Genomic DNA, 57,671 nt, shown 5'->3' on the forward strand with positions numbered 1-57,671 from the left:
GTTGAATTCGTCCGCCTGTCCGTCCAGCGTGCCCTGCCCCGTGATGCTGATATCTTCCGCGCCCTCTGCATAGATGAAGGGCGAGAAATTCATGCATTCCACGCCTTCCCAACGGGTATAGCGCAGGGGGTAAAAGACATTGCTCTTGTTGCGGATGAAACAGAGTCTTGCGCCAGCCGCTAAATGCAAATCCACATGCGATTTCAGGACCAGCGCACCGGTATACCAGATGCCTGCGGGGATTTCCACCCGGCCGCCGCCCGCTGCGGCCATATCATCAATGGCCTGCTGGATTGCCTGTCCATGGTACAGCACATGCCGGCGCCGTTCCAACAAGCGTTCCTGCCGATAAGGCAGATCCTCTTTCAGCTCTGCCTTGCTGCCCTGATACGGCCCCAGAGGATGCTCATAGTAGATTTCCTCCACCGAACGCCATAGCCCCTGATATCGGCTGTCCGTAATCCGGCAGAACCTGATACTAGGCAAAGGCGACCGAAACCTGGAGAGGATTTCCTCATAAAGTTTTTGATTCCAGGAAAACGCCACGTTTATGACCTCATTTCCATTTTTCTATTCAAGAAATCTTTAAATTACGCTTGGGCAAATAATCCCCTTTATCCTTCCGATACAGACTATTGATGGACTGCTTGCCGCGTCCCCTCACCTCTTTGACGATAGCAGCAGCTTCGCGGACCAGTCTGGCAATGCCTTCCCAATCACCTTCAGCCATCATCTGCTGCTTGACCATCCAGCTGCCACCGCAGGCGAGGATTTTCTCATCAGCCAGATAGGCACGGACATTTTCCGGCGTCAGGCCGCCAGTGGGCATAAAGACCAGCTGCCCATAGGGTGCAGCCACCGCCTTGATCATCTTGAGTCCGCCTGCCGGCTCTGCGGGGAAGAACTTCACGAAATCCAGCCCCAGACCGATGGCCTGTTCCATTTCGCTGGGCGTCTGCGTCCCCGGTGCCACCGGCATGCCTTTGGCCTGACAATATCTGACCACTTCCGGGTTGAGCCCCGGGCTGACGATGAACTTTGCCCCCGCAGCGATGGCCAGGTCAGCTTCCTGCGTGGTCAGCACGGTTCCCGCCCCGACCAGAAGTTCCGGACGATGTTTTGCCATGCGGGAAATCACCTCGGCAGCAGCCGCCGTGCGGAACGTGACCTCCGCACAGGGCAGACCGTTATCGCAGAGGACATCGGCCAGCTGCTCTGCATACTGCGCATCTTCCATCACCACCACAGGGATAATCCCAATCTCCTTGAACTGTTTGAATATCTCTTTCATTCTCTCTAATTCCTTTCCTTTAGATGCCGCTCCTAAATATGAAAGTAGCGGACTGCGTTTTTATAACTGATGCCCTCCACAATCTTCTGCAAAGATGCTTCATGGCAGGGATACTCACCATGTTCTACCCAGTCACCGATGATATTGCACAGGATGCGCCGGAAGTAATCATGACGGGTATAGGACAGGAACGACCGGGAATCGGTCAGCATGCCGACAAAATTCCCCAGCAGGGAAAGACGGGCCAGCGAGCGCATCTGCTTTTCCATGCCGTCCTTGGTATCGAGGAACCACCAGGCCGATCCCATCTGGATCTTGCCGGGCATTTCCTCGGACTGGAAGCAGCCCATCAGGGATGCGATCCGGTCGAAATCCGTGCTGTCCAGCGAGAACAGGATCATCTGCGGAAGGTTCCCTTCCTTGTAGAGCTCACTCATGAATTTCGCCAGATTGCCGATGCAGGTGGTCTGGGCGATCATGTCGAACCCCGTGTCCGGCCCCTGCAGGGCAAACATCTTTTCGTTGTTGTCGCGGCTGCAGGAGTAATGGATTTCCATCACGATCTGCTGCTTATGGTATTCCCGGGCCAGATGCAGGAGCACTTCGGTCTGATAAGCCTCGGCTTCCGCCGTCGTGAGCGTTTCGCCGTCAAGGGCTTTCTTATAGGCCTTATCCGCAGCCTCCAAGCCCTGATGGTTGAACATCACATAATCAAGGCCATGATCGCTGGCCCGGCAGCCGTGCTTCTTGAAATAAGCGATCCGTTCCGTAAGCGCTGCCAGCACATCCTCAATGGAAGCCAGTTTTTCCTTGCCCACGCAGGCCGCCAGTTTTTCCATGTATTCACGGAAGCCCTCTTTATGGATATTGACCGCCTTGTCCGGACGGAAGGAAGGGCAGACCTTGAAATCCACCGTTTCATCGGCAGCCAGCTTCTCGTGCCATTCCAGCGTGTCGATGGGATCATCCGTAGTGCCGATGTAAGCGACCTTGGATTGGCGGATAAGCCCCCGCACGGACATATCCGGGTTGTGCTGCAGCATATCGTTGGCCTTGTCCCAAACGGCTTTCATATTGCTTTCGGTAAGGGGTTCGGTCACGCCGAAATACTTATGCAGCTCCAGATTGCACCAATGGTACATGGGATTGCCGATGGCCATTTCCAGCGATTTCGTAAAAGCGCTGAACTTCTCATAGGGATCTGCCCCGCCGGTGACCATGTCCTCGGGTACGCCGTTGGTGCGCATCACCCGCCATTTATAATGGTCACCGAAGTAAGTGCCATCATCATTGCGCCCGCCCAGCCAAATCTGCGCGATATTGTCAAAGCGGCGGTCCTCAAAAATCTCCTTGGGTGAGATATGGCAATGATAGTCAACCAGCGGCAAGTCCCGGGCATATTCTTCATACAGCCGCGCACCTGTCTGATTGCGGAGCATAAAATCTTTCCCCATAAAAGCCTTCATAACGGAAAATCAGTCCTTCCTATAAAACAACACCATCTTTGAATATGGAAATCTGGCGATAGCCATTTTTCTCATTGCAGGTCAGTTCGCCACCGGCCACCTGCAGGACTTTGTCCAGCAAGCGCCCACCAGCCGTGTCCAACGCTTCGCCTTCCGCCACCGTACCGGCATTGAAGTCAATCCAATGCGGTTTATGCTGGGCCAGGCGGCTGTTGGTAGCAATCTTCACGGTGGGTACCGGTGAACCAAAGGGCGTCCCCCGGCCTGTGGTGAAGAGGATCAAGGCAGCACCAGCAGCAGCCAGAGCCGTGCTGGAAACCAAGTCATTGCCCGGCCCATAGAGCAAGTTCAAACCTTGCTTCTTTACCTGCTCCCCGTACCCCAGCACATCTTCAATGGGCGCCGTACCTCCTTTTTGGACACAGCCACAGCTCTTGTCTTCCAGCGTGGTGATACCCCCCTGCTTGTTGCCAGGGCTGGGATTATCGTAGACCACTTCATGATGGGAAAGGAAGTAATCCTTGAAGCCATTGAGCATAGCCGCCGCCTTGTCAAATACCTGCTGGCTGCGGCACCGCCCCAAGAGGATGCCTTCGGCACCAAACATCTCCGGCACCTCGGTCAGGATGGTGCTGCCGCCCTGACTCAGCAGCAGGTCGCTGAACCTGCCGACCGTGGGGTTGGCGGTGATTCCCGAAAGCCCATCAGAGGCTCCGCACTTCAGCCCCACCACCAGTTTGCTGGCTGGCAGGGACTGCCGTCTGAACCTGCTGGCATAAGCGGCCAGTTCCTGCAGGAGCTGACGTCCGGCAGCCAATTCATCTTCTGCCTGCTGGCAGTTGAGGAACCTTACCCGCTCCGGATCGAAAGCCCCCAATTCTTCCACAAACTGTTCATGGGTGCAGTTCTCACAGCCCAAGTGCACCACCAGCACACCACCGGCATTGGGGTGATTGACCAAAGCCGCCAGAAGCTTTCTGGTCTGGGCATGGTCCGCACCGGTCTGGCTGCAGCCAAAGGGATGAGTGAAGGCATGGATGCCGTCGATATGTTCCCCCAACAGATCCTGATTATCCCGCGCCAGCTTCAGCACTACATCATTGACACAGCCCACTGTGGGGATGATCCAGATCTCATTGCGGATACCCGCCCGGCCATCTGGTCTCAGATACCCGGCAAACTCTCGGGCTGGCTGCTCTGGCAGATCATGCACCTCCGGATAGTAAACGTATTCTATTTCTCCCTTGAGATTAGTCCGCAAGTTATGGGTATGTACCCAGCAGCCCGGACTGATGTCCTGGGCTGCATGTCCGATGGGATACCCGTATTTGATGATGTTCTCGTTTTCTGCCACAGACTGCAACGCAATCTTATGTCCCTGGGGAATTTCCTCACAGGCGGTAACTTCCACATTTCCCACCTGCAGGCATTCCCCTTTATCTATCTTGGTCAGCGCCACCGCCACATTATCTTCTGCGGCGATGCGCACTGCTTTTATCCTATCCATATCCAATCCTTTCAAGCACATGCCAACAAACAACTGGCAAAGGCCTTTTTCGTGCCTTTCTGGCGAATCAGCTGCAAATCTTTCAGCACCTGCTTTTCCAGACCAGGAAGCTGCGTCAGATCGCAGCCCCACATCTTTTCATAGGCCAGCACATCATGAACCAGGACGGCATCATCGCTATGACGATGTTCATAATAGAAATCCAGTACCCAGTCATCATCCTGCACCGGATAGATATCTCCCTGAGGGCGCCGGCACAAAAGCGCTTTTTCCTGCCGCGCCTGAATATCAGTGGAATAGAAGGCGATATACGCCGCCAGTGTCATCACGAGACTTTTGGGCAGCTTGCCAAACTTTTCCCGGTATTCCAGCAGCGAGCCCATATCTCTCGCCTTCCACTTAGCCGTGGAATTCAGGGCAATACTGAGAAGCTGATGTTCCATGAACGGATTGTTGAACCGGTCGGCCACAGAAGCGGCAAATTTTTCACAATCCTGCTGATCCAACGGCAGGATGGGAATCACTTCCTCATAGAGCATGTGATTCATGAACTCCCGGATCACATCATCGTTCATGCAATCCCTGACGATATCCTTGCCTGCGAGGAAACTGCCCAGGGCAAAGCCTGTATGGGCGCCATTCAGGATGCGCACCTTCCGCTTCTTGTAAGGCGCGATATCCGGCACCACATGGACATTCAAGCCCGCCCGCTTGAAGGGGAGCCTGTCCTCCAATTCTTTTGGCCCTTCAATATACCATACGCCAAACACCTCGCCGACATCCATCAGCCTGTCCTCATAGCCATTCGCCTGATTCAGCGCAGCGATTTCAACAGCATCCCGGATCTCACCGGGGACGATGCGGTCAACCAACGTCGAACAGAACATATTCTCCTGCTCCAGCCAGCGGGCGAAGCCATCGCCCAACTGCCAGTCCCGGGCATGCTGCAGGACGATCCGCTGCAGTTCCCGGCCATTATGATCAATCAGTTCACAGGAAAGGATGATCAGGCCTTTCTTTCCTGCCCGATAGCGTGCATACAAAAGTTTTGCCAGTTTTGCCGGGAAGCTGGCAGGGGGTATGTCATCTAACATTGCCGTCGGGTCATAGACAATACCAGCTTCCGTGGTGTTACTGGTGATATATTCCAGGGTATCCAGGCAGGCAACTTCCAGCAGTTTATCAAAATGTTCCAGGGGGTTATAGCATTTTTCCACTAAAGAAATCACCCTTCGTTCATCTACCTTCTGGCCTTTTTCATTGCCACGGATATAGAGGGTGTAGAGACCTTCCTGTTCATTGAAGACCTTATCCTTCCCCTTGCCCCGTGGCTGGGTCAATATGGCCTTGCCGTTCCAGCCGGCTTTTTCATTGGCCACATCAAAGAAGTAATCCACAAAGGCTCGCAGGAAATTGCCCTCGCCAAACTGCAGCATCTTCACTGGCGCTTCTTTCAGGATATATCCCGGATAGCCAGTTTTCTCCAATACCTCATAATTCAGCCGTTCCATACCACATTTTACCTCCCGCAGCTTGTTTTCTTACTTGTTACTTATTATTTTAATCGATTTACTTTTCATAGTAAATGTGTTTATCATCTTTTTGCTTGTGTTTAAAATTTATTTCTCAAAATTTCACAACAAAAAAGTTGTGTTTATAGCATTTATTATGCGCATAAACACAACTTTTATTTTATGGATGTATCTTATTTTTAATCTGCAGTTCCTTGATATTCCCGCGGGGAAATCCCCACATGCTTGCGGAACATCTTGGAAAACTGCACATAGTCGCTATAGCCCACCTGCGCAGCCACTTCCTTGCATTGCAGGTTCTTGTCGTTTTTCAGCAAAGCCTTGGCCTTGCCCATGCGGAACTGCAACAGATAGTCCGTGAAGCTGATACCCGTCTCCTTCTTGAAACGCCCCCCCATATAAGAAGCTGACATATGTGCCACCAGGGCCAGATCGCCCAGCTTCACATCATCCATATAGTGTTCTTCGATATAGCGGCGCATGGACTCCACCAATTGACTGCCGCCCCATTTGCGGTCCCGCAGTGTGCCGATAGCTTCCGGACTGCAGTACTGCTTGAAGGAGCTCACGGTATCATAGACGGATTTTTCCATAGGAATACGGTCAAACGTCGAACCGCCGATGTACCCCTGACAATCCGAATTGCGGTAGATGTACTGCATATCCATCAGCGTATTAGCCGGGCCGGCATAGACCATGCGCAGGCACTCCGGATTCTTCGCCTTGCATAAATCAAAAATATCCTGCGCGATCCCCCGGGCCTCGCTGATGGTCAGATGGCGCTTAGCTCCCAAAAGACCGCCAGCCGTAAGGCCCATATGCACACAGATGATATCGGCTCCCACCGCCAGCATCTTCTCAGCCTCTTCCACTGACGTCACAAAAGCCATGGTCAAAAGATCCAGCTGATTGGCCAGATTGATTGCCGCTACCTCCCGCTCATAGGAACTGCCTTCTTCTTCCAACGCTTCCCGAAAACTGCCATCCACCAACGCCAAAGTGGGGGAATTTACAACACCGGCAAAACCGCTCTCCTTGATCCGTTTCAGATAATCATACAATTTCAGATAGGGATCACTGGCCATCAGACCAAACAACAGAGGTACATCCTGTACCACGGGAAAGATTTCCCGCTTGCCCATCTCCATGACCATCTTATTGCTGTTGCCATAGCAAAAATAACTGCTCAGGGAACTACGCCCCATGATGCGGTATTTCCCCGCGGAAAGTGCCAGCAGGATATCCGCACCTCCCATAGCCGCCAGTTTCGCGGTCATGCCTGAACCTACCGCCGCACCAATGATATGACCGCCGACGTTGACCTCCGCCCGCAGGCGGCGCAGGATATAGCTTTTATCATAATCTGCCATCGCCCATAGCTCCTCGTTTTCTGGCCATAAACGCCTTCATCTTATCCAGGACCTTATAGGATTTCACCCTGGCCTGCAAATTCCGCTCCGTGTCCTCGCCCTTCAGCGGATAAAAACTGAAAAATCCATCCAGATCGGGAACACATTCCAATATATAAGCTGCATCCTCAGCCGCAGCCATCCTTTGCCCACAGCAAAGGGTGATCACCTCGGGCCGGATACGCTTGCACTCCTGCATGATTTTTTCTGCCAACGCACAGCAATCTGCCAGCGGCGGGACATTCCCCGCATTCAGCATCGCCTTGGTCACAATGCCGAGATGGATGACCAGCACATCAGCACCGGCTTCCGTCATCGCCCGGCCCTGCTCCACATCAAATACGAACGGGCAGGTAAACATATCCAGTTCATGCGCTTCCCGAATCATATCCACTTCCAGCTGATAGCCCAGGTCTGTCCCTTCCAGATTGGCCCGGAAGCGGCCATCAATGATCCCTACGGTGGGAAAGTTCTGCACACCGTTGAATCCCTGCTCTTTCAGCTGGGCAATGAACATATCCATCTTCCGGAACGGATCGGTACCACAGACACCGGCAATCAGCGGCGTTTTCTTCACCTCCGGCAATATGTCCTCGCCCTTCGCCTGCATGAGCGAATTGGCATCATCATAGGACAGCAGGCTGGACATCAGATTGCGTCCAGCCTGCTGCAAACGGCCGGTATGGTAAAGCGCGACAAAATCCACATTGGTCTTGTCAATGCGTTGAATGATTTCCTCCATGCCTGTTCCCAGACCTGTCAGGATCTTTCCCCTGTCCAGCGTCTCTCGCAGGTCTGCCAGAATGTCCTGACGATTTTTTCTCAGCATCCCCATACCCCTTGTTCGATTTATCTTTTGTCAATCCGGTTCAAAATACACCGTTATGGACGTACCGCCATCCACCAGGGTATTTACCTCGATACTCTGCCCCGTTGCATAGCCAGAGCCTTCACTTTGGAAGGACAGCCCTTTATCCGCAGCCAGCCCCGCAGCCTCCCGCAGGCTCTTGCCCCTGAAATCCGGTACAACGACCTTACCTTCGGGGACTTCCCCCGCAAACGGTCTGGCCGGCTTGTGCACCGGCTGTTTTTTCTCCGCTGGTTCCATCCCTGCGAAAGGATCGCTGGACGGCTCAATGTGCAGATGACGGAAAAGCTGGGAGAAGATACGTCCGGCTACCGGAGCCGCAATCTGACCACCATAGAAGTTTCCTGTGCCCGGATCGTCAATAACCACCAGCACTACCAGTTGGGGATCTTCCACAGGCGCAAAGCCACAGAAGGATGCGATATAGCGGCCATCCATATAGCCGCTGCCATCCTCGCGTATCTTCTGGGCCGTACCGGTCTTACCACCGATACGATACCCCTTGACCTGTGCCTTGGCGCCGCCGCCGCTGGCCACCACCTGCTCCAGAAGCCCCATCAGCGTCTTGTCCGTAGCCGAATCGATGACGCGCCGGACTTCCGTCTTGCCGCGTTCCTCATAGGTACTGCCGTCCGCATTGCGGATAGACTTGACGATATGAGGCTTCAGCAGCACACCATCATTAGCGATGGCCGACATAGCCGTAACCAACTGCAAAGGCGTCACAGCAATACTCTGCCCAATAGCCGTGGTTGCCATATCCGAATCCCGCATATCCTCAGGGTTGAAGAGGATACCGCTTTCCTCACCGGGCAGGTCTACGCCAGTGGGTTCCCCAAAGCCAAAGGCCTTGGCGTAACTCATGAGCTTTTCTGCCCCCAGGCGCAGGCCCACCTGAGCAAAGCCTGTATTCAGGGACTGCTTCACCACGTCCGTAAAGGTGACCGTACCGAAGCTCTCCCCGTTCCAGTTCTGGATGCGCCGCCCGGACACCATGACATAACCCGGGTCCACAAATACCTGATTGGGACTGACCACCTTTTCCTGCAAAGCGGCTCCCGCTACTACAGACTTGAAGGTCGACCCCGGCTCATAGATAAAGGATACGGCCCGATTCTTCCAAAGTTCCGGCGAATAATCCCAGAACTTGTTCGGATTATAGGACGGGCGGGAAGCCATCGCCAAAATTTCTCCGTTTTTGGGATCCATTACCACACAGGTAATAGCCTTGGGGTTATTTTCTGCAATAGCCCGATCCAATTCCTGTTCCACAATGAACTGGATGCCACTGTCAATGGTCAGCTCCACAGTCTTGCAGGCATCCCCCATATAGCGGCGCTTGTTGGAGAAGATGGAATCCAGGATGGGACGCGCCTGCTGGTCAGTGGTGATATAAGTCTCCTTCACCTCACCTTTGAGCAGCGAGTCCAGCGCCTGTTCCACACCATCCAGCCCCTTGTCATCCGTGCCGATAAAGCCCAGCACATTAGCTGCCAATGCATCGTTGGGATAGTAGCGCTTGGCTTCTTCCCGGAAATTCATACAGGAGATATAATTCTTTTCCTTGATGAGCTGACGCACGGCCTCATACTCAGACTGCTCCATACGGCGCTTGACCCAGACAAAGCCACCGCCCACAGCGATATCATCCAGGATTTCCTGTTCACTCTTGCCAATCAGCGGAGCCAGATTTGCCGCTACTTCCTGTGGATTCTCCACATGAGAGGGGTCGATATAGAGCGACTTTGTCATGGTGCTGACGGCCATTTCCCGGCCATTGCGATCAACAATCGCCCCGCGGGGAGACTGTATCGCATAATCCTGCCCAACCTGCGCCTTCATGCGCTCGCCCAGGCTGTTTCCCTGTACCAGCTGCAACCAGGCATAACGGCAGACAATAAGCCCTACACCCAACAGCATAAAAAAAGCCAGAAAACTGATGCGCCGCTGAACTGCACGGCGTTCCTTCTTCATTTACCGAGCCTCCTGCCTGCTGCTCTTGAGCAGCGTTTCCTTTAGCCTGCCTTCGATCTGTACCAGTTCCGCTTCCGCCGCCTGTCGTTTTGCCCGGCCATTCTGCTGGATCTTGATGGTTTCTTCAATCGTGTTGATGAGCCGTTCATTGACTTCCCGCACCGTTTCGATATCCACGATGCTGCGCTCGTTTTCCTGAGCAGTCTCCATGCTGTTCTGCTGCAGGAGCTCCGCGTTGCGGCGCAGGAGCTCATTGGTCGTATTGCTGACGGCCTGCTGCATGCGCAGGACATCCTGCTGGGCCTGCAACCCCAAGGCAATGACCAGCTGATTCTTCCAAAGGGGAATTGTGCTATAGATAGCCGTCTGCACCCGGTCAATCAGAGCCTTATCATTGTTCTGGATCAGGCGGATCTGCGGTGCCGACTGGATGGCAATGGTCTTGCTGATCTTGAGGTCATGGACCTTTTTCTCAAAGCGGTTGACGCTGGCCTCGAAATCAGACACCACCTGCACCGCCATCGGATCACCAGACGCAGCAGCCTGCTGGCGCAGTTTCGGCAAGGTGACGTCCCGCATTTCCGTAAGCTTTTCCTCACCAGCCTGGATATAGAGCTGCAGCTGCTTGAAGTAGCTGAGATTTTCCGCGTAAAGCTTATCAAACAGCGCCACATCCTTCATCATCTTGAGCTTTGCCTGCTCCAGACTGCCCTGGATGCGTTCCACCTGCGTAGACAGCTTGTCATAGCCCAGCTTGATGTCTTCGCCCTTTTTCACGAGACTGCCCACCAGCGGGATCTTGGTCAGAAAGCTCTTGTTCTCCTCTGGCTCAAAATCCCGTACCTGCTTGACGAGACTGCCCAGCAGTTCACCTACAGGGCCGCTGTCTTTCGTGCGCACCTGCGATAACACACTGTCGGAGAACTCGGCAATCTTCTGCTGTGCGGGTGCGCCAAAGCGCAGGATTGCGGTGGAATCCGTAAGATCCAGCTCATCTTTTATCTTCTCTACCTGTGCCCGTTCCTCGGGGCTCAGGGCATTCACCGCCTGTTCTACCTGTGCCGTCATCACTTCTGTGGACGGCAGATTGGCTGGCGTCACATCAGCGCTGGCAATATTGGTCTTAGCCTTCATCAAATCTTCTAATTTTACTTCCATGGTCAGCCCTCCCGCTTAGCGATAGTATTGTTCATAGAAATCATCCACCGGCATAAAGAAATAACGTATTCCCTCTATGATAGACACAAAGGTGGGAATCAGCGTCCAGCACAGGACGATATAGGCTACGCCCCACTTGGTCTTGCCCTGATAGAATTTATGCGCGCCCAATGTGCCCAAGGCAATAGCCAGCCCGCTCATAATCAATTTCTGCATCAGTACAGAATTGCGCAGATTGTCCGGGACAGGCATCTTTTCGGGGACAGGTTCCAATCCCTGCCGGCCTACTTTGGTAACCGCTCCCCGGCGGGGACGTTTTTTCCGGCCAATGCCGGTAGCCGGCGGGCCGCTATGGGCATTGAGTTCCACCGGCTCCCCGCTCATTTCCTGACGGTTGTTGCTGATGCCTTCAGCCTCCAATGACTGCTTCATCACCGTCAGTTCAGCTTCCATATCCAGCAGCTGGTTGTTGATGATCTTCGTGAATTCCGCACTGTAGGCTTCATCGAAGCTGACCAGCGTTTCCTTGAGCTGTGCCTTGACCTGCCGCACCTGACCAGTTTCCAGCTTCGTGTCCTCCAGCTCCATGTACTGCTCACTGAGATTGGCCGCCCTATCCTGATAATAATGGATAAAGCGGTTGGCCGCCGCAATGCGCTCCGGATGCTTCTCCACATAATTCAGCAATCTGGCGGCTTCCTGCTGCATCAGGCCCAGCTGCTGGCTCAATTGGCTGTCCCGGATCTTCCGCCGGGCCGTCTCCACCCGTTCGTAATCCAGGCGGGCCTTCTCCCAATCCTCCAGAGCTGAATCGGCCTGCGCGTCAGCCAACTGGCTGACGTCCAGCTTCCGCACGACTTTCTGCGGCAGCTGTCCCCGATAGATGCTGGCGCCCATCCCCACCAGCATCAGCAGGCCTGCCGCACCATAGTCATTCGTCAAACAATATATCCCGCCAATTCCCAAGATCAAGGCCAACAGGCCACATATATTACGCATTCCCCTCGCTCCTTGCCGAAAATTTATGCTTCCATTATACCACAAGGGGGGCTGGTTTACACTATTTTGCAAACCAGCCCCCGGCATTATTACCAATGATATTTTTCCCCGCGGTTGATCTTGAACGCGCGGTAAATCTGTTCCACGAGCAGCAGACGCACCATCTGATGGGTGAAGGTCATCCGCGAAAAGCTCAGCAGTTCATCGGCGGCTTTGCGAACCTCCGGTGACAGGCCGAAGGCCCCGCCGATCAGGAAGGTGATATTGCTTCGGCCGGACAAGCCCAGCTTGTCGATGGCAGCGGCCAATTCCTCAGAGGACTTTTCCTTGCCGAATACATCCAGCACGAACAGGTAGCTGCCTTCGGGTACCAGCTTCAAAAGCTTTTCCCCTTCTTTTATCAGCACCTGCTCCTTCTCCGCCGCTGATGGATTATCGGGCATCTTCTCCTCATGGACTTCCCGGATTTCCACCTGCGCAAATGGTTTCAGCCGCTTCATGAATTCCGCGATTCCCGCGGTCAGATATTTTTCCTTGATTTTGCCTGCACAGACAATGGTGATCTTCATCAGCGATTATCCTGCGGCATTTCTTCCAGGACAACATCCACACTGCGGCTTGCCCCATTGCGGTCAAACGTGATCTTCACCTTATCGCCCACCTTATGGCTGGCCACCTTGGCCCGCAGTTCCGAAATGCTGTTGACTTCCTCATCATCCACCTTGAGAATGATGTCACCGCGCTGCAAGCCGGCCTTGCCACAAGGACCGTTCAGCGTCAGTTGGAATACATAGACACCTTTTTCGATATTCAACTGATAGCCAAAACGAGGTGCAGTGCTCGGGTCCATGATGGAGACACCCAGATAAGGACGTGCCACATACCCCTTATCCATCAATTCCTTGATCACATCCTGCACGGTATTGCTGGGAATGGAAAAGCCCATGCCCTCCACACCGTTGGCTGCCAATTTGGCACTATTGATACCAATAACCTCACCGTCAGCATTGACGAGAGCACCACCGGAGTTGCCGGGATTGATTGCCGCATCCGTCTGGATAAGTTTCACCAGTTTATCGCTGATGTCCAGCGTACGATTCAAGGCACTGATAACGCCACTGGTCACACTGCCCTGGAATTCCAACCCCATAGGATTGCCAATGGCAATGGCAGGTTCGCCCACCACGATCTGGTCCGAATCACCGAATTTGGCCGTCGGCAGATCCTTAGCATCAACCTTGACCACAGCCAGGTCCGTAAGCTCATCCGCGCCAATCAGCTTGCCCTTGAGGCTGCGGCCATCTGCCAGTGACACGATGATTTCCTTGGCACCACTGATTACATGGTTATTCGTGACAATATAGCCATCTTCCCGGAAGATGACACCGGAACCTACGCCCTGCGTTTCCACAGGATTATTGAACCAGTCACGGGCCACGGCCTTATTGGTAATGCCCACTACCGTCGGCCCTACTATCTTTGCCGCCCGCACCGCCGGAGTATTCCGCGCATCCGAGAGCTTCACATCAGCATTGGCCTGCGGGGCACTCTGTGACGTACCACTGACGCTGGCCGAATTATCCGCAGCCGTACCTGCTGAGCAGCCGGAAAAAGATACTGCCGATATAGCCAGCATAGCTGCCACCATCAGTGAAGTTTTCTTCTTGTTCATGAAAATCCCCTCCAAAATTTAATTCAAGTACCAGCCGACCATTTCATTTTGGCTGGCCACTGTTAAATCGATATTCACACCCTGTCGAGCCAAAATTCCCTGCACCGTATCCTCAGCCAGATCCGGACGATTATTCTCCTCCGACAAATGCGCTAAAAAGACCTTCTCCGGTCTTTTTTGCATCCGCAGGAGTGCCCAGGCTGCATCACTGTTAGCCAGGTGCCCGCGATTTGACAAGATCCGTCGTTTCAGATGCCAGGGGTAGGCCCCCTGCTTCAGCACCTCCGGGTCATGATTGGATTCCAGGATCAGCACATCGGCACCTTCCAATGCTGCCTGAACATTAGCGGTCACAAACCCCAGATCCGTTGCCAGCGTAACCGTCCTGCGCCCCCGCAGGCAAAAGCCCACCGGCTCCGCCGCATCATGCGGGATATTGAAACTATCCACAGACAGCCCATTAATGGAAAAATGTTCACCAACCGGGCAAAAACACTCTGCCGGGATTGCAGCCCGTTCTTTCATATGCTCTATGGTACCCGGCCGCGTGAAAATAGGCAGATGATACCACTTGGACAAAGTAACCAGGCCTGCCACATGGTCGCGATGCTCATGTGTCACGAGAATCCCATCCAAAGATGAAGCTTCTACCCCCAGGCTTGCCAATCCTTTTTTTATCTTCGTGGCGCTGATGCCAGCATCAAGCAAGAGCCTCGTGCCATCCATTTCCACAAAGACAGCATTGCCCTTACTGCCACTGGCCAAAATCCTAACCTGCATTTCCACGACTCCTATCATAACACTTGACTCTGTAAATTATCTGTAAAGACAATACTTTTTTCATTATAACGCGTCACTACAAATTTTACCACCAGAAAAAATGCGTTTTCTAAAAAAAACACTTGCATTCTTCCGCAAAAAACGCTATCATATTTTTATGTGTCAATGCACATATCAATTGTGAAATGAATCCATTCGGCATCAACCACGTACAAATGTATGGATTTCACTAACCAGTAACTCGGATCGTTCCGGAGGTGAATCAACATGGCAGTACCAAAGAGAAAAATGTCCAAGGCCCGCCGCGACCAGCGCCGCGCTAATTGGAAATTAGAAGCACCGGGCTTCGTAGCTTGCCCGCAGTGCCACGAACCGAAAATGCCTCATCACGTATGCCCTGAATGCGGCTACTATGACGGCAAAGAAGTCGTTGCCGCTGCTGAATAAGCAACATAAAAATCGGCCATCGCTCAGCGATTGGCCGATTTTTTTATATTCTTTTACCAGCCTGCCACATTGCGCCAAATGCCAAAAAGCAGGAAATACGCCACCAGCATATAACCGATTCTTTCCGGGAAGGGCGGATGCCATCCGTCTCTCACCCAGCAATAGGCATCATAACCCCACCATAGGACAAACAATGGCAAGGCCAGCAAGATAGCAGGATTGGCCTGCCAGGCTGCTTGTATATCCCCCCTGAGCAGTGCCAGCACCAGATGGGTGACACCACAGCCGGGACATTTATACCCCGTCAGCAGATGGAAGATACAAGGAATCCCCCGGCCCAGCCAGTGAATCAGCAGCAGATAAGCAACGCCTGAGGCAGCCAGACCAGCCAGCTGCCCGGCCAGCCTGCCTGCGCGCTGACGCTGCGCCGGTGTACCGGGGGAAAGAACCTGCAAGCTGTCTTTAAGCCTCCGCACCTTCATCATAAGCAACGATATCATTGATGCTATCCTGCATCAGAGCCTGGCTCACGAGCCCCAGACAGAATACAGCCAGCAGCAGATAAATAATCGGGCTGTTATGGTCATAGCGCATATCGCGCCTTTCCTTGGCCAGATTCACCGTCACACCCATCTTATAGTACCAATAGATGCTGTAGATGCCACAGGTGATCAACGTATACAGAATGACCATGCCACCGGAGGCCGTTGTCTGTTCCCCTGCCAGCTCATGAAGCTCATCCGTCATCTTATAGACCCAATACAATGCATAGATACCACAAGTCACCAAACTCAGGATGATTGCTTTGACAATACTTCTTTTTTCAATCCCCATATCCATCAGTCAAGTCCCCTTCTTGTCGTTGATTGTTCAATCAATCCATTCAACGATTTCTGCATAAATCCCAACGATAAAAACGGCGGCAAACATTGCATGATAAATACAATGGCCGAAAAAACCACCAGCAGGCGCGGACTGTCGCCGGATTTTCTCCGGCAGGCCAGCGCCACCATGACTAGCAATATCACGATGCCCCAAAACAGCGAGCTCAGAGAAGAGCCAGCCAACTGGCTGAATGCCTCCACCAGCTCTGCCTCATCCATAGCATTATCCACCAACAGCAGCAGCGCCCCGGCAACAGCAGTAACCAGCCCGCCGATCCCCACGGATACGACCACGGCCAGTATCGTGGAAATGATATAACTCTCCTTGCTGGCACCATCAGGCTCCAGTCCTTGTTCTTCACGCAACTGCCCCAGTACATCGCTGTTGACATACAGCCAGTAAACCGTGTACAGGCCGCAGGACAATATGGTATACAGAACCAGCCTGCCTCCTTCTGCAGTTGCAGATTCGCCGCGGAGCCGCTTCAAATCCTCATTCATCCGGTACAGCCAATAAATGCCAAAAAGACCACAGGTAAGGAACGTCAGTACCAGATACATGATCGTATTTCTTTTTTCCATGAAAGATCTGTCCTTCCATCAATGGGCAAGGATTTCATTAGCCACATGTTCTGCATTCGTGCCAATAACCACCTGCACCGCATTGCCCGTGGCGAACGCGCCCCGGACGCCATTGATCTTCTTGATGCGTTCCAGATCCATCTTGCCCGCATCTTTCACCGTGCAACGCAGTCTGGTCGCACAATTGGAAAGTTCCTCGATGTTTTCTTTGCCTCCCAGTGCTGCCAGAACCTGCTCAGACAGTTCACTCATCGTCGCGGGTTCATCACTCACCGGCGTACTCTCATCATAACGGCCGATGGTTGGGATATCGAAATGACGGATAGCCCAGCTAAAGATGCCGTAATAAAGCACAAACACACCTACGCCAATGACCAGGATCATTTCCGGCTTCGTAGCCAGGCCCCAGTCAATCACATAATCGATAAAACCAGCCGAGAAGCCAAAGCCATCCAGGACTCCCAGGGAATACGTCACCGCCAGGGAAAGCCCCGTGAGCACCGCATGCACGGCATAAAGCGCAGGCGCCAGGAACATGAACATGAACTCAATCGGTTCCGTGATACCCGTCAGGAAAGCCGTAAAAGCCACCGAAGCCAGCATACCACCGATTTTCGCACGATTCTCCGGCTTGGCTGCATGATACATAGCCAAAGCGACTGCCGGCATACCGAACATCATCATAGGGAAGAAGCCCGCCATGAACATACCTGCCGTAGGGTCACCAGCAAAGAAACGGTTAAGGTCGCCCGTAGCCACTGCCCCCGTCACCGGATTCGTGTACTCACCGAATACGAACCAGATGAAACTGTTGAGGATATGATGCAGTCCCACGGGAATCAACAGGCGATTGAGTACACCATAGACAAAAGTTCCCAAGGCCCCTGCACCGATGATCCATTCACCCACAGCATGGATAAATGCCTGACACGGTCCCCAGATCACACCAAAGACAGCTGCCAGGACGATGGATACCGCTGCTGTCACTATCAACACGAAGCGACGGCCACCGAAGAAACCCAGATATTCAGGAAGTTTTACCGTATGATAGCGATTGTAGAGAACACCGGCTTCAATACCGCTGACGATACCGGCCAACACGCTCATATTGAGCGTCTCATCGATCGTCTTGAGCGCCGAAGTCAGGATGAGATAGCCAATAGCGCCAGCCAGACCTGCCGCACCATTGTTATCCTTGGCCAGACCTACACCAATACCAATGGAAAAGATCAGGGCCAGATTATCAAAGACCGCTCCACCGGCCTTGGTGATAAACGGGATGTTCAGCACATCCGGCGCCCCTAAGCGCAAAAGCAAAGCCGCTGCCGGCAGGACTGCGATAGGCAGCATCAAGGCTTTACCGATGCTTTGCAGCTTGGTAAACCAGTTTTTCATAGAATTCAACTCCTTATAAATGAATAAGCGAGACAGCATTCCACTGTCTCGCTTATTTTAGCATAATAATCTAAATCTTACAATCTGAGGCTTAGAAGAAGAACTCAACGCGGCCAAAGAGCTTCTCAGCATCTTTACCATTATTGAGCTGTTCACCGTTGAAATACTTCAGCGAAGCAACCGTATTCTTAGCCACCGTGTAATTGGTGCCGATTTCCCAGCCCTTGGTGCCGCTGGAAGCGCCATCATAGGACGGATCAAAAGCTACGTTCTGGCCGAGGTGACGGTAAGCGGTATACATCCCCCAGGTGCCCTTGTTTTCCTTCTGTGCACCCTTATAATTGAGTTCTACACTGCCAGCCTTCTTGAAGTTGTCAGCCTTGGCATTTTCAGCATAGGTACCGGAAAGGCCGATGTTCTTATCGAACTGATAGCTGCCGTTTACAGACCAGATCTGTGCATCATCGCTGGCTGCACCATTGCGGTAATTGGCCACGTTCTTGAGCACGTCACTGTTCAGATGATGGTAAGCGGCCCCCAGAGAGAGCTTGTCTTTGCCATACTGCAGGCCCACGCTCTGCATATTAGCAGCATTGTCATTGCCCAGGCCAGTGCGGATATTGCTGTTGGCATGTCTCAGGTTCCAACGGCCAGCCTGAGCCGTGAACTTCAGATCGTTACCCGTGGTGATTGATGCACCAGAGAACTCATCATCGAAGAGCAGTTTGCTGTCCAGCTGCATCGGCAGTTTACCGAGTTTGATGTTGGTATTGCCATACTGGCCTTCAGCCCAGATGCGTTTCAGGGACACATCTGCATCCTGCGTCTTGCCATGGTTGTCACCATCGCTATCTTTAGCCAGGTCCGTGGAGGCATCCAAACGTGCCTTCACATGCCAGTGATCATTCACTTCAGCCGTGGGTTCGAGACGGAACAGCAGCTCATCATCATTGGTCTTGTTCTTATGGCCAGCTGCATCTTCCTTGCGATCGCTGGTGTAAGTGTAACGAGCTTCACCATTCCACTTCACCTTATCCGCATTGCGTTCCAGATTGCTGACGCGGACACCCAGGTTGTTCAGTTCTTCGCTGAATTCAGCAGCCAGTTTGTCAACCAAAGCCTTATCTGCACCGCTGGTGTTCTTGGACATAGCCTTAGCAACCAACTGAGCCATTTCATAACGGGTGATGTTCTTATTCCCCTGGAAAGAACCATCGCCATAACCATCGATAACGCCATCAGCAGCCAGCTGTTTTACAGCATCATAAGCCCAATGGTCAGTCGGTACATCGCTGAACGGGTTGCTGGCGGCAAAAGTCGTGGAAGCTGCGCCTACGATCAGGGCAGTAGACAAAGCAGATACAAGCGTTTTTTTCATGATAATCTCCTCCAATTCACGAGATCACTAAATGACATTTTCTCTTATCCGTTGGAGGCAAGTGTCCGTGTTTCCTTGTCCCTTAGGATGATTTTATTATAATACTTGACTCGCTCAATTACAATTAAAGGACGGTTAAATTTCCATTAAAGTTTGATTAGAAAACTATCTTAATCAACAATTATCACAAAAAAAGCCTTCCCCCAAAGGGGGAAGGCAAAGAAAGCAATCCAAATCAGAAGAAGTAGCTTACACGAGCATAGAGCGTCTGCGTCTTGTCGTTGTGCTGATCAAGCTGCTTACCATGGAAGTAACCCAGCGTCGTCAGTACATTCTTCATCGGAATGTAGCTGGTGCCGAGATCCCAGCCCTTCACGTTGGCAGCAGCGCGGGTGGTATCAAAAGTCGGCATCAGGGATACGTTAGAACCGATGTGACGGTAGCCAAGGAATGCACCCCAGCTGCCTGCATTGGCCTTGTTGGCACCCTTGTAGTCAACTTCTACATTGCCAGACTTCTTGTAGTAATCAGCTTCGCTGTTTTCAGCGTATGCACCCTGCAGAGCCCAGTTCTTGTCGAAGGTGTACGTGCCACCCAGGGACCAGATGTCAGCCTTGCTGTCGTTAGCAGACTTGCTGTAACGAGCGGTCTTGAAGGTATCCGTGGTAAAATGACGGAAACCAGCGCCACCGGCAATCTTGCCCTTCTGATAGTTGAGCTGGATGCCCTGATAGCTGGCCGTATCGCCAGAAGCCGGACGAGCTACATAGGAGTTGGCACGATTGTCGAGATCCCAACGACCTGCTTCGAGCACGACCTTGAGATCTTTACCAGCAGTCACATTGATACCGGAGAAGAAATCATCCAGGATCAGACCATTATCATTCAGGGAGTAGAACGGCTGCTTACCAACTTTCACTTCGCAATTGCCATATACGCCATCAGCGTAAGCAAAGCTCAGGGATGCATTGCCGGCATTATCATTCTTCATCATGTTGGTAGCCGTAAAACGAGCCTTTACCTTCCAATGCTCATTGATTTCAGCCGTCGGGAACAGGCGGAGCTGGAGCTGGTCACGATTGGTTTTCTGCGTGCTGCCATCTGCATTTTTCTTGGCATCACGGTAGCTCCAATAACGATAACGAGCTTCACCAGTCCATTTCACCTTGTCTGCATTGCGTTCCAAATCACTTACGCGCACACCCAGATTGTTCAGTTCATCAGCGAACTCAGCCGCCAGCTTGTCAATCTGTGCCTTATCTTCGCCAGTCGGCTTCTTGGCCATAGCCTTGGCAATCATCTGCGCTGCTTCATAACGGGTAATCGTACGTTCGCCACGGAAAGTATTATCGCCATAGCCTTCGATCACATTATCGTCAATCAGCTGATTGATAGAATCATACGCCCAATGACCTGCCGGAACATCAGCGAACGGATTGCTGGCAGCAAAAGTCGTGCTGGCAGCACCAACTACGAGAGCCGTAGTCAAAGCAGAAACGAGAGTTTTCTTCATCAAGAAACTCCTCCTCAATAAAAAGATTTCTGTATTCCCCGCTCATAGGATCGCACTTAGAGTTTCCATGTTTCCTCTCAGTATTTTCTAATCATCAGGGGACACAAAGATTATTATAACAAACCGTCCTCTATTAGGCAACAGCATGTCTGCATAAATGTGTAAAACTGTAAAACCGACCAAAAAAGGCCGTTCTCTTGCGAGAACAGCCCTTCACCTATTTAGAATGCCGGTACAACTGCACCTTTATATTTATCTGTGATGAAATCCTTGACTTCCTTGCTCTTGAGTGCCTTGATCAGCGCCTGGATTTCCGGACGGTTTTCATCGCCTTCACGCACAGCGATGATATTCACGTATGGAGACGTGCTATCTTCCATGAACAGAGCGTCTTTCGTCGGTACGAGATCGATCTGCATCGCATAGTTGGTGTTGATGACAGCTGCATCCACATCATCCAGCGTACGAGGAACCTGCGCCGCCTCCACTTCCTGGAATTTGAAGTTATGCGGGTTGCCCGTTACATCCTGCACCGTAGCCTTTTCCTTCACTCCCTCTTTGAGCGTGATCAGACCAGCCTTCTGCAGCAGCAACAAAGCACGGCCGCCATTGGTCGGATCGTTCGGGATGGCAATGGAAGCGCCGTCCTTGAGATCCTTAGCCTTCTTGGAATATACCCCCATGGGCTCGATATGTACACCGAAGGCATTTTTGAGTTTTACATCCTTATGTTCTTCCATGAAGTTCACCAGATACGGTTCATGCTGGAAGAAGTTGGCGTCCAGTTCTTTGTCGTTGAGCGCCAGGTTCGGCTGCACATAATCGTTGAATTCCACGATTTCCAGCTTGACGCCGTCCTTTTCCAGCAGCGGCTTCACCACTTCGAGGATCTCGGCATGGGGGACAGCCGTAGCACCGACCTTCAGGGTCTTGGCGTCAGTCTTGGCTCCCTGCTGTTCACCGCCACAGCCAGCCAGGGCCATAGCCGCAATCAGCAAGGTGCCGATAAGAGCGAATACTTTTTTCATGGGGATACCTCCTTATAATGAATACTTATTTTTTGTCCAAACGTTTGGCAATCGTGTTACCCACAAATTGCACCGCCTGAACGAGAACAATCAGAATGATAACGGTGGCAATCATCACATCCGGACGGAAACGCTGATAACCATAGCGGATAGCCAAATCACCCAAGCCGCCGCCACCGATGGCCCCGGCCATAGCCGACTCGCCCACCAGACTGATAACCACAGTCGTAAGCTGTGCCACGATGCTGGGCATGGATTCCGGCAGCAGCACCCGACCGATGATCTGCATAGGCGTTGCGCCCATGGAAAGAGCCGCCTCAATCAGGCCATAAGGCACTTCTTTGAGGCTCGTCTCCACCTGACGCCCTATGAATGGAACAGAAGCAATGACCAGCGGCACCATCGCCGCCGTCGTGCCGATAGCTGAGCCTACCAGCAGACGAGTGAACGGTACAATAGCCACCATCAATATAATGAAAGGAATCGAACGCACGGCATTGACCACAGTGCCAATCGCCTTATTGAGCGTCGGAGATTCCAGTATCTGCCCCTTATCCGTAGCATAGAGCAGCACACCTAAGGGGATGCCCAAAGCAGACGCGATGGCCATAGAAACGACCACCATATAGACGGTTTCCCCCAGCGCCTTAGTCAGCAGAGGAATCATGTCGTTTGACATAACCAATCACCTCCTCCTTGAGATCCCGGCTCTTGAGATAGTCAAGCGCCGCCTGCACCCGTGCCGTTTCCCCTCTGAGGCCGATGATCATGCGGCCAAAGGGCGTATTCTTGATATGGTCGAGATTACCAAACAGCAATGTTGTCTCCACATCCGGGAACCTGCGGATCATGTCGGCAATCACCGGATCATCCGCCGATTCACCAATAAAGGTCAACCGCATGAGCAGATAAGCATCCTCTGCCGGTTCCTGACTGATCTTCCCGCCCCGGAAAGCCGCAGGCAGATCGTTCGAAAGCAGGACGCTGATAAATTCCCTGGTAATGGGCTGCTGGGGATTGGTGAACACTTCCAATACAGTCCCCTGCTCAGCGATAACACCTTTATCAATAACGGCCACCTTATCGCAGATATCCTTGATGACCTGCATCTCGTGGGTGATGACCACCACGGTCAATTGCAATTTCTTGTTGATATCACGGATAAGCTCCAGGATTGCCTTGGTTGTCTGCGGGTCAAGTGCACTGGTGGCCTCATCGCAGAGCAGCACCTTCGGTTCACTGGCCAGCGCCCGGGCAATACCCACACGCTGTTTCTGTCCACCGGAAAGCTGCGACGGATACTGGTCAGCTTTCGCTTCCAGACCGACCAGTTTCAATAACGGCATAACTTTTGCCCGGATCTCGCTGTCAGATTTCCCAGCCAGCTTCAGCGGGAACGCAATATTATCATAGACCGTCGCGGAAGACAACAGATTGAAGTGCTGGAAGATCATGCCGATATCCTTGCGCGCTGCCCGCAATTCGCTATCATTCAGCGCTGTCATATCGCGCCCATCCACCATCACTTTGCCGCCAGTCGGCCGCTCCAGCATATTGATGCAGCGCACCAGCGTGGATTTGCCCGCACCGGACAGACCGATGATGCCAAAGATTTCCCCTTTGGCAATCTCCAGATCAATGCCCTTGAGTGCCGGCACCGGCCCCGCCGGACTTTCATAAGTTTTCTCCACTTTGGAAAACTTAATCATAGGCATTCACTCCCATCTCAATTTATTTGCTAAAGAACAATGCGTAATAACCATTTACGAAAATAACCAACACAATAAGCGGTATGATATACGTCACATAGAAGCGGATCCACTTGGGAAACGCCATGCCACGCCCGGTATCTGCTTCCTTGATGAAGTTGTCCCAGCCCCATCCATACCGACTTGTGCAGAACGCCATATACACCAGCGAACCTAAAGGCAGGATATTATTGGAAACCAGGAAATCCTCCAAATCCAACACGCCAGAGCCTTCGCCCAATGGCTGGATCCAGCTCCACTCATTGAAGCCCAGCACACAGGGCAGAGACAGCAGGATTACCAGAGGAATCCCCGCGCAGATGATTTTCCGGCGGTCAATGCGCAGCAAATCGAAGAAGCAGACCACGAGGTTCTCAAACACGGCGATAACCGTAGACATGGCTGCAAAGGTCATAAAGAGGAAGAACAACGTTCCCCAAAGACGCCCAAAAGGCATGGCATTGAACACATTCGGCAGCGTCACGAACAGGAGGTTCGGGCCGCTGGAAGGGCTGACACCATAGCTGAAGCAGGCGGGGAAAATAATCAATCCAGCCATTATGGCCACAAAGGTATCCAGGACGATGATCCAGATGGCCTCGCCTGTCAACCGCTTGCTCTTGCCGATATAGGAACCAAACACAGCCAAAGAGCCCATGCCGATGGACAACGTAAAGAACGCCTGCCCCATCGCGGCAAATATGACTTCCTTCAAACCATGTTCCATCAGACGGCCAAAATCCGGATAAAGATAATACTTCAGGCCCTCACCAGCACCCGGCAAAAGCACGGAGTTGATGCCCAGGATGACCATGAGCCCCAGCAGGCAGGTCATCATGAACTTCGTGATGCGCTCCACCCCGGCTTCCACGCCCAGATAGCATACGCCGCCGCACAACAACACGATGGTCATCATATAAGCGCCCATGGTCACAGGGTCCTGCAGCAGGCCGCCAAAGATCGCGCCGATACCCGCGGCATCCAAACCTTCAAAAGCACCTGTCGCTGTCTTATACAGATAGTAAAGCATCCAGCCCGCTACGGTGGTATAGAACATCATCAGGATCATATTGCCGCCAATAGCCGTATACTTATGCCAATGCCACTTCGTCCCTTTCGGTTCCAAAACGTCAAAAGACATAGCCGCACTGCGGATACTGGCACGCCCTACAGCAAACTCCGCCACCATGATAGGCAGCCCCAGGATAGCCAGGAAAATCAAATAGATCAGCACAAAGGACGCACCGCCATACTGACCGGTAATATACGGAAACCGCCACACATTACCTAAGCCAATGGCACATCCCGCCGATACGAGAATAAACCCTAACCGGGTAGAGAATCCACTTCTTTCCAAACCTAAAAACACCTTCTCCATAAAAAAAATTCGCTCAAAGCGGATAACGATAGATAATCACTCATCTATCTTACCGCAAAGAGCGAATCTTGTCCAGTCACAAGCGACACTTTATTGCGCTACGCTTGTATATTTGTACACCCAACAGCAAATGATTTACCGAATCACTTCAACGCCGCCCATATAAGGTACCAGAGCCTTAGGAACTACCACAGAACCATCTTCCTGCTGATAGTTTTCCAGGATAGCAGCCACCGTACGGCCTACAGCCAGACCGGAACCATTCAGCGTATGCACGAATTCCGGCTTGGACTTCGCATCGCGGCGGAACTTGATGTTCGCACGGCGCGCCTGATAATCCAGGCAGTTGGAGCAGGAAGAAATCTCACGGTACTTGCCCTGAGACGGGAACCATACCTCAATATCATAAGTCTTGGCCGAAGTGAAGCTCATGTCGCCCGTGCAGAGCTGCACCACATGATACGGCAGTTCCAGAATGCGCAATACATCTTCAGCGGCATCCACCATGGATTCCAGTTCATCCCAGCTCGTTTCCGGCTTGACGAACTTAATGAGTTCCACTTTGTTGAACTGATGCTGACGGATAAGCCCGCGCGTATCGCGGCCAGCGCTACCAGCTTCAGCACGGAAGCAAGCCGTATAGGCGCTGTAGTATTCCGGCAGCTTGTCGCCATCGAGGATTTCATCGCGATGATAGTTTGTCGTCGGTACTTCCGCCGTCGGCACCAGATAATAATCCTGACCTTCCAGCTTGAACATATCCTCAGCAAACTTCGGCAGCTGGCCCGTCCCCGTCATGCTGTCCTTGTTGGCAATGTAAGGAGCCAGCATTTCCGTATAACCATGCTTCGTGGCATGCAGGTCCATCATGAAGTTGATGCAGGCACGCTCCAGACGGGCACCCAGGCCCTTGTAGAACATGAATCGGGCACCTGTAACCTTAGCGGCACGGTCAGCATCAAGGATATCCAGATCCGCGCCGATATCCCAGTGAGCTTTCGGCTCAAAGGAAAACTCCTTCGGCGTGCCCCATTTACGCACTTCCGGATTCTCCGTATCATCCTTGCCGATAGGCACATCAGCCTTCGGCATATTCGGAATATGCAGCATGATATCCCGCAGCTTTTCCTCAACCTCTTTGAGGTCAGCATCCAAGGCAGAGATTTTCTCACCGACTGCACGCATCTCGGCAATCTTGTCATCCGCATTTTCCTTGTTCTTCTTCATGGCACTGATTTCTTTGGAAACCGCATTGCGTTCCGCCTTCAGCGTCTCCGTCTGCAGCAGCAGATTACGGCGTTCCTGTTCCAGTGCAGAAAAATCATCCAGATTCAGCGGATTACAACGATTCTTCAGCATCTGCTTCACTTCGTCCAGATTCTCCCGGACAAACTTAATGTCTAACACTACACTCACTCTCCATATTTCATAGCCCTATTCCGGGGCGAAAATTTCATCTAGTTCGATATTATACAGCAAATAAACAGAAATTACCACTGCAACGAAGAGCATGCGCCAGACAATAATTTCTCCATCCACCTGCCGCAGCCAATCAGAAGCTGGCCCCCAATTTATCCATGCTGTCAATCACAATGATACACTTGGGGTCAATGTGCTGTAACAAAAAGACCATCTTGTCCTTCGGAATCGCTACGCCACCTTCAGTAAACGGCTTAGCTGCCGGGAAGCATTGGATAAACAGCCCAAAACCAATGACATGTTCATCATTTTTATAATTGAGACTGAAATAGCTGATATTCAGGCAATGCTGGTAGCGATTGGGATAATCGATGATGTGTTCACTGGCCTTCTTATCCAGATCAGGCACCTTGCGGATATCCACCATGCGATTATAAAATCTTGGCCGTTTATCCCCGGACCAGTACGTAAATTCGTCGGCCTTCACATAGGGAATCGCGCAGCCGGGATCATCAGCCAGACCAAAGGCCTTATCCACATGGAAATTTCCTACGGGAGTTTTTCCATCCCCTTCGCGGGTTTTCCCCAGACCATTGTGGCCGATAACTCCCGGCGTCGTCATGATCTGCTGCCATTCACCGCCAGCGCCCCGATTATGCAGCGACACCCAGGCTGTCGTTTTATCCACACCAGCTACAACCAATATCTGATTGGACTGTTCTGCAACCGGCAACTTTCCCACCCAGTCCGGTGATTTCTGTGCTGCATTCACTAATGAGGATTGTAATATGAAACAAAGCGAAAAGACACATAAAAGAATTTTTCCCATTTTCCACATATAGACTCACCCTTTCTGGCAGCCACGGCCCCCAAGCTCACCTTAACAGCTTATTTTTTCATATAGTTCCACTTTCCATTATCATACTGGAAAACATGCTCATTCTTGTCCGCAGGAATTTTCTTTCCTTCTATCTCCAGGCTGCCAGATTTAGCATCCTCAAACACAAAACGCATATTGGGAACGCCATAAGCATTCATGACTTTCTTGATGACGACATTCTGCTTCTTTGGCACTTCATAAACAACGCCCTGACCCGGAGCGAACTTATCAATCTCACTCACATCCTTCTGGGCACTGTCGGCAGGCAAATATTGCTTCAGGCTGACCTTTACCTTGTCAGCATCCTTCATCACATTATCCTTGAAGGGGAACTTATGCATATTGATCAGCATGCGCTTGAAGTAATTATTGTCCTTGAGCGGAATCACCGTACCATGACGCAGCGTATTGGGGCTCTTCAAATATTCCGCACTGTACGGACCGGTTTCGATCTTTCTTTCATCTACCATCCAGACAGTAGCCCGGGACTTCGGAGACAGATCAAAATCCTTGGCATAGTTGTCGCCGTAGATATAAACCGTGCCATTATCATTGAAGAAGGAGAAGCCCTCATAGCCCTTGATTGCCTGCAACGGCCACGTTTCCACTTCCTGGAAGCCCTTTACCGGAGATGTGGATTTCAGAAGCAACGGAGCCTTATTGTAGTTATCCGTGTATTTCTTCTCATCCTTCGCAATCATATAGTACGTGCCATTGATCTTGCGCACCTGAGCATCGATATAGGAATCCGAGCGTTTGGGCATCTCAATCTTCACGGCAGGGCCAAATTCACCCTTTTCAATATCATCGCAGGAGCTGACGTAAAGATCCATCAAGAATTGCGTCGGTTCCTTGTTCTCTTCGCGCTGCTTTGCAAAGTACACATAAGCCTTGCCATCATCATCGATAAAGAGATCCGGCGCCCATACTGCCCCCAACGTTGTCCGGTCGATGACATTATAGCCCCGCGTTTCCCATTTCTTGAAATCACGGGTCTTGGCAATCCTGAAGGTCCGGCCTGTTTCGATTGGCTCTACATAGCACAGGTAAAACATCTGGTTATGGTACTGGATGGAAGGATCACGCCCGGCTTGGCCTTCTAACGGCATAACATACTTCATGGTAACACCGTCACTTGTATAATAAGCCTCAGCCTTTACGTTCTCATTCGACGTGAAAAACGTGCCAAAGAAACCACTGAGCTCCTTAACCCCCGAAGTACGGATGGCAAACAGACCGTTATTCAGCTTGATGACACTATCACCGTCTACGGCACCAGCCTTGTCCTGAATCAGATATTCTTCATCAAAGCCATCGCCTTTGGCAAAGAAGCCTCTAGTCTTCACCTTATCGCCCTGTTTCAGGCCATCTCCCTTCACCATATCAGCCACGGTATCACGGAACAGCACATCCTTTTTCAAGGCGTTTGCTTCCGCCATGACGGGCTGGAAAACATCCCCATTGCTGAAGTTCCCCACACTAAGTGCGCCCATAACCATCATGCTCAGAGCTATCTTTCGCAAATTCTTCTTCGTATAAAACATATTCTCAACTCCTATTTATGCATCCCATTCGCAAATCAAACCAAAATTCTGCTTGCCAAAGAAGGGTTCATCGAAGCAGCTGCCATCGGAATTGATGTCATTCCATTCTCCAGCTTTGGTCTTCTTAGCCATCGGATTGGGCAAACGATAGAGCATCAATACGTCTTCCGTGCCCCAGTTATCCGGCTGCTTATCCGACCATTTCGTAAAGGTCAGCGGCTCACCATTCACCCAGCTCCAGTTATTGTTCTTGTCGCGGCGGGCACCTAACCAATAACAGTTCTTAGTTCCCTTCTTCTGCACCAATCCCCAGACAAAGGCATATTCTTCCTTGCTGGTAATGACAGCCAAATGACCGCCAGCTTCCTTACAGAGCATCTGTGCTTCCATCCAGGTAACATTTACGGTATTGAACACCTTGTAATGATGACCATTGAATGCCTCCACCCCAGGATAGTTCACATAGTTATCCGGCGTAGCCGTAGATGTATTGATACGATCTTCATAGGTCATTGTCTGCGCTCTAACCGGTGCATAGGGAGCCGGTGCTACTGGTACAGGCGGTGCACTGTAACCACTTGGCGAGGCATCCATGGATACCGACAAGGGAGCATGCGTTGGTTCATGGCTGAGCACTTCCTGACCAGCCCGTTTGCGGGCCGCCAATTCATTAATGATCTGCTCCATCTGTGCGGTATCCACACGAGCCTTTATTTTGGCACGCCAGGTAGACATATTGGCATCTGATGTATATTCCGGCCCGGACAAAATCTCCACACGGCCAATGGCGGCGGTAACGATCTCATCCTTCGTCACCTCACCATTTACGACTTCGGTACTGCTGGTAAGCCAGGTACCAGCTCTCTCTACAGCCATTCGCTTGGCATCCTTGAAGGCACGTTGTTTCACATCCATACGGGTATCATTGTCGCCCATATCCGCCTGCCCTTCGGCATCCACCTCAACAGGCTCTGCATAGGCCATTGGTACACCGCCCAAAAACAGCAGTGCCAATGACATCCCTAATAATTTTTTTCTAATCATGTTCGGTCCCTCTTTCTAACCAACGCGTACACTTTTTCTAATCTCGACTTCCACTGTATCAAGTATCATATTCCCACAAAGTAAAAAGTGCACAGTTACATAGTTCTCCAATCAGGTGAAAAATCCTCTATTCTTATATCGAATATTTTGCCCAAGTTCTTAAGACTGCTAACCTTTTGTCAATAAATTTTCTTTTGCAGCCATAACTGGGCCTTCCTGTGCCAACCTCCCTTATCCAAATAATAAACATCCTGAAGCCCCACCTTCAAGTTGTTGTGTTTTATAAAAACCATGAACAACCGTTCAGATATAAAACCAAAGACACGCTTCTGATAATCATCATAGTCCGAGATATCAATCCGCTGTTCCAAAGTAAATAAGATATTGAACAACCATTCACAATAATTATTGAATATATCTTTTCTGGTACAGAACATATTCAAATAATACGTTTCCGAACCAGCCATAACCTCATCAAATGTCTTTTTGTACTCAGGATAAAGCTCTGCAATGATTTCGCCTGTCTTTATCATATCTTCCGCATGATGGGCCTGAGCGTAACGCTCAAAGACAGATGGCTCACAACGAGTGAACTTTGGCACCATTATATCACATTTTTCCATGGCTTTGGCATAATCTTTATGATTGAAGATATGCAAGCTCATGCCCAGAATCCGCCGAATAAAGTAACGACGGTAGTGACAGAGGCCTATGTACTCGCAATCCAGATTCTTCCAAGCCCAGTACAATCCTGTCAGCTCACAGAAATTCGGATTCTTCGCAGAGATATTGTCCCCCACATCATCCCGAAGCTGTGCCCAGTCCGCTTCCCGGCCCCTGGCCCCCACATACAGTGAATGATACGCTTTATCCTTGGGACGCCAATACGGTTTATGCATGGCAATCAAAATTTTTATATCCATCAACATGCCCACTCTCTCAATTTTTTATTTTTTGTGCAATATATTTAATCTGCCAAATAAGCCACTTGCCATAATTTCCCAGACGAGCATACTTACGAGACATAAAACGATATTCTATAGGCTTAACCGGCGGTTGCATCTGTTCATCAGTCCAAAAAGATTGTTCTTTAACTTCTGCAAATGGCGAGCAGGATGCTGCAGAATAGTAAAACTCTTTCCACGGCTTTGGCGAACCGCTATAATGAATCAATGCAGTATCAGCCGGATAAGTATCAGCCGGATTATTACGAGTGTTATACTTGACCGGCAGCCAATACACCTTATTGGCGAACAATACATTCAATACATCCTGATCCTGGGCATGCACATATTTTTCAGGGTCATCATCCAGCATCTTCATAGCATTCTCGGTAATATTCATATCTTGCCATTTCTGCAAGTCCAAAAGCATGATTCCCGCATTGAAATACCCATCACCAGAATGTCCTATCCTGCGGCTATATTCATCACGGTCTTTATTCTGTAAATAAGTCGGATCTGGCACAGCGGCTATTGCCTTCTCACCTAAATCCATTTGAAACAAATCATCTAACGACCCCTGACAGATAACATCTGCATCCACATATAACATCCGCGAACAACGTGCCATAAGAACATCCGCGGCCAGAAAGCGAAAATATACCGCCACAGACCAATCTCCACGAATAGGGAATTTTTTAAAACCTGAAGCATCCACATAATAAATCGTCAACGGCACAGAAAATTTTTCTACCGTACTAATAAGCCGCTCTTTTTCTCCGGGATTAAATTCATCTATAAATACATAAATATGGATATTTTCATTATGCATCAGCACAGATGTGACCGCAACTCCTAATGGAAGAGTAAAGCTTTTATCAACAGTAAATACTACGTCATAATGATTATCTCTACTTTCTCCTTTACACCCAATTTGTTCTTCACAACTTATCATATTTTCTAATATAATACTCACCTCCCAAGTGATGACTCAAACTTAGATAGAGCGAAACTTTTTGTATATACGAGTTAATGTATCACCCAAAATCATTGCCCGCCTAACCCTCTTAGACATTTTGATATCAGGATAAGAATTTCTAGCTATTTCAACATACCGTTTCATCTCTGAAAAATCATCCAAATTATAACTTATCGTTGCCAATTCTGCATATATATTCTTTTTTGTATATTCATCTACTTTTCTATTCAAATTCTCCTCAAGCACTTTTCTTTTCCATTTCAGAACTTCCCGACCACGGGTTGCACTGAGGCTTCCGGGGTGCAATCTAGCTTCGTATATAGATTGTCTTACAGGCAATACATCATAGGAATCTGCAATTCTTAACCAATAATCATAATCCTCAATGAGAAATTTATTTTCATCATAATAGCCTATTTTATCAATAACCTCTCTTTTATAAAGAAAGGCAAATCCAATAATATTTTCCCAATACAATTCCCTTACATCTTCAGGGATATTACATGTTTGAACTTTATTTCCCGCTTCATCTATTCTGTCATACTCAGCAAATACCAGCCCCGTATCCGTCGGTCCATGCTCCATTGCATTCATCATAACCGACAATGCATTTGATTTGAATAGATTATCATCAGATGTCCATGTTATATATTCACCTTTAGCGTTTCGCATACCAACATTCAACGAAGCTGGTAATTTCTTATTAACCTCATTGCGAATATATCTTATACGTGCATCTGTCTTTGCCAGTTCTTTAACTATCTCTCCTGTATTATCTGGTGAACAATCATCAACAACAATAAGTTCCCATTCTTGATAATCCTGTTCTATAACACTTTTTATCGATTTCAAGAGCCATTTAGCCCTATTATATGTAGGTAGTATTACAGATATCATTAGCAGCATACTCCTTATAATCCAATATATATTGACATAAACTTACCCGACTAAGCACACAACATCAAACTTCTCTCTTTATAAATCTATCTTGTACCCAAAAAGAATCCGACTGATTGTAATGACGCTCAAAGTGCATTAAAGAAAAGCCGTTTCGCTCCAATATATCTACAATATCCGGCCACAGTTTTTCATCCTCGTAGCAATTATTATGTTCAGCTTCTATTTGAATAGCATTGACGTCTTTTAGTCTATCGCCAAAACCATCCAACGCTTCCCAGTTAACCCCTTCTACATCAATCTTGCAAAAATCAATATGACTAATACCGAGTTTATCCATCATATAATCCATACGCACAGCTTTTACTTCAGTGGTTTTATCAAATGAAAAAACCAGACTTTTCTTCATCGTTGACACACCTGTATTAGCATCATTATCTGTATCAACTAAATTCAATTCTATAATTTTACTTTCGTTAAAAATAGCGAGATTATATATATTAAACTTATAAAAACTCTTGATTGCATCGGCAATTTTAGGATGCGCTTCAAACACATATACATCCATCGGTTTCAAATCAAAATTATGTCTTATTCGTTCTGCATCCTGCGCATAATTGGCTCCTAATTCAAAAACATTTTTCACTTGTAGCGTAGTATTGTTTTTTATAATATCGCAGTATATATCCATACTACGACCATCACTAGCCGGACGAACACCTGCATCCTTATACATTTTTATTATCTGCTTTTGATATCTTGACTCCTTAAATTTATCCAAGTGACGTTTAATACTCATATCATCATCTCCATTATAAAAACTATTTCACAATTTTATTAACACATTTTCCAATTAATCGCAACACATTCTCCCAAAATGTCTCACACGCCTCCCCTCTATGCCAATTTGAATTTAAAATCAAGCCAACATACGACCTAGCCCAATCGTCTGCATTTTGATTTTTAATAATAGATAGCATATACTCTCTTTCTGTATGAAAACATTTAAATAGAGGTTCTATTTCGTAAATATCTATATCATTAAATTTTTGTAAAGCAGCATTATACCACGTAAATTCAAATGGTGAATAAGTTATAGCTTTCGCATAATCAAAATCATGTTCAAGTAAATAGTGTTTTAAATGTGTCAAAACCTTATTATTCATAATCTGAAAGCCATGGCACGTCTTATATATATCGCCATCATAGTGCATAAAATCAAAAATATCCTTTATTTTCCTATATCTATAATCCCAATATTTTTGATAATTTAATTCGCATGATAAATCCTTATCCTGCACCAATACGCTATATGGTGTTTTCGCATCATACATAAAATCACTATAGTAGAAATCTCGTATAAATTCGCTATCAGAATCTATGCAGCAGTAATTATCATATGACGATATTTCCCAAAAACTTAATTTACAAATCTCTTGATTAATATATCCTTTACTTAAACCATCCTCTCCTCTTGCAACCATGTAGTTAGACGCATATGATTCATCAGTTATTATTTCCACTGTATCAGATGCATACTTTTTAAATAGTGACAATTCCTTTTCCGGGCACGAAACAAACATTCTCACATCTTGCAGATTATGCTTATGGAACGATTCTAGCATATTAGAAAAACGAGCCAGATCATCGCGATATGTCTTGCAAAAAAAAGCAAAACTATATTCAGTAAGATTAATAGGTAGTGTTGTTACCGAACCACATGTATTTTTAGATACCGAAGTGTGCAAATTATCTAATGAAACAGCAATAGCCTCATCTCTATATTCACGCATTGCTAAGCACATTTTTGAATACTTATCTGTATTTAGGTATGGAATTTTATTAATAGCTTCGCATAGATTATTATTCGAAAAAGTAACAACAGCATTTGGGGGTAACTGAAAAGCTTTAGTTAATTTATCATTTATAAAACAGGGTTTACCAAAAGCTAATGCCAACTGTTTAGATCCAGAAGTCTTTCCATTTAAAAAATCTTGATTCTCCTCTTTATCCATGTCTATAGCTATTAGAACATAATCTGTGTCTATCAAACATTTGAACATTTCCTGAAAACTCAGTTTACCTAAAAAGTTTATTTTTCGAAGTGCAGACAATGATTCATTATGGTATTTTATCCCCTTCCCAGTAATTAATCTAACTTTATTTTTTATATAATGATCAACATGTTTCCATATTAATCTATTTTTCTTTTCAGAACTGATATTATTTATACGAAAATCTAAATCACGCGCATTAGAATTTGCTATCCCCATTTCAGCAATCCAGCTTTTATTAGTATTACCTATCATTAACAATCTAGTTGTAGATATATTCTCTTTTTTATCATTTGAAAATTCGCCAAAATAACATCCTGCTAGCAAAGGAACATCATAACCACGAATTGAATAAGATGTTAAACCAAATATTCTTTTTTCTCTCAATAAGTCATCATCTTTAAAGTTGATCATAGACGGATTATGATATATCCCCATTATTCCGTATTTACTTGCAGGATATCCGCCCAAATAATCCAGCAAACGTTCACGCTTACCATCATGCCAGTATTCGAGGCTATTAAAAAAAACGAAATCATATTCAGCTATTTCCGGCTGAAAAAGAATCCTTTTTAGCATATTGCCACTATAAGTTATAAAACGTACTTTATACTTTTTGGGAAATGACAAGAATAAATCGTCCGATTGAAAATTCTCTCGTGTCAAGATTGTTATATCATAATTTAAACGGGCAAAATAATATGCTACACTAGGCAGAACTTCATAATGGTATGGATGTGGTTCGACAATCAACACTTTCGACATACATTACCCTCCCAACTTATCAAAGTAATAATTTCGCATAATAACATCATAATCAACAACATCACTGTATTATTTACTAATCAGCGTCAGTAAATCTTCGGTTACATGCTTTAGTAGAGCATTATTATGCCGAGTTTCCACATTCAATCTAAGCAATGATTCCGTATTAGATTTTCGTAAATTAAATCGCCATTCCTCTAATTCAACAGATAGACCATCAATCTTTGTTATATTCCCCTTTGTTCTAAATTCTGCCTCAATTCGTTCTAACACCTCATCAGGATTTGCACTCTTTATATTTATTTCACCTGAAATAGGATAACGTCGAATTCTTTCTTTCATCATATCTGAAAACGACTTACCTTTAACTTTAGATAACAGGTTTAACACTAAAAGCCAGGGAATCATACCGCTATCACAATAGGAGAAATCCTTAAAATAATGGTGGGCACTCATTTCTCCTCCATAAACAGCATCTTCCTTACGCATTGTATCCTTGATAAATGCATGGCCACTTTTAGACATTATAGATATGCCACCATTCTTTTTTACTACTTCTTCAGTATTCCAAGTAAGACGTGGATCATAGATAATCCTTCCCCCCGGTTCTTTTTGTAAAAAAAACTCTGCTAAGAAGCCTACTAGATAGTAGCTTTCAATGAAATTACCATTTTCATCAAACATGAAGCATCGGTCAAAATCCCCATCCCAAGCTACTCCAACATCAGCTTGAGATGCCACTACTGCATTTGCCGTTGCATCTCGGTTTTCAACCAATAGTGGATTAGGAACACCATTAGGAAACCGCCCATCTGGTTTATGATGAATTTTCACAAATTCAAAAGGCAAATATTTCTCCATAACATCCAGAATTGGTCCAGCTGCGCCATTCCCCGAATTGATTACAACTTTAAAAGGTTTTATTTCTTTTATATCAACATATGATAGAATATACTTTACATATTCCTCTGTTATATCGATTTTTTTCACATTACCAACGGGTTCAGTCTTAGTTGGCAACTTTGCATCAAAAACCTGTGCTTTCAATTTCTTAAGACCTGTATCTCTTGAAATTGGCTGGGCATTTTGGCTCACAAGTTTCATACCATTATATTCCTTCGGATTATGGCTAGCAGTAACCATAATCCCTCCATCAAGCCCCAAATGTACCGTGGCAAAATAGATCATTTCTGTTCCACATTGCCCGATGTCAACTACATCACATCCCGATTCAGTCAAGCCTTTCATTAAAGCTGTTTTCAAAGCCGGCCCAGACAGTCTAATGTCGTTTCCTATTACAACTTTTTTCGCTTTAAACAAAATAGGAAAGAACCTACCAATACGATACGCTATTTCCTTATTAATTGTCTGCGGATAAATACCTCGTATATCATATTCACCAAAAGCATCTATGCAATAACTCATAAAATTATTCCTCACAACATCTACGATTATCTGTCAGCAAATCTTACAATGTCTTCTTCACTTATGTAAGTACCATTTTGGATTTCAATCAATTCCAAAGGAATTTTTCCTGGATTAGAAAGACGATGTTTTACAGTTTGAGGAATAAACACAGATTCTTCCTCATGAATGAACATATGTTCTTCCCCTCGTACCACCTCGGCTGTACCACATAATATCACCCAATGTTCTGTTCGATGGTAATGCATCTGCAACGACAACGATTTTCCAGGCATAATCCGAACTTTTTTCATACGATATCCTGGTCCTTGTCCAATTATAGAAGACGTCCCCCAAGCATGGAAAATAGTAGTATGTTCATCAGCTTCCTTTCGATGCATGCCTTTAAGCTTATCCACCACATTTTTTACCTTTTGAGATTCCCCTTTTTTAGCCACAACGATAACATCATCTGTTTCTACTAGTAATAAATCATCAAAACCAATACCAACAATCAGTCGATCGCGCCCCATAATCAGTGAATCTTTGCAATCAAGAGCCAAAACATCTCCCTTAACCGCATTGCCATTATCATCTTTTGGTAAAATATCATACATGGCATCCCAAGATCCAATATCATTCCAATAGCACGATAATTGTATCATGCACACATTCTTCGACTGTTCAAATACAGCATAATCAATAGAAATATCTGGCAAGCTGGCAAAATCATACAACATATCATCATAACCCTTTTCCATTTGTTGTGCAATTTGCGGCTGATAGGACATCATCTCATGATAAATCGTAGGCAATGAAAATGCAAACATCCCAGAATTCCAAAAATAATTTCCAGACGACATATACTTTTGGGCTGTAGCAAAATCAGGTTTCTCTTTAAATGAAACAACTTCTAATATATTATTAAAAGCCTTCACAGTTTCTATGTAACCATAACCTGTTTCAGGTCGTTCAGCTGGAATTCCAAAAGTAACCAATTTCCCAGCCATTGCCATATTTTCAGCATTACGAACACAACTCTGAAACTTATTTATCGGTCGAATCACATGATCTGCAGCGGCCACTAGCAAAACTTCATTTTCATCACAATTAAGCTTTGTTCTACAGAAAGCTGCCCCCAAGGCAATCGCAGGTGCTGTATTTCGCGACACGGGTTCCAATAAAATATGCACTGCTTCCGCCTTACACTCGCTAAGCTCATTTTGCACATGATAAAGATATTTCTGATTCGTAATGATAATAATGTCTTCTGCTGACACAAAAGACATAAATCGCAAAACTGTATGGCTTAGCAACGAACTATCATCCTCTAACTTCAGAAACTGTTTTGGATATGACTGGCGTGATAGCGGAAACAGCCGTGAGCCACCACCACCTGCTAAAATTATGACTTTCAAAATTTAATCGTCCCTTCTCATTTACAAAATCAAATTATTATTTGGCAGCATCATAAGCAAACGTCTACTTGCAAGTAAAAAGCAAAAAACATATCATCAAAAACATCATCACACTAAAGGCTTTTAATCATCTAATTTATTCAACAACCTTAACATAACCACATTACCATCTTTATTATATACTACAAATTTTAAAATAAAAAAAATCAGATTATAATTTCCTTCATTTTTTTCATTAAATCTACGTACTTGCGTATATTTATTCGCAAGCATATACCACCCTTTATCAGACAACAATTTTGCTGCATTATTATAGCCATTAGGGCACTTTCTGAATCTGCCCTCACTTTTTCTAATAATCCGTTTATTTTTTTGTGCTTTCCCGATACCAAGCTTATACAAAAGGTCATATATCGCATGTTCTTCAGTATCTTCTGCCACGCTTTCCCTTTGTTCAGGAAAAAGCCAACAGCCTACCCACGTCTCTGTGCATATATAAGGTATACATGGTGCTATATCATCACGTTTTTCTCCGATCCAATCCAGCAGGATCTTCTCTAGTTTTACGCATACTTCATCGTAGCTTTCTTTAATTTTTCCACAAGGAAGATTATCAATTACAGGATTCAATTCTCCAATATCACCGTATTTTGCATAAGCAATATCTGCATCTACATGAACAACGATACAGTCAAATTTTCCACCAGCGCCTTCCGCTATTTGTAGTTTATCATGTAAGTTCTTACATACACGATAAACTCCGCCCCAACCAAAACTTTCATCTTTCTTTTGCATAGACAATTCCTGTGGTGTAGGTGATATCGGAACAAATAAGAATACTTTATCCGGGAAAGCATTCTTAATGATAGCTTGTATAACACTTATATCTGTAGGGCCTTCAGCGATTATACCAATTCTATATTTAGACATTCGGTACGCCCCCTATATACCCGTCCACCCACATCTGGCTTAATGGCATATGGTTTTTCTGTGATATTTCCACTAATTCTTTTGTTAAATTGATACGCCTAACATCTGTCAATCCATCAGAATCTCTATCTACAACGAACAAAGCCACCCGATTATCCGTTAAATCTAAACTATCTAAGACCACTGGATTATGTGCTGTACAAAGAATCTGTTTTTCAGGAATTAGTTCCCAAAACCACGTTTGTAATAACCCCATGATTCTCCTTATTAATCTAGGATTTAACGCAGAATCAATATTATCAACCGAAAACACCTTTGGTCCTTTGGGAGACAATGATAACACCAACAGGAATATGACGTAAAGTATTCCCTCACTTGCATCTGTAGCCGTCAACTTATTGTAATTTTTTTCATATAGGCATCACGGAAAACAATTGTCCGTTTTGTCCGCGGCAATGATGGAGATATTATTCTCGAATCCTGTGTCGATGTCCCCATGCCATCTACCCAATCAAACAGGGATATCACATTATCTATTGCCTCATCAATACGATCATCATCTTCTGCTAAATCTAACAGTTCCCTCAGCCCTTCTGACAATCCACCTCCAGACAACCCCACTGGGACTCTGGATTGCATATCTGGCATCATTCCTCTTAATGCCGGGGTGTTTGGTGTATAAAGTCCATACGATCGTAAATCCGACAAGAATTCCAACACATGCGGCTCTATAGTCTCTGAGGCTAACACAGCAGGTATACCACCTATATCTGATGATATATTGCTATTTTCTCCACGATGATATATATCTGTTCCATTACTCCAAACTTTTTCCGTCTTAAAGTTCCATTTTGGCAAAGGATTATCTAGCGGATTCAGGAGGGAAACATTATATCTACACCTTGCATTCTCAACTAAAAAAGAAATATGCGGCGATGTCTCATATCGTTCATTGGATGTTTTATATAATCTTGGCACACCGGGCCTGATACCACGCCTCATTAAAGATTCATCATCTACAGCACCGTAGCTGGCTGCCGAAACCACTCCCAACGCCTCTAATATATTTGTTTTGCCTACACCGTTTGCTCCAATAAAAATATTGAGATTACTCAATTCCAACGTTACATTGCGCAATGATTTAAACAAATCTATTGAAAACTTTTCAATCATAACTAAGCCCTCACGAAATTTGTTATATAAAAGTCACTTCAGCATCCTCATCAGCCAGGCGCAGAATTGGAATTGTTCTTTGATGTCCTCTGCCACAGGCTTCAATGGCGTATTGATGAACTGGCTCAATTCTTTTGCCTGAGCAGGTTTATCCTCGTTGAGAATCATGACATTCTCGGCACAATAGAAGGGATATTTTTTTACTTCCTCACTGGTGGTGATGAGTTTTTTGCCGAAGAACAGTGCTTCATAAGGTCGCTGGGTTATTCCGGTCTGTCCATTGGAGACCAGCTCCAGAATAGCTTTGCTCTGCTGCATATGCCGGATGTATTCCGGATAGGACATATAATCCGTGGTTTGCGCAAGCTCCGCCTTGGTATAGCGGCGGCCATGCCGTTTGCGGACCAGACGCAGATCATGGTTAAGGCCGGCTTCTCCAAAAAGTTCCCGCAAGCTGGCTAATTTGGCTAATCGGTCACCTTTTTCTTCCCCCAGGAAAAATACATCTGTCTTCTCCTGTCTTGCCTCCATTTTATCATATTCAGCAAAATCATAGGGTGAAAAGATGTAAAAATAAGGGGAAAATTCCAAGCCATAATCAGCAGCGATTTTACGGTCACAAGTATAAAAATGAATAGGTAAATCCCGATAATGAGACGGGTCACGTTTGCTGCCCGGCTTTATGGGCGAGTCGTAGAATACGCACAGCCGGCAATGAGGATTATGGGCCAGAATATACTCGAATACATCACGCCCACGAATTTCATCAATGATGATAACGGTATCATATTCAGCCACATGATCCCGCCAGGCACCATACCAATGGGACGGATTCAGTTTTTTTATGCCCTGCAGCCACTGGGGCGCGTGAAAGGACGCATTCATCCAGCGTTTTTCCCTTCTGGGCAAGCCCTCCTGATAAATGCGGTCAGCGGTGACAAAAGGATAGTTTGCCAGCCAAGCCTGTTTGGGCTGCACAGGCCAGCCCAACACCAATATATGGTGGTCTGCTAATTTTTCCATGTCGATTTCTCTCTTTAAAGGATTTTTATTTTCCGGCGCCGTATCATATAGCGCAGCAGCAGGCTGCGCCGCAGGTCAAGACAGTGATAAACTTTTTTCAATACCTTGCGGGAAATGCAATCATATTCCATATCATCACGAATACAATGATAATAGGCCTTGGCCCACATATGCTGTAATTTCCTGACCATGCCGGAACGTTTCAGGATTTCCTGCTTGGAGGCATATTCATGCAAGCGCCGGAGCACCTCGATTTTGTCCCGCTTTTCCCGGGCCAGATTGCGCTGGTCCCGAACAATACTGTTCGGATTGCTGTAGTAGCAATAAAAAGGTTCGTTGATGATGATGCATTTGCGGCTGAAATACAGGTAGAAAAAGGATGCATAATCATCTTCATGATAAATGCGGGAAGGATATTCCACCTTTTTCGCCAAATCCTGCCGGTAAACCGTATTCCAGGCCACTGTCCAGGGGGATTCCTTGGCGTAGTAGCGGCAAAGATTTTCTTTCCCGGTAATTTCCTGATAAGCCGCCCCTGGGAACAGGGTTTGAGAATATTCTTCCTGATCATTAGCTTCGCAATACCCGCTCTTCACCATATCCGCGTCCGGATGTGCCAGAGCCTCGGCCATCAACCTGCTATACATATCCGGCTTCACCCAGTCATCACTGTCCACAAAGGCAATATAGCCGCCGACAGCGGCCTTTACCCCGGTATTCCTGGCGGCCCCTAACCCGCCATTTTCCTGATGAATGGCACGGATCTGCGGATACTTAGCCGCATACTCATCACACATCCGTCCAGAGGAATCCTTCGCTCCATCATCCACCAGAATGATTTCAATATTTTTATAGGCCTGATTGAGCAGGGACTGCACACAACGGTCTAAATATTTTTCCACGTTATAGACAGGAACAACTAAGGATAGCAGTTCTTGATTCTCCAATTCCATCTCTCCGTCCATCTTATTTCCGCAATTTTTTTATATTGTCCGCAATGGCGGCATCAATCTCATCCAACAGGGCATAGCGCTTGCGGTAGTTGGCCCGCTTGCGGGTGGGCACTTCTTCCATGCTTTTGCGATATTCCGTCATAGGCAGTTCATAGAAGCGCTTGTCTTCGCAGGGCGTGCCACCGGATTCTGCCCAGAAATCACTGAAACTTGTCTTGAGCTTGCGATCCCGGCGAATGTGATTCATGGCATAATAGCCGTAATTGGTCACGGCATAAATATGCTTCAGTCCCAATGCCTTGGCTGTTTCCTGTGTGGCATGGAGGATGAAATTCTTCGTCCGGTAAGCGTGACAGCGTTTCGTGATCTGTTTGATGATATCCCGAGCGTCCTCCATATTGGGGCCCTGCATGGCACCGATCCATAAAGACCAATCCCCACTCTTATCCGGGGCGATCCAGAACATCATCTGGTAAAGATCTCCCTTTCCGTCAGCTGAAAGGATCAGGGACAACAGCCCTTCCTTGCGCTGACCGGGATGGAAGAACAGGCGCAGCCGCAATTTTTCCCCTTCGTCAGCAGATTCCCAAAGCAGCTGTTCCCGACAGGAATAGAGGTCAACAACCTCCTGTGGCTTCAACTGCTCAATCAGATAGGTCATATGCTGTTCCACCAGCTCCGCCCGTTCAGCAAACGTAGATTTATTGTAAAAGAATGCCCGGGTAGGCTGTTCATAGACAAAAGGATATACATCGGCAATCTTCGCCAAAAGCTCATTGCTGGCAAAGAATTTTTCCAAGCGCTTCATGCGCTGGGGATGTAACAGGCATCTTGCTCGGAATACGACATAGCGGTGATATTCCCGCGGATTTTCCAGATTATATATTTTCTTGCCGATCTCAGTATAATTCAACATTACTTCTCCTCTTCATTGCCCAAAATCCCTTGCCAAAAATCCGCAATCCGCAACCGCCATAACTGGCGGCTGATAGAACGACCCCTGCGACGTTTATCCATGCGGGGCATGACTTCATCACGGAATGCCGTTTCCCGGAAATAGCGGTAATACGCAGCATTGAAGGAGGGAATTTCCCGATATTCCCAGGGCTTGTAACCACCAGCATAATGCAGGATGGCGATATGACGGCGCGCTGCGAGCGCCTTTTGGCGAAACGACTTTTTGCGCAGGATTTTCAGGAACATATTCCAGATAGGCGGAATCACATTCCAACGCAACGGCAGTTCCACCCATTTGCCATAAAAGACTTTGTTCAACGCATCCTGATCATGGTGCTGGTAATCTTCCTGATGGGCCAGATCCAAGACAGCCTGGCCATAACCGCACCTGCGCCAGGCTGCCACGTCCACCAGCAGCACCCCGGAATTGAAGTACGAGTCTGCAGGCCGCAGCGACAAGGTCTGTTGTTTGCGGGGCCAGTCCTTATGGGAGGCCATGATCCCATAATCAGGCACAGCCGCCAGCGGCTGTCCTGCCATATTGAAGGTCCAAAGCTCAGCAATATCCCCCAACACCAGTAAATCGCAATCCAGATAGATGGCCTTCGTTACCTCCGGCGGCAACAGTTCTGCCATCTTCAGCCGAAAATAGGCCGTACGGCTCAGCTGCCCACTGACAAAGAAATCGGCAAAGGGTGCATCATCCACAGGAATAAAGTATACCTCCGCATTGCGGTCTGCAAAACTTGCCTGCGCCTTTTCCTGATTGGCCGAAGCGATATTGTCAGCCAGCACAAAGAAACGCAGCTTGTTTTCCTCACTGGTATTGCACCGAATCGACATCATGGCCACAACAGCATGCTGTATGTAGTTGTCATCACTGGCAAAGACGATATTGATTTCCTGATTTTCCGCCATATTCAGCTCCTGTCACGCAATCGATAGATGTTCTGCAGCTTCAGATACTTGGTCAAAGCATAGGCCATAGCCATAAAGGACATAACAAAGCCCAGGAACCCATCGAGGAATCCCTTTTTCAGGATATATGCTTTGACGAAAGCGCCCCCCGCATGTCCGATAATCCCCAAGCTGCTGGTTCTTTTCCCCCGCTGTGCCAGTTCCTCAGCTGCCAGCGTCGTATACCGGTTGAACTTGGTAAAATACTGCTGCCAGCTGGTGTAAGTATAATGCCGCAAAACATCCGTAAGTCTCTCCTGCGGCAGATCCGTCTGTACGCCCTCATGCACCACGCCCTGCCATTTCACCGCCGTACGGGGAAAGAGTCTGGCAACATAATCCGGGCGATGCACACCATAATTCATCAACTGCCCGAACACGATATTTTTCCGCTCCACCTTATAGGTCTTTTGGGCATTCTGCGCCACAATCTGCCGGATTTTCTCCCGCCCCTGCGGCGTGATTCGTTCATCTGCATCCAGGTAAAATACCCAATCCGCTGTCGTCTGTGTCAGGGCAAAGTTGCGCTGGCCCGCAAATCCCTCCTCATCCATGGGATGGCTGACAAACTTCGCGCCTTGTTTTTCAGCTAGTTCCTGCGTCCTATCTGTGCTTCCGGAATCCACCAGCACAATCTCATCGGCAAAAGCCGCACTTTCCATAGCTTCCCCTATATTGGCTTCTTCATTCCTTGTCAGAATGATCACTGCTAATTTTGACATATTTTTTCTATTCTCCTATGAGCCTAAAGCACTAAGTTTAATTATACTACATAACAAACAAAAAATCCGCACGATTCGTGCGGATTTCAAAATTTACAGCAAGCTGCCACCAAAGTAAACCAGTGCTCCCAACAGCAGGATAAATGGCAGATAAACCTTCATCGACAGCGCCAGCAATTGGCTTTCACTGCCTTTTCCTGCCACACCGATAGCCGCTACGCCAATGGCAATACTCTGCGGAGCAATGAGCTTGCCCGCGCAGGCGCCCGTAGCATTAGCCGCCGCAATCCAAATCTGCGTGTCCAGCGGTGCGCCAATGGCAATGGCCGCATCCATCTGCAATTTCCCCAGCAGGATGCAGGTACTGGTAGCCGAGCCCGTGATGAAGCCGCCCACCGAGCCGATGAAGGCGGCAATAGCCGGATACATCATGCCCGTAGCCGCCACAGTATGGTCAGCAATGGTAGTGGTCATGCCACTATAGCCCATGACCTTTGCCGTGGCGATGATCGAAATGATCGTGACGAATGTCGGCCGCAAGCTGACCAGAGTCTTGCGCAGGACATCCAGCATATCACTCAGGGAGTTTTTCTGAATGAACCCGCTGACAAAGGTGGCAAAAAGAATCACCATCCCCGGCGTAGCAATCCAATGGAAGGTATAAGGCATGCCGCCTTCGCCCCGGTAAATCAGCACCGACGTCCGCACCTGCGAAATCGAATCGTAGATGGTCGGCACTAACTTGCTGGTCAGCAACAGCAGAATGAAGATCAGGACAAAAGGCAGCCACGCCATAAACGCCTGCCGCTGTGTCACGGTTGGAATTTCCGCCTTTTGCAATACATAGGCAGGATTATCCTGCGGGAAGAATCTCACCGTCCCGATAATGGCGCCCATCGTACAAATAGCACCGGCCACCCCCGCCAGTTCCGGCCCCAGGAAGTAGGATACTGCCAATTGAGCCAGCACATAGCTAAGCCCCGCCGCCGTACACACAGGCACCATGCCCCTGATGGCCTGGAATCCGCCCCCGGCGATGATCACCATCAGGAAAGGACAGAATAAACCTAACAAACTGATCTGCAACGCCACATAAGTAGCCAGCTGTGCCGAATCCGTCCCCATGATTCCCGACAATGTCACCAGCGGAATGCCAATGGAACCATAGGCCGAAGGCACGAAATTGGCCACTAAGCACACGGCCACAGCGCTGACTGGATTTATCCCCATCCCGGCCAGCATGCTGGCCGGGATAGCCACCGCCGTACCAAAGCCAGCCATGCCCTCCAAAAAACCACCGAAGCCAAAAGCAATCAAAAGGATGAGTACCCGATAATCACTGCTGACCGAATTCAGCATAGCCTTGATGATTTCCATGCCACCGGTATGCACAGACAGATGATACGTATAAATCGTAGCTGTAATGATCAAGAGAATGGGCCAACAGGCCAATGCCGTCCCTTCTAAGACAGCACTACCCATGTAATCGAGAGGCATACCAAAATAAGCCACACTGGCAAACAGGGACAGGAGCAACGCCACAGGACACGCTTTCCAAGCCGCCATCTTCAGCCCTGACAAGGCAACAATCAGCCACAAGATGGGAAGGACGGCAAAAAACAACAAGGTCACGCGACTCACCTCTTCATCTTATTCAACTTTTTCATGCGAACTTCTATAACTGTTAGTTCGTCACAGCATGAGTCAATTCCTGTTTTGGAATCAATAATTCCGGATGTTTGACCAGATAACCACTGAATTCACATAAGGCCGCTCTCTCCTCCGCAAACGCGAAGGCTTCTTCCTCCGGCAGCAGTTTGGCCGAAACCTGCAGGGACTGTTGCTTCCGGCTGCTATAGTTACCGACCACTTCCGGGGTCAGCCAGCAATAAGGCGTAACCACCCGGTCAACCGGATTGGTCAGGGACGGCAGCAACGCATGGTATTCATGACCAGCAGGTGCGATAAGTTCCAGCAGGGTAGGCAATATCTGCAGATGCCCACCAATGGTATTGCCAGCCAGCATATCCGCGGTCAGCTCCCGATGATGCATGGCAAAGGAGGTCAGCAAATATTCGCGCATGGACGGCTCCTCCCGCTCCGTCACACCATATTGATAAGGGATAAGCCCCGTGGTATGGTCACCTGTGACAATAAACAACGCATCCGGATATTGCCTGCGCATGTCTTCCACAAATCTGCACAAGGCCTGATCCGCATACCAGATTCCCTGCATCTTGCGCCGCATGGTCTTGTCCTGCCTCAAGGCCACAGGCGCCTCTGGCATGATCCGCTCCAGATCAGCACCATATTCATCATAAGGCATGTTATAAGGCCCATGATTGGAAGTCGTATAAATGAAATGGAAGTCATAGCGCTCATCCGGCGATTGCTTGATCCGCTGTGCCACTTCTGCTAAAAACAGATGGTCATAGACGCCCAGCCAGGTGCGCGGTGCATCATCCGCACAGATATCCGGCCCCCCATGATACTCCGCAAAGCCAGTCGCCGGTACAAAATGGGTCAGACTGCCCCAATTAAGGCCTCCACCGTACCAAAAGGCGGTATGATAGCCCAATCGTTCCAATTGATAAGCCATGGAAAGGGGCGTAGTCCCGCGCCAAAAGGCCAGATTTTCGTTCAGCTCCAAATCGGCATCATAGACCCCAGCCAAAATGCTGGCCAGCGACGGTGCTGAAATCATGCCACCAGAAAGGAAGTTATCGAGCACCAGGGTATGCGGGTCCTGGCGCAGTTTCTTGCTCCCCTCCATGAGATTAAGCTTGTCATACAACGGATCAAATGGCGCCTGCCCATGACTCTCCCCAAAGAGCAGGAAGATCTTCCGCGGCTTCGTTATCCTGGCCCCTGCAGCCCGCCGCTTGAAAGTATCCCAGGGCTGCTGCCAATCCTGTACTGGAAAAACTTTCTCCATGATGGCCTGTGCTTCTTCATCGCTGTGCTCCAGCGTATCACTGTAATGCAGATGCCAGGCCGTCTTCAATGCCACCAAGGCATCCATGGTCATCTTACCCAGGAAAGCATCCTGCTTGACATCAGCCGGTACCTCATCCCATTCCGGTTTATTCCGGTGTTCCAGCGTGCCGCCATAACGCAGCCAGTAAAAGAACACCACGGACAAGACAAAGACCAGACCATTCAATGCATATTGCAGATAGGCATTTTCCAACGAGACATAGGGAAGCTTCGGCAGCTGACACAGAAGGTATGCGCCCCCCGCACAGACGAGACCATAAGGAATGAAGCCCGCCAATATCCAGCCGCCGCCATTCTGATTGAAAAAGATGTCCGCCAGGTTTTTCTTATCCGCATTCCTTCCCAGACGCACCGTAGCATTGTATACGTCATGGAAGTGATAATAAAACAGCATATTCCCCCAGGAAGCAAGGTATATCGCCGTTGCATACAGAAGGAACATGGCCGTACGAACCTCCCCGCCCCAGGCATGATAGGCAGGAAAAAAACAAGACGGCAGCGACACCAGCACCAGACCTGCCAAAAAGACATAGGCGTTGAGATCCATCCCCCACCAGAAACCATAGCGGAAACACCCCCAAAGCCGCCGCCAATCCCGGCGGGAAGCCGCTGGCGCAAATTTCCAGATGAATAACCCCCGGAACAACGCACAAAGCAGAGACACCCATAGCGTCAACAATAAATCACTCTGTATCCCTTCAAAAAATCTAGCAAACAATAACATACATCTCCCTGTCCCCTAAAAATCCAATCGTATTACAGGGTGATTATACACTAAATACCTGCCAGATTCTACTTTATTCTCACACTATCGCAAGCCAATCCTCCTGAACGGCAAAAAGAGCTGTGAAAAACGCTTCCCGCAGCCCCCTGAAATGGTGGCGCGTTCATACTCGTTTCACAGCTCCAGAAAAATTTCCCCTTATTTAGTTTTCGTCTGCTGTGCGCATATCACGCCCAACATAGCGTCCAGCAAAGAAGCAAATTCCCTTGCGAATGCGCAACATGCATTATCCTAATGTTTTCACCGACGTATCTATCGCTTTTATCCGCTCCAACAGGCTGCCCTTTACATAGCGAATGCCTGTAAGTCCTGCCCGTTGGGCGCATTCCATATCCCTGTCGCTGTCTCCTACGAAATAAGATTGTGACCGGTCAATATGGAATCTTTTGCAAGCTTCATCGATCATGCCGGTATCCGGCTTGCGGCAGGTACAGACTTTCCGATAGGCTGGCAGCGGTCCCTGAGGATGATGCGGACAGTAGTAAAGAGCATCCAGATGGGCGCCGATTTTCGCCAGATCCTGATTCATCCAGTCGTAGATTATCTTCACGTCTTCTTCTGGATAATAGCCTCTGGCCACACCGCTCTGATTGGTAGCCAGAATCGCCAGATACCCCCGGTCATTGACATATTTGATGGCCTCCCTGGCATCCTCGATCCAGATGAAATCCTCCGTACGATGCAGGTACTCCGTATCAACATTAAGCGTACCGTCCCGGTCAAAGAAAACTGCCTTTGCTTTATTCGTTGTAGTCAAAGTATCCACCTTTGTCCAGGAAATCTACATATTCCTTCACCGCATCTTCCATTTCGTAGAAGCCTTCATTGTAGCCGGAAGCCAGCAGATTGGTGTCATCTGCTTCGGTGTAGTTCTGATACTTGCCCTTGAGCACCTCGGGGAACTCCCGATAGGTTATTTCACCCTTGCCCATAGCAGCAATCACCGCATTCGCAACCTCATTGTACGTATGGGCATGACCTGTGCCGCAGTTATAGATGCCGCTCTGGCCTTTGTTCTCCCAGAACCAGAGATTGACCTTGACCACATCCTTTACGTAGACAAAGTCCCGGCGCTGCTCGCCGTCCTTGACCGGCTGACCGTCAATCTCGCCCCAGCCCTGGAACAGGCGAACCTTGCCCGTTTCGTTTATCTGATTGTAAAGCTGATAGAAGATTGAAGCCATCTTGCCCTTATGATGTTCCTGCGGGCCATAGACATTGAAATACTTCAGCCCTACAATCTGGCTGCGAGCCTCCGGCATCACCTGACGCACATAGCGGTCAAAGGCCAACTTGGAAAAAGCATAGGGATTCAGTGCATCCTCGCACTCATCCCCTTCCCGGAAACCATTCCTGCCGCTGCCATAGGTGGACGCCGAAGACGCATAGAGGAACGGGATGCGATGCTGCAGGCAGAAATGCAGCAGGGACTTGGAATACTCATAGTTCACCCGCATCATGTAATTCACATCATATTCCATCGTATCCGAGCAGGCGCCCTCATGGAATACGGCATCGATATCCGTGCCATCAAAATCATCATTTTCGATACTCTGCAGGAAATCGTCCTTATGCTGATAGTCGATGAACTTCAGGCCACGCAGATTCTTGTAATTCTGCCCGTCCTTGAGGTCATCCACCACCAGGATATCCGTGCGGCCACGGCGATTGAGTTCCTTGACAATATTGCTGCCGATAAATCCGGCACCACCAGTTACGATAATCATGAAAACAGCCTCCCTTTATTTCAAGACATCCAACAATTCTTCTTTGCTTACAGCATAAGTGCCCAGCTTTGCCACTACCACGCTGGCAGCGAGATTGGCCATGCAGGCACTCACTTCCGGCTCCAGGCCTCCGGCCAGCCCAAGCGCAAACACGCCGATCACTGTGTCACCGGCGCCGGATACATCAAACACTTCCTGCGCCTTGGTCGGAATATGCTGGGCACTGTCTTTCATGATCAGCGACATGCCGAATTCCGAACGGGTAGCCAATACCTGTTTGATGCCGAACTTATCCATCACGAAACGGGCCGCGTCCTCAATCGCCTCATCCTGGTTCTTGATTTTTTTTGGCAGAACAGCATTCAGCTCTTTGAAGTTCGGCGTGATGTAATCTGCCCCGCGGTATTTCTCCCAATCCGTGCCCTTAGGATCTACCAGCACGGGCACGCCCTGCGCATTGGCCGCCTGAATGATCATCTGGCAGGTTTCTGCCGTACAGGCTCCCTTGCCATAATCTGAGATGATTATGGCATCCACGCCTTCACCTAAGCGGGCCGTCACAAAATTATGAAGCCGGTCAGCAAACGCCCCAGTAACATCTTCAGCTTCCTCAAAATCCAGACGAAGCATCTGCTGATGGCCGCCAATCACTCTCAGCTTCGTAGTCGTAGGACGGTCTGTGGTGATAAGCCCCTTATAATCAATGCCTCGGGCCGTGAATTTATCCGTCAGGCTCTGGCAGTGGTAATCATCTCCCACAAACCCGGCAATGCCAATCTGGCATTCCAGCCGCACCAGATTGTGCGCTACATTAGCTGCTCCGCCCAGGGTTTCCTTCTGGCCGGTCACATGCGTAACCGGCACCGGGGCTTCCGGGGAAATACGCGTCACTTCCCCATAGTAATACTTGTCCAGCATCACATCCCCCACCACCAGCAGACGGCAGTCTCCAGTCTTATGGGCGATGAAATCATACATGATTTTCTTATCCATATGTCAGAATTCTCCCTTGGTCAGTTCAATCACACGGCATTGGTAATTCCCCGTATGCAAAGGCAATTTATACGCGGGCTGCCCTTGATATTCCGCCAGCAGATCCTCAACAAAATGCATGACTACCGGGACAGGGATTTTTTTCATGCAGGCCAGATTCTCCGCACCTTCCCGCGGACACTTATGGATGCCGCAAGGATGACATTTTTCCGGTGATTTCAGGAGCACGGAACGTCCATCATAAGGATAGAATCCCGGCACCGGTGAGGCACCGAACATGGTGATCACTGGCAGGTTCATGGCCACGCCGATGTGCATGGGGCCGGAATCCGTAGTCAGCATCAACGAACAATGGCGGAGCAGTCCAGCCAGCACGGCCAGGCTGACCTGCCCGGTAAAAATATGCAGGCAGGAGCTGTCCTTGTGGACCATCTGTCCGATGCATTTCTCCACGATGCTCTTATCCATCGGGCCGCCAAAAAAAGCAATCTTATACCCCTGCTCGACCAAGCGATCGGCGCACTCAGCAAAATAACGATCCAGCCACCGCTTCGTTTCCCAGCTGGCACCGATATTGAAGGCGATGACCTTGTCCTCAGGCGCGAAGTGCTCCTGCCACAAGCGGTCTGCCTTTTGCTGGTTTTCCTCGCTCAAGACCATTTCCAAGCCGCCATCAAAGGGCTCGATGCCCAACGTTTCCCGCAGCACCTGCAGATGCGCATGTACCTGATGTTCCCATCCCGGAACATATTTATGAGGCGGAAACATTCCCAGCGGTCCCCAGCCCACATGATGGGCGATGGATGGATTCTGCAAGGTCTGGTCAAAGAACAGGGCAAAGAGCGGTTTGCTGTAGCCCACGATTTTTTTTGCCCCGCTGAAAGCCGCCACTGCCGAGGCACGCTCATTGCGATGAAGGTTGATCACCAAATCGAATTTCTCCGCCCGCACCTTGCCAATGAAACACCACAAGGAACGCCAGCCCTTGTCGGCGCCCTTCTTATCCATAAACAGGCACCGATCCACATGGGGATTGCACTCCACTAAGTCCCGCCAGCGGGTATCTGCCAGCAAGGTGAGCCGTGCCTGTGGGTATGCCTTGCGCAACGCACCCAGCACCGGGGTTGTCAGCATCAGATCACCAATCTGCATCAGATTGATGACCAATATATTTTGATACACCGTCATTTCTCCTCTTTGTCTGCATGCATGATCAGCCACCAGCCCCAGGTACGCACCTGCTGCAAGAAAGGCAGCAATTTATCCTGTTCGGCTGCGCTGTCCACCGTCTCCGTCTCAGCCAGACCTTCAATCTTATCCGTGCCAACCTGCCCCATCGCTTTATCCGTCACATAAAAATCGCGATTGAATGCGGCAGGCCATTGCCCCAGCGGCGGTACTAATGATTTGTAGACAAATCCCTGCGGTGCAATCATTTCCACCAGCGTGGGCATGATACCGATATGACCACCTACGGCCTCTGCCGGCAGCATGTCCTTTCTTACACCGGCACCATGGATGACCAGAGGCACACTCTGAAATTCAAACATGGTGGGATGGGCACCGGGATTGCTGCGCACAGCATGGTCGCCTGTGATTACGAAAAGGCTGTCCGGATATTCCGCTTCCGTCTGCCGGACAAATTCCGTGACGACCTTGTCCATGTAATAATAATGGCCCAGTTCCACCGCCAGATTATGCGGGTCGGACTCATCAGGGATCAGTTCCCGTACCTTTGCTTCCACGGCATCCACATCAAAACCTTCTGCCGCCAGATCCACATTATAGGGCGGATGATTCGAAGTGGTCATGATCAAATGTACGGTGGGTTCTTCCTCTGTCAGATGATTTGCCAGTGCCTGAAACAGATTTCTGTCGTTGGTGCCCCAGGTATTGGTTTTCTCTGCTTTGTAATCAGGATAGCCATAAAAGGCATCAAAGCCCTGTGCCAAAGCCAGCCGTCCGATATTATCCCAATTAGGCGTACCGCCATACCAGAAATCCACCTTGTACCCCAGTTCATGGAAGGGCTGTGCCAACGCGGTGGGATAGATTTCCTTGAAGCTGCGGGGCTGATAATTGACCCGCACATTGACCTCAGGAAGCCCTGTGATCATGCCGGTGATAGCCACGGATGTGAAATCTCCATTAGGCATGAAATGGGACGTATAGTAAGAATTATCCGCAGCCACCAGGCTCTTGAGGCCATCAGCGCAATGCAGATCTGCATACTTATCCAACAGCGGCCACTGTGCCCAGGTTTCCCCCAGCACGATGAAGATATGACGCGGTTTGGCAATGCTGGCACCAGCAGCCTTGCGGGTCAGATCCTGGTCCAGCTGCGCAGCTGTCAACGTCCCGGCCCGTTCTTTGTCTACACCAAAAATATCGCCCGCTCGCATGCGTTTTTCCTGATTGATTGCCCGATACATGGCCTGCACATCATCCAGGATGCATTCATTCAGGAAATCATCTCCCGTGACCGCTGCATTTTCCCAATTCACACCGGTAGCATAGGAAACACCGCCACCGAAACGGCATACCAGGATGAAGGCAGCAGTCACCAGCAAGGATACCAATGCCGCCGTTTTGGGGCGCTGTCCGCCAGAAACCGTTATGAGCGGCAAAGCCAGCAGCTTTTTCAGCCCCCAGCTCCAAATCGCAGCCAGCAGCAATGCCACCAGCAGGCCCGGCAGCAGATGATATTCATGGATCATCATGCCCAGGACTGCGGCCCGGTCATCATGCCACCCCTGAAAAACCTGCAACCCATAGGTCATACGGAATTCTTCATAATAAGGGAAGCGGGCCAGAAACAGCACCGTCAGGATAAAGGAGCCCAACGCCCCAATCCCCCAGCGTAGTCTTGCCCCGTTGAACCTGGTAAAGACCAGTCCCGGCAAAGTCACCAGCACAAAACTCAACAGAGCAAAGCCGCCTGCACTTTTCAAAGACAAGCGCAAACCAGTGAAATTCGCCAGCAAAATATCGGCCCATCCAGCATCCGCGCTCATGGCACCCGCATATTTGGCCATGAACAGCAGGCGATAGACCGCCATCATAACCAACAGGAACAAAAACAGCCGCAGATCCAGCTGACAGTTTTTCCAATAAGCCTGCAAACGCATCTTAGAGAATCTCCTCCACCTTCTTCAACACCTGTTCCGTCGTAATAGCCGCCAAGCAATCCAGCTGCTTTGGACAGGCCCGCTGCCAACAGTAACGGCAGGGCCGGTCAACTTCAATGGCATGGTGCAGCTGCCCATAAGGGCCATTGCGGTTCGCATCCGTAGGCCCCATGAGCATGATGGTCGGCGTCCCCAGGCCGGCAGACAGATGCACAGGCCCGGTATCACCACCTACGGTCAGGCGGGTGTTCTGCAGGATATAGGCCAACTGCTTGAAATTCGTCCGTCCTACCAGATTGAGCGGCGGTACCTCACTATGGCTGCAGATTTCTGCCGCCCGCTGCTCATCCACCATACCGCCGCCTACCAGCACAGGAATCAGCTGGCGATCATAAAGGAAATCGGCCAGTGCGGCAAAATACTCCGTTGGCCAGCGCTTGTTTGGCCAGTTGGCTCCTACTGCCAGCACCACATAAGGATTGTCCATATTGGCACCAGCCTGCGCAAAGATCTGATGGGCCAGATTGGCCTCCCGATCCGGCACGTCCAGAGTAAACCGCACTTCATTTACAGGACACCCCAGAGCGCGGGCTACATCCAGATAACGCTCCACAATATGACCGTTGGCATGAGCACCCACCACAGGCTTGGAGATCTTATCGCTGAATTCCCGCATGTTGCACATGCCCAGCTTCACCGGAGCCTGCCCCAAACGGGCAATGGCCGCCGATTTGAAAAGGCCTTGCAAATCCAGCACCGCATCATAACGACGCTTTTGGATCTTGCGCTTTATGGGACCATACTCACGCAAAAAGCCCCCTATGGACTTAAATTTCTTCTTCTCAAAGAGGATGACCTCGTCAATATAGGGGCTCATACTAACCAATTCAAACGCAGGTGGTTCTACCACCCAGGTAATATGAGAATCAGGATATTGTTCTTTCAAAGCATAAGCCACCGGCAATGCATGAATCACATCACCAATGGCACTTAACTTTACGATTAAAAAATTTTTCATTCTCTTAGCTCTTTATCTTCTTGATTATATTCGTCGTCGAGCGCCCCTCTACCATATCGATAAAGGCCACCTTGCCGCCATAACTCTGCACGATCTTTGCTTCAGGCAGAGTCTCCAGCGTGTAATCACCGCCCTTGACGTAAACATCCGGCTTGACTTCAGCGATCACAGCCTCCGCAGTCTGCTCACCGAAAAACACCACATAGTCTACGGCTTTCAGTGCACCTACGACCTTTGCCCTGTCCATTTCACTATTGATGGGCCGTTCCGGGCCTTTCAGCCGGCGCACGGATTCATCCGTATTCAAGCCCAGGATCAGCACATCGCCTTGTGCCCTGGCGGCTTCCAGATAGGTCACATGCCCGGCATGCAGGATATCAAAGCAACCATTGGTAAAGACAACCTTTTGGCCGCCTTTACGAAGTATTTCCGCCAATTTTTCTATATCGTTACGTTCAATGACCATAAAAACTCCTTTAACGCAAAGCCCGGCGCAACTCATCACTGGAAACCGTTGCCGTCCCCAGCTTGCGTACAGCAATGCCACTGGCGATATTGCTCAGCTCAGCAGCCTTAGCCGGTTCTATACCTGCTGCCAGCGCCAGGATGACCGTAGCCACACAGGTATCACCAGCACCAGACACATCAAAGACCTCACTGCGGTCAGACACGGGAATATCGTGGATAGCGCCATCCTTTTCCAGCAGCACCATCCCTTTCTCTCCCCGGGTCACCAGGACACCATCTGCCTGCAATTCCGCCATGAGTTCCTGCCCGGCGGCAAAAATGCTTTCATCATCATCCAACTCCCGACCAACGGCAGCAGAAAGTTCCGCATCATTCTGCTTCACATAACCAATACCTTTGAACCGGTGAATATCATATCGGCTGTCCACCATACTGGGAATATCATGCGCACGGCAATAAGCAATCAACTGCTGCTGCAAGGCATCCGTAATCGTGCCTGAACCATAATCACTCAAAACAACGCCATCCATTTCAGGCAACAGCCCCTTCAGATACTGCATGATCTGGGATTCATGGGCTTTCTGCATTGGCTTGTCGCTTTCCTTGTCAATACGCACGATCTGCTGGCTTACCGTGGCCCGGCCTCCGGCTATGATCCTGGTCTTGGAAATGGTCGGACGTTTTTCATCGCAGAATAAACCATCTGTATGGGCACCATTCGCTTCCAAGGCATCCTTCAACCCCTTGGCTGCACTATCCAGGCCCAAAAGGCCGACCGCGAAAACATTGCCCCCCAACGTGGCCACATTATTGACCACATTGGCAGCACCGCCAGCCACCACTTTTTCTCCTGCCTGCTGTAAGACCAGCACCGGAGCTTCCCTGGAAATACGGGAAATGCGGCCATCAACATAAATATCCGCCACCATATCCCCGATCACCAGGATATTCTTGCCTTGGAATTCCTCCACAATACTTGTCAATTCTTGCTTCATCTCTATCACCACGGTGTAAACTGCCAACGTAAACTGATCTGGTTCGTCTTGGATTTATAACGGACAATAATCTGCGAACAATGCAGATCATGGTACCAATAATAGTCAATATTTTTCCATTTCCGATGATCCAAATCATACTTCGTGCCCACAGCAACGCGATTGATATCATCGATCCGATAACTGAAGCCGCCTTCCAGCTTCTTGGAATAGCCATCATTATCGTAATCAAACAACGTATTGCTCTGATTCTTCTTATTGTAATGATATCCTGCGTAGGCAGCCCATCTGTCATTGAAATCCTTGGTCATCACAGCATCATAGCTCCAGCCATTCACCCGGGAGTCATCATAGGATTCACGGGTAATGCTGTAACCGGTTTTCAGATACAAGGTGTAACGATGGAATTTGATCGGGTCATACCCCAATGACGCACCGTACTCCGAATGATTACTGTGCACGCCATTGCCATACCAACGGCCATATTCAGTC

General features: G+C 48.9%; 54 protein-coding genes (2 of these 54 cut by a window edge). 1 reads left to right on the forward strand and 53 read right to left on the reverse strand.

The annotated features are described in order from the left end of the window. From BUB68_RS05155 to BUB68_RS05215, 13 genes are all read right to left on the reverse strand, one after another. Positions 1–486: the 5' portion of a glycoside hydrolase family 28 protein gene (locus tag BUB68_RS05155; protein WP_256625784.1), read on the reverse strand. The gene continues 939 nt to the left of window position 1, outside the view; 486 of the gene's 1,425 nt are visible here — the first part of the coding sequence; the start codon lies at positions 484–486; its stop codon lies beyond the left edge, outside the window. Between the two features lie 88 nt (positions 487–574). Beyond that, on the reverse strand, positions 575–1,291 hold the full coding sequence (locus BUB68_RS05160) for a bifunctional 4-hydroxy-2-oxoglutarate aldolase/2-dehydro-3-deoxy-phosphogluconate aldolase (RefSeq protein WP_073088697.1): 717 nt from the start codon (positions 1,289–1,291) through the stop codon (positions 575–577). 32 nt (positions 1,292–1,323) lie between these two features. Then, entirely contained in the window at positions 1,324–2,745 is a 1,422-nt protein-coding gene (gene uxaC / locus BUB68_RS05165) for a glucuronate isomerase (protein ID WP_256625785.1), read from the reverse strand. Positions 2,746–2,776: 31 nt separating this feature from the next. Continuing rightward, positions 2,777–4,264, reverse strand: coding sequence for a UxaA family hydrolase (locus BUB68_RS05170; protein ID WP_073088818.1), 1,488 nt, complete (start codon positions 4,262–4,264; stop codon positions 2,777–2,779). A gap of 11 nt (positions 4,265–4,275) precedes the next feature. Further along, complete coding sequence (locus tag BUB68_RS05175; RefSeq protein ID WP_073088699.1) at positions 4,276–5,775, reverse strand: tagaturonate reductase; 1,500 nt, start codon at positions 5,773–5,775, stop codon at positions 4,276–4,278. A gap of 200 nt (positions 5,776–5,975) precedes the next feature. Next, positions 5,976–7,166 carry a phosphoenolpyruvate hydrolase family protein gene (locus BUB68_RS05180; RefSeq protein WP_073088700.1) on the reverse strand — a complete coding sequence of 397 codons (1,191 nt, stop codon included), beginning with the start codon at positions 7,164–7,166 and terminating at the stop codon, positions 5,976–5,978. Then, a complete protein-coding gene (locus BUB68_RS05185) occupies positions 7,153–8,034 on the reverse strand; it encodes a phosphoenolpyruvate hydrolase family protein (RefSeq protein WP_073088701.1) in 882 nt (293 codons plus the stop codon). The genes BUB68_RS05180 and BUB68_RS05185 overlap by 14 nt, the downstream gene beginning before the upstream one ends. A gap of 30 nt (positions 8,035–8,064) precedes the next feature. Then, positions 8,065–10,047: a penicillin-binding protein gene (locus BUB68_RS05190; RefSeq protein ID WP_073088702.1), complete on the reverse strand. Its 1,983-nt coding sequence runs from the start codon at positions 10,045–10,047 to the stop codon at positions 8,065–8,067. After that, on the reverse strand, positions 10,048–11,205 hold the full coding sequence (locus BUB68_RS05195) for a toxic anion resistance protein (RefSeq protein WP_073088703.1): 1,158 nt from the start codon (positions 11,203–11,205) through the stop codon (positions 10,048–10,050). It abuts the gene before it with no gap. Positions 11,206–11,220: 15 nt separating this feature from the next. After that, the gene (locus tag BUB68_RS05200; RefSeq protein ID WP_073088704.1) at positions 11,221–12,204 is read right to left on the reverse strand and encodes a 5-bromo-4-chloroindolyl phosphate hydrolysis family protein; all 984 of its coding nucleotides are present in this window, start codon (positions 12,202–12,204) and stop codon (positions 11,221–11,223) included. 89 nt (positions 12,205–12,293) lie between these two features. Beyond that, entirely contained in the window at positions 12,294–12,773 is a 480-nt protein-coding gene (gene rlmH / locus BUB68_RS05205; RefSeq protein ID WP_073088705.1) for a 23S rRNA (pseudouridine(1915)-N(3))-methyltransferase RlmH, read from the reverse strand. Next, complete coding sequence (locus tag BUB68_RS05210) at positions 12,773–13,876, reverse strand: S1C family serine protease (RefSeq protein WP_073088706.1); 1,104 nt, start codon at positions 13,874–13,876, stop codon at positions 12,773–12,775. Before BUB68_RS05210 ends, rlmH begins: the two co-directional genes overlap by 1 nt. Positions 13,877–13,894: 18 nt before the next feature. After that, entirely contained in the window at positions 13,895–14,656 is a 762-nt protein-coding gene (locus tag BUB68_RS05215) for an MBL fold metallo-hydrolase (RefSeq protein ID WP_073088707.1), read from the reverse strand. 267 nt (positions 14,657–14,923) lie between these two features. On the opposite strand from BUB68_RS05215, the gene rpmF reads away from it, so the two are divergent. Next, positions 14,924–15,103: a 50S ribosomal protein L32 gene (gene rpmF / locus BUB68_RS05220; RefSeq protein WP_014423332.1), complete on the forward strand. Its 180-nt coding sequence runs from the start codon at positions 14,924–14,926 to the stop codon at positions 15,101–15,103. A gap of 53 nt (positions 15,104–15,156) precedes the next feature. Here rpmF and BUB68_RS05225 read toward each other — a convergent pair whose 3' ends face one another. The 40 genes from BUB68_RS05225 to BUB68_RS05415 all read right to left on the reverse strand — a co-directional run. Then, positions 15,157–15,588 carry a DUF2752 domain-containing protein gene (locus BUB68_RS05225; protein ID WP_218587676.1) on the reverse strand — a complete coding sequence of 144 codons (432 nt, stop codon included), beginning with the start codon at positions 15,586–15,588 and terminating at the stop codon, positions 15,157–15,159. Further along, positions 15,566–15,943, reverse strand: coding sequence for a DUF4234 domain-containing protein (locus BUB68_RS05230; protein ID WP_178139466.1), 378 nt, complete (start codon positions 15,941–15,943; stop codon positions 15,566–15,568). Before BUB68_RS05230 ends, BUB68_RS05225 begins: the two co-directional genes overlap by 23 nt. Beyond that, complete coding sequence (locus BUB68_RS05235; protein ID WP_073088708.1) at positions 15,943–16,569, reverse strand: DUF4234 domain-containing protein; 627 nt, start codon at positions 16,567–16,569, stop codon at positions 15,943–15,945. Before BUB68_RS05235 ends, BUB68_RS05230 begins: the two co-directional genes overlap by 1 nt. An 18-nt stretch (positions 16,570–16,587) precedes the next feature. Further along, positions 16,588–17,964 carry an N-acetylglucosamine-specific PTS transporter subunit IIBC gene (nagE, locus tag BUB68_RS05240; protein ID WP_073088709.1) on the reverse strand — a complete coding sequence of 459 codons (1,377 nt, stop codon included), beginning with the start codon at positions 17,962–17,964 and terminating at the stop codon, positions 16,588–16,590. 91 nt (positions 17,965–18,055) lie between these two features. Then, positions 18,056–19,342: an S-layer homology domain-containing protein gene (locus BUB68_RS05245; protein WP_073088710.1), complete on the reverse strand. Its 1,287-nt coding sequence runs from the start codon at positions 19,340–19,342 to the stop codon at positions 18,056–18,058. A gap of 235 nt (positions 19,343–19,577) precedes the next feature. After that, positions 19,578–20,855 (reverse strand): S-layer homology domain-containing protein, encoded by a 1,278-nt coding sequence (locus BUB68_RS05250; RefSeq protein WP_073088711.1) that lies wholly within the window; start codon positions 20,853–20,855, stop codon positions 19,578–19,580. A gap of 221 nt (positions 20,856–21,076) precedes the next feature. Next, entirely contained in the window at positions 21,077–21,883 is an 807-nt protein-coding gene (locus BUB68_RS05255; RefSeq protein WP_073088712.1) for a MetQ/NlpA family ABC transporter substrate-binding protein, read from the reverse strand. A 25-nt stretch (positions 21,884–21,908) separates the two neighbouring features. Next, the gene (locus BUB68_RS05260) at positions 21,909–22,562 is read right to left on the reverse strand and encodes a methionine ABC transporter permease (protein ID WP_073088713.1); all 654 of its coding nucleotides are present in this window, start codon (positions 22,560–22,562) and stop codon (positions 21,909–21,911) included. Continuing rightward, positions 22,531–23,592 carry a methionine ABC transporter ATP-binding protein gene (locus tag BUB68_RS05265; protein WP_073088714.1) on the reverse strand — a complete coding sequence of 354 codons (1,062 nt, stop codon included), beginning with the start codon at positions 23,590–23,592 and terminating at the stop codon, positions 22,531–22,533. The genes BUB68_RS05260 and BUB68_RS05265 overlap by 32 nt, the downstream gene beginning before the upstream one ends. 22 nt (positions 23,593–23,614) lie before the next feature. Continuing rightward, positions 23,615–24,988: a sodium-dependent transporter gene (locus tag BUB68_RS05270; protein WP_073088826.1), complete on the reverse strand. Its 1,374-nt coding sequence runs from the start codon at positions 24,986–24,988 to the stop codon at positions 23,615–23,617. Between the two features lie 156 nt (positions 24,989–25,144). Continuing rightward, positions 25,145–26,416, reverse strand: coding sequence for a serine--tRNA ligase (gene serS, locus BUB68_RS05275; RefSeq protein WP_073088715.1), 1,272 nt, complete (start codon positions 26,414–26,416; stop codon positions 25,145–25,147). A gap of 145 nt (positions 26,417–26,561) precedes the next feature. After that, positions 26,562–27,170 (reverse strand): hypothetical protein, encoded by a 609-nt coding sequence (locus BUB68_RS05280; RefSeq protein ID WP_256625786.1) that lies wholly within the window; start codon positions 27,168–27,170, stop codon positions 26,562–26,564. 146 nt (positions 27,171–27,316) lie between these two features. Further along, entirely contained in the window at positions 27,317–28,852 is a 1,536-nt protein-coding gene (locus BUB68_RS05285) for a family 43 glycosylhydrolase (protein WP_073088718.1), read from the reverse strand. Positions 28,853–28,867: 15 nt separating this feature from the next. After that, positions 28,868–29,896 carry a C-type lectin domain-containing protein gene (locus tag BUB68_RS05290; RefSeq protein ID WP_081371862.1) on the reverse strand — a complete coding sequence of 343 codons (1,029 nt, stop codon included), beginning with the start codon at positions 29,894–29,896 and terminating at the stop codon, positions 28,868–28,870. A gap of 179 nt (positions 29,897–30,075) precedes the next feature. Continuing rightward, complete coding sequence (locus tag BUB68_RS05295; RefSeq protein WP_073088829.1) at positions 30,076–30,819, reverse strand: DUF4422 domain-containing protein; 744 nt, start codon at positions 30,817–30,819, stop codon at positions 30,076–30,078. A 16-nt stretch (positions 30,820–30,835) separates the two neighbouring features. After that, on the reverse strand, positions 30,836–31,813 hold the full coding sequence (locus BUB68_RS05300) for a glycosyltransferase family 8 protein (protein WP_143188091.1): 978 nt from the start codon (positions 31,811–31,813) through the stop codon (positions 30,836–30,838). 21 nt (positions 31,814–31,834) lie between these two features. Continuing rightward, positions 31,835–32,713, reverse strand: a complete 879-nt coding sequence (locus BUB68_RS05305) for a glycosyltransferase family 2 protein (RefSeq protein ID WP_073088725.1) — start codon at positions 32,711–32,713, stop codon at positions 31,835–31,837. 64 nt (positions 32,714–32,777) lie between these two features. After that, entirely contained in the window at positions 32,778–33,512 is a 735-nt protein-coding gene (locus BUB68_RS05310) for an FkbM family methyltransferase (protein ID WP_073088728.1), read from the reverse strand. Between the two features lie 22 nt (positions 33,513–33,534). Beyond that, on the reverse strand, positions 33,535–35,532 hold the full coding sequence (locus BUB68_RS05315) for a DUF6492 family protein (protein WP_073088731.1): 1,998 nt from the start codon (positions 35,530–35,532) through the stop codon (positions 33,535–33,537). A gap of 69 nt (positions 35,533–35,601) precedes the next feature. Then, entirely contained in the window at positions 35,602–36,957 is a 1,356-nt protein-coding gene (locus BUB68_RS05320) for a phosphohexomutase domain-containing protein (protein WP_073088740.1), read from the reverse strand. A 26-nt stretch (positions 36,958–36,983) separates the two neighbouring features. Then, complete coding sequence (locus tag BUB68_RS05325) at positions 36,984–38,354, reverse strand: mannose-1-phosphate guanylyltransferase/mannose-6-phosphate isomerase (protein WP_073088743.1); 1,371 nt, start codon at positions 38,352–38,354, stop codon at positions 36,984–36,986. A 123-nt stretch (positions 38,355–38,477) separates the two neighbouring features. Next, positions 38,478–39,284, reverse strand: coding sequence for a hypothetical protein (locus tag BUB68_RS05330; RefSeq protein ID WP_073088746.1), 807 nt, complete (start codon positions 39,282–39,284; stop codon positions 38,478–38,480). After that, a complete protein-coding gene (locus BUB68_RS14835) occupies positions 39,277–39,678 on the reverse strand; it encodes an AAA family ATPase (protein WP_081371864.1) in 402 nt (133 codons plus the stop codon). Before BUB68_RS14835 ends, BUB68_RS05330 begins: the two co-directional genes overlap by 8 nt. After that, a complete protein-coding gene (locus BUB68_RS05335) occupies positions 39,675–40,457 on the reverse strand; it encodes an AAA family ATPase (RefSeq protein ID WP_081371865.1) in 783 nt (260 codons plus the stop codon). Before BUB68_RS05335 ends, BUB68_RS14835 begins: the two co-directional genes overlap by 4 nt. Before the next feature lie 33 nt (positions 40,458–40,490). Beyond that, positions 40,491–41,480: a WaaS/CpsH family glycosyltransferase gene (locus tag BUB68_RS05340; RefSeq protein ID WP_073088748.1), complete on the reverse strand. Its 990-nt coding sequence runs from the start codon at positions 41,478–41,480 to the stop codon at positions 40,491–40,493. Between the two features lie 14 nt (positions 41,481–41,494). Continuing rightward, complete coding sequence (locus tag BUB68_RS05345) at positions 41,495–42,433, reverse strand: glycosyltransferase (protein WP_218587677.1); 939 nt, start codon at positions 42,431–42,433, stop codon at positions 41,495–41,497. Positions 42,434–42,446: 13 nt separating this feature from the next. Continuing rightward, complete coding sequence (locus tag BUB68_RS05350; protein ID WP_073088753.1) at positions 42,447–43,349, reverse strand: VirK/YbjX family protein; 903 nt, start codon at positions 43,347–43,349, stop codon at positions 42,447–42,449. Continuing rightward, the gene (locus BUB68_RS05355) at positions 43,349–44,308 is read right to left on the reverse strand and encodes a glycosyltransferase family 8 protein (protein WP_073088756.1); all 960 of its coding nucleotides are present in this window, start codon (positions 44,306–44,308) and stop codon (positions 43,349–43,351) included. The genes BUB68_RS05350 and BUB68_RS05355 overlap by 1 nt, the downstream gene beginning before the upstream one ends. Positions 44,309–44,310: 2 nt before the next feature. Beyond that, the gene (locus BUB68_RS05360) at positions 44,311–45,069 is read right to left on the reverse strand and encodes a glycosyltransferase family 2 protein (protein WP_073088758.1); all 759 of its coding nucleotides are present in this window, start codon (positions 45,067–45,069) and stop codon (positions 44,311–44,313) included. Positions 45,070–45,162: 93 nt separating this feature from the next. After that, positions 45,163–46,701, reverse strand: coding sequence for an L-lactate permease (locus tag BUB68_RS05365; protein ID WP_073088761.1), 1,539 nt, complete (start codon positions 46,699–46,701; stop codon positions 45,163–45,165). A gap of 52 nt (positions 46,702–46,753) precedes the next feature. After that, positions 46,754–48,784, reverse strand: a complete 2,031-nt coding sequence (locus BUB68_RS05370; protein ID WP_073088832.1) for an LTA synthase family protein — start codon at positions 48,782–48,784, stop codon at positions 46,754–46,756. A 292-nt stretch (positions 48,785–49,076) separates the two neighbouring features. Next, positions 49,077–49,607: a D-glycero-alpha-D-manno-heptose-1,7-bisphosphate 7-phosphatase gene (locus tag BUB68_RS05375; protein ID WP_073088763.1), complete on the reverse strand. Its 531-nt coding sequence runs from the start codon at positions 49,605–49,607 to the stop codon at positions 49,077–49,079. After that, complete coding sequence (rfaD, locus tag BUB68_RS05380) at positions 49,591–50,577, reverse strand: ADP-glyceromanno-heptose 6-epimerase (protein WP_073088765.1); 987 nt, start codon at positions 50,575–50,577, stop codon at positions 49,591–49,593. The genes BUB68_RS05375 and rfaD overlap by 17 nt, the downstream gene beginning before the upstream one ends. 15 nt (positions 50,578–50,592) lie before the next feature. Further along, positions 50,593–51,570, reverse strand: coding sequence for a D-glycero-beta-D-manno-heptose-7-phosphate kinase (gene rfaE1 / locus BUB68_RS05385; RefSeq protein WP_073088768.1), 978 nt, complete (start codon positions 51,568–51,570; stop codon positions 50,593–50,595). A gap of 3 nt (positions 51,571–51,573) precedes the next feature. After that, complete coding sequence (locus tag BUB68_RS05390; RefSeq protein WP_073088770.1) at positions 51,574–52,758, reverse strand: glycosyltransferase family 9 protein; 1,185 nt, start codon at positions 52,756–52,758, stop codon at positions 51,574–51,576. Continuing rightward, entirely contained in the window at positions 52,755–54,698 is a 1,944-nt protein-coding gene (locus tag BUB68_RS05395; protein WP_073088772.1) for an LTA synthase family protein, read from the reverse strand. Before BUB68_RS05395 ends, BUB68_RS05390 begins: the two co-directional genes overlap by 4 nt. 1 nt (position 54,699) lies before the next feature. Further along, a complete protein-coding gene (locus BUB68_RS05400; RefSeq protein WP_073088775.1) occupies positions 54,700–55,716 on the reverse strand; it encodes a glycosyltransferase family 9 protein in 1,017 nt (338 codons plus the stop codon). A 4-nt stretch (positions 55,717–55,720) separates the two neighbouring features. Continuing rightward, positions 55,721–56,182: a D-glycero-beta-D-manno-heptose 1-phosphate adenylyltransferase gene (rfaE2, locus tag BUB68_RS05405; RefSeq protein WP_073088777.1), complete on the reverse strand. Its 462-nt coding sequence runs from the start codon at positions 56,180–56,182 to the stop codon at positions 55,721–55,723. Positions 56,183–56,192: 10 nt separating this feature from the next. Beyond that, entirely contained in the window at positions 56,193–57,179 is a 987-nt protein-coding gene (locus BUB68_RS05410) for a bifunctional heptose 7-phosphate kinase/heptose 1-phosphate adenyltransferase (protein ID WP_081371867.1), read from the reverse strand. A gap of 5 nt (positions 57,180–57,184) precedes the next feature. Further along, on the reverse strand, positions 57,185–57,671 hold the 3' end of the coding sequence (locus tag BUB68_RS05415) for an organic solvent tolerance protein OstA (protein ID WP_073088779.1). Its footprint extends 1,049 nt past the window's final position; only the last 487 of its 1,536 coding nucleotides appear in the window; its start codon lies off the right edge, out of view — the gene reads right to left on this strand; it ends in the stop codon at positions 57,185–57,187.

Origin of the sequence: Pseudoselenomonas ruminantium (assembly GCF_900142515.1) — a bacterium.
In the GTDB taxonomy this organism is placed as follows: Bacteria; Bacillota; Negativicutes; order Selenomonadales; family Selenomonadaceae; genus Selenomonas_A; species Selenomonas_A ruminantium_D.

Coding starts and splice junctions, on each gene's coding strand:
- BUB68_RS05160 (WP_073088697.1), bottom strand. CDS start 1,291: ATGAAAGAGATATTCAAACAGTTCAAGGAGATTGGGATTATCCCTGTG.
- uxaC (WP_256625785.1), bottom strand. CDS start 2,745: ATGGGGAAAGATTTTATGCTCCGCAATCAGACAGGTGCGCGGCTGTAT.
- BUB68_RS05170 (WP_073088818.1), bottom strand. CDS start 4,264: ATGGATAGGATAAAAGCAGTGCGCATCGCCGCAGAAGATAATGTGGCG.
- BUB68_RS05175 (WP_073088699.1), bottom strand. CDS start 5,775: ATGGAACGGCTGAATTATGAGGTATTGGAGAAAACTGGCTATCCGGGA.
- BUB68_RS05180 (WP_073088700.1), bottom strand. CDS start 7,166: ATGGCAGATTATGATAAAAGCTATATCCTGCGCCGCCTGCGGGCGGAG.
- BUB68_RS05185 (WP_073088701.1), bottom strand. CDS start 8,034: ATGCTGAGAAAAAATCGTCAGGACATTCTGGCAGACCTGCGAGAGACG.
- BUB68_RS05190 (WP_073088702.1), bottom strand. CDS start 10,047: ATGAAGAAGGAACGCCGTGCAGTTCAGCGGCGCATCAGTTTTCTGGCT.
- BUB68_RS05195 (WP_073088703.1), bottom strand. CDS start 11,205: ATGGAAGTAAAATTAGAAGATTTGATGAAGGCTAAGACCAATATTGCC.
- BUB68_RS05200 (WP_073088704.1), bottom strand. CDS start 12,204: ATGCGTAATATATGTGGCCTGTTGGCCTTGATCTTGGGAATTGGCGGG.
- rlmH (WP_073088705.1), bottom strand. CDS start 12,773: ATGAAGATCACCATTGTCTGTGCAGGCAAAATCAAGGAAAAATATCTG.
- BUB68_RS05210 (WP_073088706.1), bottom strand. CDS start 13,876: ATGAACAAGAAGAAAACTTCACTGATGGTGGCAGCTATGCTGGCTATA.
- BUB68_RS05215 (WP_073088707.1), bottom strand. CDS start 14,656: ATGCAGGTTAGGATTTTGGCCAGTGGCAGTAAGGGCAATGCTGTCTTT.
- rpmF (WP_014423332.1), top strand. CDS start 14,924: ATGGCAGTACCAAAGAGAAAAATGTCCAAGGCCCGCCGCGACCAGCGC.
- BUB68_RS05225 (WP_218587676.1), bottom strand. CDS start 15,588: ATGATGAAGGTGCGGAGGCTTAAAGACAGCTTGCAGGTTCTTTCCCCC.
- BUB68_RS05230 (WP_178139466.1), bottom strand. CDS start 15,943: ATGGATATGGGGATTGAAAAAAGAAGTATTGTCAAAGCAATCATCCTG.
- BUB68_RS05235 (WP_073088708.1), bottom strand. CDS start 16,569: ATGGAAAAAAGAAATACGATCATGTATCTGGTACTGACGTTCCTTACC.
- nagE (WP_073088709.1), bottom strand. CDS start 17,964: ATGAAAAACTGGTTTACCAAGCTGCAAAGCATCGGTAAAGCCTTGATG.
- BUB68_RS05245 (WP_073088710.1), bottom strand. CDS start 19,342: ATGAAAAAAACGCTTGTATCTGCTTTGTCTACTGCCCTGATCGTAGGC.
- BUB68_RS05250 (WP_073088711.1), bottom strand. CDS start 20,855: ATGAAGAAAACTCTCGTTTCTGCTTTGACTACGGCTCTCGTAGTTGGT.
- BUB68_RS05255 (WP_073088712.1), bottom strand. CDS start 21,883: ATGAAAAAAGTATTCGCTCTTATCGGCACCTTGCTGATTGCGGCTATG.
- BUB68_RS05260 (WP_073088713.1), bottom strand. CDS start 22,562: ATGTCAAACGACATGATTCCTCTGCTGACTAAGGCGCTGGGGGAAACC.
- BUB68_RS05265 (WP_073088714.1), bottom strand. CDS start 23,592: ATGATTAAGTTTTCCAAAGTGGAGAAAACTTATGAAAGTCCGGCGGGG.
- BUB68_RS05285 (WP_073088718.1), bottom strand. CDS start 28,852: ATGTTTTATACGAAGAAGAATTTGCGAAAGATAGCTCTGAGCATGATG.
- BUB68_RS05290 (WP_081371862.1), bottom strand. CDS start 29,896: ATGATTAGAAAAAAATTATTAGGGATGTCATTGGCACTGCTGTTTTTG.
- BUB68_RS05295 (WP_073088829.1), bottom strand. CDS start 30,819: ATGGATATAAAAATTTTGATTGCCATGCATAAACCGTATTGGCGTCCC.
- BUB68_RS05305 (WP_073088725.1), bottom strand. CDS start 32,713: ATGATATCTGTAATACTACCTACATATAATAGGGCTAAATGGCTCTTG.
- BUB68_RS05310 (WP_073088728.1), bottom strand. CDS start 33,512: ATGAGTATTAAACGTCACTTGGATAAATTTAAGGAGTCAAGATATCAA.
- BUB68_RS05315 (WP_073088731.1), bottom strand. CDS start 35,532: ATGTCGAAAGTGTTGATTGTCGAACCACATCCATACCATTATGAAGTT.
- BUB68_RS05320 (WP_073088740.1), bottom strand. CDS start 36,957: ATGAGTTATTGCATAGATGCTTTTGGTGAATATGATATACGAGGTATT.
- BUB68_RS05330 (WP_073088746.1), bottom strand. CDS start 39,284: ATGTCTAAATATAGAATTGGTATAATCGCTGAAGGCCCTACAGATATA.
- BUB68_RS05335 (WP_081371865.1), bottom strand. CDS start 40,457: ATGATTGAAAAGTTTTCAATAGATTTGTTTAAATCATTGCGCAATGTA.
- BUB68_RS05340 (WP_073088748.1), bottom strand. CDS start 41,480: ATGGAAAAATTAGCAGACCACCATATATTGGTGTTGGGCTGGCCTGTG.
- BUB68_RS05345 (WP_218587677.1), bottom strand. CDS start 42,433: ATGGAATTGGAGAATCAAGAACTGCTATCCTTAGTTGTTCCTGTCTAT.
- BUB68_RS05350 (WP_073088753.1), bottom strand. CDS start 43,349: ATGTTGAATTATACTGAGATCGGCAAGAAAATATATAATCTGGAAAAT.
- BUB68_RS05355 (WP_073088756.1), bottom strand. CDS start 44,308: ATGGCGGAAAATCAGGAAATCAATATCGTCTTTGCCAGTGATGACAAC.
- BUB68_RS05360 (WP_073088758.1), bottom strand. CDS start 45,069: ATGTCAAAATTAGCAGTGATCATTCTGACAAGGAATGAAGAAGCCAAT.
- rfaD (WP_073088765.1), bottom strand. CDS start 50,577: ATGATTATCGTAACTGGTGGTGCCGGATTTATCGGCAGCAATATTGTC.
- rfaE1 (WP_073088768.1), bottom strand. CDS start 51,570: ATGGATAAGAAAATCATGTATGATTTCATCGCCCATAAGACTGGAGAC.
- BUB68_RS05390 (WP_073088770.1), bottom strand. CDS start 52,758: ATGACGGTGTATCAAAATATATTGGTCATCAATCTGATGCAGATTGGT.
- BUB68_RS05395 (WP_073088772.1), bottom strand. CDS start 54,698: ATGCGTTTGCAGGCTTATTGGAAAAACTGTCAGCTGGATCTGCGGCTG.
- BUB68_RS05400 (WP_073088775.1), bottom strand. CDS start 55,716: ATGAAAAATTTTTTAATCGTAAAGTTAAGTGCCATTGGTGATGTGATT.
- rfaE2 (WP_073088777.1), bottom strand. CDS start 56,182: ATGGTCATTGAACGTAACGATATAGAAAAATTGGCGGAAATACTTCGT.
- BUB68_RS05410 (WP_081371867.1), bottom strand. CDS start 57,179: ATGAAGCAAGAATTGACAAGTATTGTGGAGGAATTCCAAGGCAAGAAT.